This window comes from Bacillus altitudinis 41KF2b (genome assembly GCF_000691145.1).
Classification (GTDB): Bacteria; Bacillota; Bacilli; order Bacillales; family Bacillaceae; genus Bacillus; species Bacillus altitudinis.
On the sequence record NZ_ASJC01000015.1, the window covers coordinates 1 to 50,061 of the forward strand.

General features: G+C 40.5%; 49 protein-coding genes. 19 read left to right on the forward strand and 30 right to left on the reverse strand.

Annotated features, from left to right (window positions below; all coding sequences use genetic code 11):
• A partial coding sequence (locus tag BA79_RS16920; RefSeq protein WP_155923907.1) for a DUF4885 family protein occupies positions 1 to 583 on the reverse strand: 583 nt, incomplete at its 3' end.
• Positions 580 to 1,527 (reverse strand): DUF4885 family protein, encoded by a 948-nt coding sequence (locus tag BA79_RS16925; protein ID WP_035704082.1) that lies wholly within the window; start codon positions 1,525 to 1,527, stop codon positions 580 to 582. The genes BA79_RS16920 and BA79_RS16925, both read right to left, overlap by 4 nt.
• 109 nt (positions 1,528 to 1,636) lie before the next feature.
• On the opposite strand from BA79_RS16925, the gene BA79_RS16930 reads away from it, so the two are divergent.
• The 7 genes from BA79_RS16930 (at position 1,637) to BA79_RS16955 (ending at position 9,050) form a co-directional block, all read left to right on the forward strand.
• Positions 1,637 to 2,494, forward strand: a complete 858-nt coding sequence (locus BA79_RS16930) for a hypothetical protein (RefSeq protein WP_008347513.1) — start codon at positions 1,637 to 1,639, stop codon at positions 2,492 to 2,494.
• Positions 2,495 to 2,992: 498 nt separating this feature from the next.
• Positions 2,993 to 3,874 carry an alpha/beta hydrolase gene (locus BA79_RS16935; RefSeq protein ID WP_035390120.1) on the forward strand — a complete coding sequence of 294 codons (882 nt, stop codon included), beginning with the start codon at positions 2,993 to 2,995 and terminating at the stop codon, positions 3,872 to 3,874.
• A 209-nt stretch (positions 3,875 to 4,083) separates the two neighbouring features.
• Positions 4,084 to 5,709 carry an ABC transporter substrate-binding protein gene (locus BA79_RS16940; protein ID WP_035704085.1) on the forward strand — a complete coding sequence of 542 codons (1,626 nt, stop codon included), beginning with the start codon at positions 4,084 to 4,086 and terminating at the stop codon, positions 5,707 to 5,709.
• Positions 5,710 to 5,807: 98 nt separating this feature from the next.
• Positions 5,808 to 6,773, forward strand: a complete 966-nt coding sequence (locus BA79_RS16945) for an iron-hydroxamate ABC transporter substrate-binding protein (RefSeq protein ID WP_035704087.1) — start codon at positions 5,808 to 5,810, stop codon at positions 6,771 to 6,773.
• A gap of 89 nt (positions 6,774 to 6,862) precedes the next feature.
• A complete protein-coding gene (locus BA79_RS16950; RefSeq protein ID WP_035704090.1) occupies positions 6,863 to 7,651 on the forward strand; it encodes an alpha/beta hydrolase in 789 nt (262 codons plus the stop codon).
• Between the two features lie 18 nt (positions 7,652 to 7,669).
• Positions 7,670 to 7,813: a YycC family protein gene (locus BA79_RS19285; protein ID WP_080987766.1), complete on the forward strand. Its 144-nt coding sequence runs from the start codon at positions 7,670 to 7,672 to the stop codon at positions 7,811 to 7,813.
• Positions 7,814 to 7,835: 22 nt separating this feature from the next.
• The gene (locus BA79_RS16955; RefSeq protein ID WP_017368453.1) at positions 7,836 to 9,050 is read left to right on the forward strand and encodes a CynX/NimT family MFS transporter; all 1,215 of its coding nucleotides are present in this window, start codon (positions 7,836 to 7,838) and stop codon (positions 9,048 to 9,050) included.
• A 201-nt stretch (positions 9,051 to 9,251) separates the two neighbouring features.
• Here BA79_RS16955 and rplI read toward each other — a convergent pair whose 3' ends face one another.
• Genes rplI through BA79_RS16970 form a run of 3 tightly spaced genes read right to left on the reverse strand, consistent with a single transcriptional unit; the run spans position 9,252 to position 12,645 of the window.
• The gene (rplI, locus tag BA79_RS16960; protein WP_007497423.1) at positions 9,252 to 9,701 is read right to left on the reverse strand and encodes a 50S ribosomal protein L9; all 450 of its coding nucleotides are present in this window, start codon (positions 9,699 to 9,701) and stop codon (positions 9,252 to 9,254) included.
• Entirely contained in the window at positions 9,698 to 11,677 is a 1,980-nt protein-coding gene (locus tag BA79_RS16965; RefSeq protein WP_017359884.1) for a DHH family phosphoesterase, read from the reverse strand. Before BA79_RS16965 ends, rplI begins: the two co-directional genes overlap by 4 nt.
• 20 nt (positions 11,678 to 11,697) lie before the next feature.
• Complete coding sequence (locus tag BA79_RS16970; RefSeq protein ID WP_035704094.1) at positions 11,698 to 12,645, reverse strand: YybS family protein; 948 nt, start codon at positions 12,643 to 12,645, stop codon at positions 11,698 to 11,700.
• A gap of 303 nt (positions 12,646 to 12,948) precedes the next feature.
• Between BA79_RS16970 and BA79_RS16975 the strand changes: the two genes are divergently transcribed.
• Positions 12,949 to 13,878 (forward strand): manganese-dependent inorganic pyrophosphatase, encoded by a 930-nt coding sequence (locus BA79_RS16975; RefSeq protein WP_008347534.1) that lies wholly within the window; start codon positions 12,949 to 12,951, stop codon positions 13,876 to 13,878.
• Positions 13,879 to 13,922: 44 nt separating this feature from the next.
• Here the strand turns inward: BA79_RS16975 and rsiV are convergent, their stop codons facing one another.
• From rsiV to BA79_RS16990, 3 genes are all read right to left on the reverse strand, one after another.
• On the reverse strand, positions 13,923 to 14,780 hold the full coding sequence (gene rsiV / locus BA79_RS16980; protein ID WP_017368457.1) for an anti-sigma-V factor RsiV: 858 nt from the start codon (positions 14,778 to 14,780) through the stop codon (positions 13,923 to 13,925).
• Positions 14,781 to 15,275, reverse strand: a complete 495-nt coding sequence (gene sigV / locus BA79_RS16985) for an RNA polymerase sigma factor SigV (protein ID WP_035704097.1) — start codon at positions 15,273 to 15,275, stop codon at positions 14,781 to 14,783.
• Between the two features lie 149 nt (positions 15,276 to 15,424).
• Complete coding sequence (locus BA79_RS16990; protein WP_035704099.1) at positions 15,425 to 16,084, reverse strand: hypothetical protein; 660 nt, start codon at positions 16,082 to 16,084, stop codon at positions 15,425 to 15,427.
• A 196-nt stretch (positions 16,085 to 16,280) separates the two neighbouring features.
• On the opposite strand from BA79_RS16990, the gene katX reads away from it, so the two are divergent.
• Positions 16,281 to 17,780: a catalase KatX gene (gene katX / locus BA79_RS16995; RefSeq protein ID WP_235629406.1), complete on the forward strand. Its 1,500-nt coding sequence runs from the start codon at positions 16,281 to 16,283 to the stop codon at positions 17,778 to 17,780.
• A 48-nt stretch (positions 17,781 to 17,828) separates the two neighbouring features.
• On the opposite strand, the gene wrbA is transcribed toward katX, so the two are convergent.
• From wrbA to BA79_RS17045, 10 genes are all read right to left on the reverse strand, one after another.
• Positions 17,829 to 18,443: an NAD(P)H:quinone oxidoreductase gene (gene wrbA, locus BA79_RS17000; protein ID WP_205630560.1), complete on the reverse strand. Its 615-nt coding sequence runs from the start codon at positions 18,441 to 18,443 to the stop codon at positions 17,829 to 17,831.
• A gap of 68 nt (positions 18,444 to 18,511) precedes the next feature.
• Positions 18,512 to 19,123 carry an alpha/beta hydrolase gene (locus BA79_RS17005; protein WP_024718443.1) on the reverse strand — a complete coding sequence of 204 codons (612 nt, stop codon included), beginning with the start codon at positions 19,121 to 19,123 and terminating at the stop codon, positions 18,512 to 18,514.
• A complete protein-coding gene (locus tag BA79_RS17010) occupies positions 19,120 to 20,091 on the reverse strand; it encodes a ring-cleaving dioxygenase (protein ID WP_171814646.1) in 972 nt (323 codons plus the stop codon). The genes BA79_RS17005 and BA79_RS17010 overlap by 4 nt, the downstream gene beginning before the upstream one ends.
• A 189-nt stretch (positions 20,092 to 20,280) precedes the next feature.
• Entirely contained in the window at positions 20,281 to 21,798 is a 1,518-nt protein-coding gene (locus tag BA79_RS17015; RefSeq protein WP_035704105.1) for an ABC transporter permease/substrate-binding protein, read from the reverse strand.
• Positions 21,791 to 22,756: an ABC transporter ATP-binding protein gene (locus BA79_RS17020; RefSeq protein WP_035704107.1), complete on the reverse strand. Its 966-nt coding sequence runs from the start codon at positions 22,754 to 22,756 to the stop codon at positions 21,791 to 21,793. Before BA79_RS17020 ends, BA79_RS17015 begins: the two co-directional genes overlap by 8 nt.
• A gap of 199 nt (positions 22,757 to 22,955) precedes the next feature.
• Complete coding sequence (rpsR, locus tag BA79_RS17025) at positions 22,956 to 23,195, reverse strand: 30S ribosomal protein S18 (RefSeq protein ID WP_008347556.1); 240 nt, start codon at positions 23,193 to 23,195, stop codon at positions 22,956 to 22,958.
• Positions 23,196 to 23,236: 41 nt separating this feature from the next.
• On the reverse strand, positions 23,237 to 23,779 hold the full coding sequence (ssbA, locus tag BA79_RS17030) for a single-stranded DNA-binding protein SsbA (RefSeq protein ID WP_007497456.1): 543 nt from the start codon (positions 23,777 to 23,779) through the stop codon (positions 23,237 to 23,239).
• Between the two features lie 36 nt (positions 23,780 to 23,815).
• A complete protein-coding gene (rpsF, locus tag BA79_RS17035) occupies positions 23,816 to 24,103 on the reverse strand; it encodes a 30S ribosomal protein S6 (protein ID WP_008347557.1) in 288 nt (95 codons plus the stop codon).
• Between the two features lie 108 nt (positions 24,104 to 24,211).
• Entirely contained in the window at positions 24,212 to 25,312 is a 1,101-nt protein-coding gene (gene ychF / locus BA79_RS17040) for a redox-regulated ATPase YchF (RefSeq protein WP_007497458.1), read from the reverse strand.
• Between the two features lie 215 nt (positions 25,313 to 25,527).
• Positions 25,528 to 25,734 carry a DUF951 domain-containing protein gene (locus BA79_RS17045; RefSeq protein ID WP_008347561.1) on the reverse strand — a complete coding sequence of 69 codons (207 nt, stop codon included), beginning with the start codon at positions 25,732 to 25,734 and terminating at the stop codon, positions 25,528 to 25,530.
• Positions 25,735 to 26,028: 294 nt separating this feature from the next.
• Between BA79_RS17045 and BA79_RS17050 the strand changes: the two genes are divergently transcribed.
• The gene (locus BA79_RS17050) at positions 26,029 to 27,348 is read left to right on the forward strand and encodes a phage hydrolase (RefSeq protein ID WP_035704112.1); all 1,320 of its coding nucleotides are present in this window, start codon (positions 26,029 to 26,031) and stop codon (positions 27,346 to 27,348) included.
• Between the two features lie 15 nt (positions 27,349 to 27,363).
• Positions 27,364 to 27,774 (forward strand): hypothetical protein, encoded by a 411-nt coding sequence (locus BA79_RS17055; protein ID WP_007497462.1) that lies wholly within the window; start codon positions 27,364 to 27,366, stop codon positions 27,772 to 27,774.
• 25 nt (positions 27,775 to 27,799) lie between these two features.
• On the opposite strand, the gene BA79_RS17060 is transcribed toward BA79_RS17055, so the two are convergent.
• Positions 27,800 to 28,855, reverse strand: a complete 1,056-nt coding sequence (locus tag BA79_RS17060; RefSeq protein WP_079919768.1) for a YkvI family membrane protein — start codon at positions 28,853 to 28,855, stop codon at positions 27,800 to 27,802.
• A gap of 72 nt (positions 28,856 to 28,927) precedes the next feature.
• Here BA79_RS17060 and yyaC point away from each other — a divergent pair, with 72 nt between their 5' ends.
• Positions 28,928 to 29,554, forward strand: a complete 627-nt coding sequence (gene yyaC, locus BA79_RS17065; protein WP_025208343.1) for a spore protease YyaC — start codon at positions 28,928 to 28,930, stop codon at positions 29,552 to 29,554.
• 25 nt (positions 29,555 to 29,579) lie between these two features.
• Here yyaC and BA79_RS17070 read toward each other — a convergent pair whose 3' ends face one another.
• The 11 genes from BA79_RS17070 to rpmH form a co-directional block, all read right to left on the reverse strand.
• Positions 29,580 to 30,434: a ParB/RepB/Spo0J family partition protein gene (locus tag BA79_RS17070; protein WP_035704116.1), complete on the reverse strand. Its 855-nt coding sequence runs from the start codon at positions 30,432 to 30,434 to the stop codon at positions 29,580 to 29,582.
• Complete coding sequence (gene soj, locus BA79_RS17075; protein ID WP_008360890.1) at positions 30,427 to 31,188, reverse strand: sporulation initiation inhibitor protein Soj; 762 nt, start codon at positions 31,186 to 31,188, stop codon at positions 30,427 to 30,429. Before soj ends, BA79_RS17070 begins: the two co-directional genes overlap by 8 nt.
• A gap of 238 nt (positions 31,189 to 31,426) precedes the next feature.
• Positions 31,427 to 32,260 carry a YiiX/YebB-like N1pC/P60 family cysteine hydrolase gene (locus BA79_RS17080; protein ID WP_017359870.1) on the reverse strand — a complete coding sequence of 278 codons (834 nt, stop codon included), beginning with the start codon at positions 32,258 to 32,260 and terminating at the stop codon, positions 31,427 to 31,429.
• A 129-nt stretch (positions 32,261 to 32,389) separates the two neighbouring features.
• A complete protein-coding gene (gene noc, locus BA79_RS17085; protein WP_008347579.1) occupies positions 32,390 to 33,265 on the reverse strand; it encodes a nucleoid occlusion protein in 876 nt (291 codons plus the stop codon).
• 105 nt (positions 33,266 to 33,370) lie between these two features.
• On the reverse strand, positions 33,371 to 34,090 hold the full coding sequence (gene rsmG / locus BA79_RS17090; RefSeq protein ID WP_035704119.1) for a 16S rRNA (guanine(527)-N(7))-methyltransferase RsmG: 720 nt from the start codon (positions 34,088 to 34,090) through the stop codon (positions 33,371 to 33,373).
• Positions 34,091 to 34,103: 13 nt separating this feature from the next.
• Positions 34,104 to 35,990 carry a tRNA uridine-5-carboxymethylaminomethyl(34) synthesis enzyme MnmG gene (gene mnmG / locus BA79_RS17095; RefSeq protein WP_035390146.1) on the reverse strand — a complete coding sequence of 629 codons (1,887 nt, stop codon included), beginning with the start codon at positions 35,988 to 35,990 and terminating at the stop codon, positions 34,104 to 34,106.
• Between the two features lie 17 nt (positions 35,991 to 36,007).
• The gene (mnmE, locus tag BA79_RS17100) at positions 36,008 to 37,387 is read right to left on the reverse strand and encodes a tRNA uridine-5-carboxymethylaminomethyl(34) synthesis GTPase MnmE (RefSeq protein WP_017359868.1); all 1,380 of its coding nucleotides are present in this window, start codon (positions 37,385 to 37,387) and stop codon (positions 36,008 to 36,010) included.
• 402 nt (positions 37,388 to 37,789) lie between these two features.
• A complete protein-coding gene (jag, locus tag BA79_RS17105) occupies positions 37,790 to 38,413 on the reverse strand; it encodes an RNA-binding cell elongation regulator Jag/EloR (protein ID WP_035704123.1) in 624 nt (207 codons plus the stop codon).
• Entirely contained in the window at positions 38,410 to 39,192 is a 783-nt protein-coding gene (gene spoIIIJ, locus BA79_RS17110) for a YidC family membrane integrase SpoIIIJ (RefSeq protein WP_089374159.1), read from the reverse strand. The genes jag and spoIIIJ overlap by 4 nt, the downstream gene beginning before the upstream one ends.
• 158 nt (positions 39,193 to 39,350) lie before the next feature.
• Positions 39,351 to 39,710, reverse strand: a complete 360-nt coding sequence (rnpA, locus tag BA79_RS17115) for a ribonuclease P protein component (RefSeq protein ID WP_008347592.1) — start codon at positions 39,708 to 39,710, stop codon at positions 39,351 to 39,353.
• Between the two features lie 78 nt (positions 39,711 to 39,788).
• Positions 39,789 to 39,923, reverse strand: coding sequence for a 50S ribosomal protein L34 (gene rpmH / locus BA79_RS19290; protein ID WP_008360908.1), 135 nt, complete (start codon positions 39,921 to 39,923; stop codon positions 39,789 to 39,791).
• Between the two features lie 620 nt (positions 39,924 to 40,543).
• Here rpmH and dnaA point away from each other — a divergent pair.
• From dnaA to gyrA, 7 genes are all read left to right on the forward strand, one after another.
• A complete protein-coding gene (dnaA, locus tag BA79_RS17120) occupies positions 40,544 to 41,884 on the forward strand; it encodes a chromosomal replication initiator protein DnaA (protein ID WP_008347594.1) in 1,341 nt (446 codons plus the stop codon).
• Between the two features lie 196 nt (positions 41,885 to 42,080).
• Complete coding sequence (dnaN, locus tag BA79_RS17125; protein ID WP_008347596.1) at positions 42,081 to 43,217, forward strand: DNA polymerase III subunit beta; 1,137 nt, start codon at positions 42,081 to 42,083, stop codon at positions 43,215 to 43,217.
• 150 nt (positions 43,218 to 43,367) lie between these two features.
• Positions 43,368 to 43,583, forward strand: a complete 216-nt coding sequence (gene yaaA, locus BA79_RS17130) for a S4 domain-containing protein YaaA (RefSeq protein ID WP_008347598.1) — start codon at positions 43,368 to 43,370, stop codon at positions 43,581 to 43,583.
• 16 nt (positions 43,584 to 43,599) lie between these two features.
• Entirely contained in the window at positions 43,600 to 44,712 is a 1,113-nt protein-coding gene (gene recF, locus BA79_RS17135; RefSeq protein ID WP_007497487.1) for a DNA replication/repair protein RecF, read from the forward strand.
• Between the two features lie 17 nt (positions 44,713 to 44,729).
• Positions 44,730 to 44,975: an extracellular matrix regulator RemB gene (remB, locus tag BA79_RS17140; protein ID WP_008360920.1), complete on the forward strand. Its 246-nt coding sequence runs from the start codon at positions 44,730 to 44,732 to the stop codon at positions 44,973 to 44,975.
• A 57-nt stretch (positions 44,976 to 45,032) separates the two neighbouring features.
• Positions 45,033 to 46,949 carry a DNA topoisomerase (ATP-hydrolyzing) subunit B gene (gene gyrB / locus BA79_RS17145; protein ID WP_026050185.1) on the forward strand — a complete coding sequence of 639 codons (1,917 nt, stop codon included), beginning with the start codon at positions 45,033 to 45,035 and terminating at the stop codon, positions 46,947 to 46,949.
• A 233-nt stretch (positions 46,950 to 47,182) separates the two neighbouring features.
• Positions 47,183 to 49,687, forward strand: a complete 2,505-nt coding sequence (gene gyrA / locus BA79_RS17150; protein ID WP_017359864.1) for a DNA gyrase subunit A — start codon at positions 47,183 to 47,185, stop codon at positions 49,685 to 49,687.
• The last annotated feature ends 374 nt before the right edge of the window (positions 49,688 to 50,061 follow it).

The following is a 50,061-nucleotide window of genomic DNA, read 5'->3' on the forward strand; positions in this document are numbered from 1 at the left end:
AAAATAGTTCTCTTGTATTGTTGCTTGTATTCAGTATATCTTCTATTTGTTTGGCTAGGGTTTCGTCTGTTGATCCACTCACCACTAATTTGAAATGATTTGGATCAATGGTAAAAGTTAAATTGGCGTTTTTAGGAATGTTCAAACCATTGGTAGAAAACAAAGCTTGCAGTTGTTCGTTCACCTTTTGGCGATTTAATAGTTTCTTTTCTACACTTTCCTGGGTAGGATCGTACCGTTTTTCATTACGGAAAATAGCATCATTGAAGTCATATTGTCCACCTTTATTATTCCTTGCCCAACTCATTTCCATCGTATAAGCAGCTTCTCTCTCCACTTTAGTTAGATCACTTCTGAAATAAGAAGAGTATGGATTTCGATACTTATCATATATATGGCTCTGGGGATCTTTGAATCGTTTATTTTGTTCATTTATTTTTTCGTATTTTTCATCTAATATTTTCATTCGTCTATCAGATTCGGTCATCACTTCGTTTGTACTTTTAATAGCTGATTGGCTATTGAAGTCGGTAAAGTTCTGATTGTTTAGAGCAGTTGCTGCATTTGATGTATTGATCTTCACTTTGATACTCCGTAATTCACCTTTTGTCCAATGTCATATAAAGACCCGTTTTCATACCCAATAGATAACACCAAATCGGGAATAGAATCATACCCGTTCTTCGCTAAATCAAAGAGCTGTGCACCATAATGTGATGCAGCAATGCGGGCATTTTCTGCTGTGTATGGGTTTTTCAGAAGTTCTTCTTTGTAGATATCAAAAATGTTCGCTCCGGTATCCGTTACAAATTGACCGTTTACAATGCTTAAATCTTTTAAGTCGAAGCCTGTCACCGTTTTGATTTGATTGACAAGGTGGAACTTTGCAAGTGAATCCGGCGTGAATTGAGTCGAATCATCATTTCTACTTTTCATAATATGGAAAAATAGTTCTCTTGTATTGTTGCTTGTATTTAATATGTCTTCTATTTGTTTGATCAATGATTCATCAGTTGATCCGCTCACCACTAATTTGAAATTATTTGGATCAATGGTAAAAGTTAAATTGGCGTTTTTAGGAATATTCAAACCATTGGTAGAAAACAAAGCTTGCAGTTGTTCGTTCACCTTTTGACGATTTAATAGTTTCTTTTCGACACTTTCTTGGGTAGGGTCGTACCGATTTTCATTACGGAAGGCGGCATCATTAAAATTATAATACCCTCCTCTCCCATGGTTAGCCCAACCAATTTCCATAGAGTAAGCAGCATCTCTTTCTGGTTTGGTTAGGTCACTTCTGAAATAAGGAGAGTATGGATTTCGATACTTATCAAATATATGACCATGAGGATCTTTGAATCGTTTGTTTTGTTCATTTATTTTTTCGTATTTTTCATCTAATATTTTCATCCGTCTATCAGATTCGGTCATCACTTCATTTGTACTTTTAATAGCTGATTGACCTTTAGAATCTATTTGGTTCAGATTGTTCGAAGAACTGGCTGTATATGACGTATTAATATTCATTTTGATTCTCCTTTTTTAAGAAAATAGTGATTATTAAATATATCGGCAATTCAGTTAAAATTTGTTAGTTTAATGTCGATATAGTAATTATTACAAGGAGGGTTAATATATGACAAATACTATCTTTAAACGTTTATTATTACCAGCATTATTATTGGCGCTTGTTACTAGTTTTTTTGCACCTAAGTCAGCGGAAGCAGCAATTACCGGGAATAACAGTCCTAACACTGCAAGTTCAATGGGATATTGGAAAAATAGTCGTTCAGACACGACAATCTTACCTGAAGGTGAAAATGAAGCGTATTATCAGTTTACGATCAATAAAGGTGAAAGAGTTTATGTCAGAAGTTCGTATAATAAGCAATATACTGGGATGAAAATCGAGGTTTATAACTCAAAATATTCTGATGCGAAAACAGAAGTAATTAATCCTGATTCAGTAACACCCTTTATTTTTGCAAATACTGGTGACGTGACTTCAACTTCAGAAACTTATTTTGTGAAAGTAACCCGTGGTACATATACCGGAGACATGTATTTTTCTGTTTCCATTCAAGATCGTATCAAATCTGGAAATGGGACATTCAATTTTACGGGGACGGCTACAAACTTGGGGAATTCTTCTTTAAATTTTTTAGGGGTTGATTCTTCTGTCATTACAATGGATTTAACGAACAATTCTTCTATTCCTAAAAGTGCAATTGTCAAATCGATTACGACAACTAGCACTCAAACACCCAACCAAGGGAATGTCACACACAAACTAATGGCTAGTGATAGTAACATTTGGTATCAATCACTTTTCTCCTCTGCAACAAGTGGTTCTTATCGTATATCTCTGGATGATCAATTAAGAGTCGCTCAAAAATGGAGCTTTAAGTACAACGCAAAAGCTACCGCGAGATCTACTATGAGCAATGTCAAAGCCGATATCCGTTACGAATATGATGTCACAGATGGATTTTAAGTGAATGATGTTAACAGATATGTACACCAATTGATCAAAAAGTAAGGGCACATCCCTTACTTTTTTTATTGCCTCATTTTTGATGTTATATGTTATTTCGCCACTTTTAAAACAGCCCCTCCTCTTTCAACACGCTCTCTAGCAGAACCCCGACTGACCATTTCATTTTGTTATGAATGAAAATGTTAAAAAGAAGAGTAGTGTATTTTTGTATGAAAGGACGGTGCTTGGTATGGCAGAACTTCTCGATGACCGGCTGCCGACGCAAAATATAGAAGCAGAGCAGGCCGCACCAATGAATTGGGCAAAATTAACATTTATATAACTTTATGAACATTTGACTTTATAATTAATAACTATTATTATTTGGTGTGCTCACATGATAATTGAGAATCATTTTCATTTGAAGTTTTCAAGTAATACTCTCATCCAACCAATATTCACAAGTCTGCTTTTATCACCATATGAGGATCATTTTGAGGAAGGGAATTTTTATATATGTTGAAACACCCTGAAGGAATGGGTACTGAGAATTCACTTTTCGGAGAAAGCCGCCCCTTTTTTATACCTGGGACGGAGCAACTGGATATCACAGCACACCCATACAGACTTTTTATATTTAAACCGAATGCTACTCCTCCAGCGGCTGGTTTTCCAGTCATGTACGTACTTGATGGAAATTCGCTTTTTGGCACAATGGTCGAAGCCATTCGTTTACAGTCAAGAAGACCTGAAAAAACAGGAATCATACCTGCAATCATTGTTGGAATTGGCTATCAAACAGAAGAATCCTATCATCCGCTTAGGCATTATGATCTCACTCTTACCGCCCCTGATGCTTCCATTGGGAGGAAAAGAAAGGACTTCTCCAACCATACATATGGCGGCGCTTCTACTTTCTTTTCTTTTTTAGAAATGACGGTAAAGCCCTATATCGAACAACGCTTTCCGATCAACCAAAGTCGTCAAACACTGTTTGGGCATTCTCTTGGCGGTCTTTTTGTATTACACACACTATTTGAGCACCCTGATGCTTATCAGACATATATTGCAGGGAGCCCTTCTATCCACTGGAACAAAAAATTATTTCTAGAAAAAGAACACCAATTCACCAACTATATACGTCAGGTGCCTATGGATGTCAGGCTGCTTGTAGGTGTAGGTGAGTTAGAAAAACATCATCCATGTCAAATGAATGATCATGCCAATTCACTAGCAAATCGTATGTTGCCTTTATCGTCATACGGCTTGCATACTGCCTATCACGAGTTCCCTGAAGAAGGACATACGTCCGTTTTGCCGGTGCTGATGAATTATGCTTTTCGTTTTGCACTCTATCATGATGATCCTTTAACAACCACAGACATGAAAAAAAGCTAGTGAACACACGAAATATAGTGATCTATCTCAAAAGATTGCCCTTATCACAGGCGCAGGACGGACAACGAATGCAAGTATTTCTCTATACCCTACGCACCCTGATCTCCATCAGGGTGCTTTTTTGACAGAATAAACACACCATTTTCCAGCTCTTTCTGATACAATTCAATTGAGAATGTTTATCAATTAATAAGAGATCAGGTGGTTTTATGGGAAACAATCATCAATTATGTACAAAGGTAAATGCTGAACAATGCATTTATCGATTAACATATACTGAAAAAATAAATAATGCAGATCTTCCACATACGGAGCAGCAGTTGTCAGATACTTTCTGCCTCCTCTTCAACATAAGCGGCAGCGGTTTACTTACATTGAATGATCAAAGATGGCGATTGAAAAATCTGACACTCTATACGATGATGCCTGGGGAAACATTTATGTTGAAAACAGAGCCTTATCAAAAACACGAGCTCTATCTGTTTCGCTTTCAGATGTACACGCCGCAAGGTCAAAACATAGAAGAAGTATCAACTGAACAAGCCCGATCTTTACTGAATGTATGGCAATTTATCGATATTAGCTCGATTGAACAAATTCATTCTTTACTGTCCGACATGACAGCAGAATGGCAAAAACCTGAATCCATTAGCTTTTTTAGAAGCCAAACCCTTTTTCAACAGCTCATCCTGCAGCTTTTCACACTGCATAAAGAAGACATTTGTGACACAACACATGCCCTTTTCAAAACAAAACAATATATCGATCAACATTCCGAAGAACCTCTCAGCCTTACAAGTCTATCTCATATGGCTGGTATCAGCGCCAATCATTACAGCGAGCTATTTAAAAAGCATTTTGATGTGAGTGTCACTGATTATATCACCAAGAAAAGACTGGCTAGAGCCAAACAGTTCATGGCGAAAGGTCATGCAAAGCTCAAAGACATTGCACAGGACATCGGCTATCAAGACCCCTATTACTTTAGCCGCATCTTTAAGAAAAAAACGGGTATCACTCCTTCTGCTTATATGAAAAGCCGTCAACGGAAAATGGCTGCCTATGGCCATTCCATACTCGGGCAGCTCACACCTATTCATATCATCCCATATGCTGCCCCTCTTCACCCTAAATGGACAGCACATGATTTTGAGCATTATGCAGAAGAAATTCCGATCCATCTGAGTGCACATCGTATCAACGAGCACGCTGAAGCCAATTTACAGCAATTGAAGAAAGCACAACCTGAGCTGATCATTGCCAATGATCATGTGACAGAGGCAGAAAAACAAGCGTTGGGAACCATTTGTCCTGTTCACTTTGTTCCATTCACACAATTGGATTGGCGCACTCAATTCAGACAAACAGCTCTGTTCTTAAACGAAACGAGGGAAGCAGAAGAATGGCTGCTTCATTACGAAGAACTCGTTAATCAAGCGAAAAAGGAATGCGTTATTGATCATCCACCAAGAACCGTCCTGCCTCTTCGTATCTTTCAAGATCAGCTCTACTTATCTGTCAATCGCACCTTGTCAGAAGTAATTTTTCATGACATTGGCCTTCTGCCAGCTTTTCAGAATGATGGCCAGCTCATCGAAAAAAAAATCAGCATTCACTCTATACAGCAGTTAGACCCAGATGCCATCTTCCTTTTGTTGCATAAAGAACCAAAAACCCTTGCTTTTTATCAAAAATTAAAGCAACAGGAGGCTTGGCAAAATCTCAAGGCTGTGACGCAACAAGCCGTCTATCCACTCGCTTCTGACCCTTGGCGTGAATACACAGCAGCCAGTCATCAACGAGTCATTCAGGACCTTTTATCTTTTTTTCCGTAAAAAGTCCATCACTAGACAGATCATTGTCTATGGATAAAAGGACGAATGACTACTACAATCTTTAATTGAGAACAATTATCAGTTAAAGGAGAAAACAAATGAAAAAATGGTTTGCATTGCTTATCCTTTGTATCATGACGATCATCGCAGCAGCCTGTGGTGCTGCAGAAAATAAACCGGCTTCAAACACAACCAAAAGCAAGTCAGCTGAAGCAGCAGAAACAAATATCAAATACTTAGATCAAACGTACAAACTGAAAACACCAGTGAAACGAATCGTCATTGCTGGAAGCCTAGAATCGATGGAAGATGCAAAACTACTTGGTATCGACCCTATTGGTGCTTCTACTGTAGGCGGCACTTTCCCTGAATTATTTAAAGACATTACGGCAAAAACAGAAGGTATTGGGGAAAAAACTGAACCAAACCTAGAAAAAATCTTAAAACTAAAACCAGACGTGATACTCGGATCAACCAAGTTCCCGCCTGCAACAATTAAAAAACTAGATAAAGTCCAAACGACGATCCCAGTATCACATGTCTCTTCCGACTGGGAAAGCAACCTTTTATTACTCGGTGAACTGACTGGAAAAAGTGAAGAAGCGAAAAGCATCATTTCTGATTATCAGAAAGATCTCAAACAAGCGAAAGAAACCCTGAAAGACAAAAGCAACAACAAAACAGCTGTCATTTTACGCATTAGACAGGGCGACCTGTACGTGTACCCTGAAGACGTATACTTCAACTCTACTTTATATGGGGACTTAGGGTTTACAGCACCAAGTGATATCAAAAAAGCCAAAGCACAAGCAATGATTTCATTGGAACGCCTAGGCGAACTCAATCCTGATTATATCTTTGTTCAGTTCTCCCAAGAGGAAAACTCATCGAATCCAAATGCATTGAAGGACTTAGAGGGAAATAAAATTTGGAACAGCCTAAAAGCTGTGAAAAATGGACACATCAATGAAAATGTCGTTGATCCTATGCTTCAGGGAGGAACAGCACTAAGCAAAACAACCTTCCTTGATCAGGCTGTCAAATGGCTAGATCAAACCAACTAAAAAGATGCGCATCTTGACAAAGGGCTAAACATTTTAGTCCTTTGTTCTTCTTTTCAGCGGAGCTTGAAAACTTGAAGGAGAGAATACACATGAACGGAACGTTTCTATATGACGAATTGAACGGGCGGCAGCTTGATATTTACCTTCCACCGGACACCTCTATTGATGTTCCAGCTGTCTTTGTACAAGATGGCTCTTCTTTGTTTAGAACCCACCTGCTAGAGATCGAAAGCATGATTGAAGCCAAAACCATCTCGCCAATCATCATCGTCGGTATACACCCCTTCAATCGACTTGACGAATATACACCATGGAAAGCATCATCACTGCATTCTGGATTCCCTGACTTTAAAGGTGAGGCACAGACATATGTGTCATTTTTAGAAAATGACTTGCTTCCATATATCAAAAGAGAATACCCAGTTAAACAGACCGGTCATGAACATAGCCACGTAGGTGCTTCATTAGGTGGACTCTTTGCTATTTATACCTTATTCATGTACCCTGACCTTTTTAAAAACATCGCGTCCCTCTCCGGGTCATTTTGGTATCCAGATTTTCTATCGTTTGCTAAACAACAAAGCATTCAGTCTGTGGACCACCTTGTCTATTTGTCTGTAGGCAGTGAAGAAGGGAAAGGCAAAACATCTGCCCAACAGCACATGCCTTTATTCAACAAACAACTCCATGATCTTTTATTACAGAAAGGGATGCAGGAACGAAAGCTTCACTTTCACATTGAACAAGGAGAGGGCCACCATCTGAAACAATTTCAAAAAAATTTCTTATCGGCCATCAAGTGGTTTTATAAAAGAAAACCCAAATTTTTTATCAGCAAGTCACAAAGTCGATATGGTATATTGGAACGTATAGATTGAAAGAGGAGGGATTTGCGCATGAGACCTTTACAAATCTCAGCCGATACCGCACAAAAGCTTGCTGTATCACTCAATGTACCGTTAGAGCAAATCATGCATATGCCGCAGCACATCTTATTAGCTAAATTAGCGGAGCTTGAACAGAAGAAAGATCGTCCTTAAAGAAATAAAGGAGTTTACATTCATGGAACAACAACTAGAAAAATCAACATTTCATCCTCGCAGTACAGGGCAAACCATTTTGCTGATTGCTGGGATTTTACTCATTGCCTTTAACCTGAGGCCAGCCATTACGTCTGTTGGTCCTGTGATCGGTGCCATTCGTTCTGATTTACAGCTTTCAAATGGACTTGCTGGTTTCCTCACGACATTACCACTGCTCTCATTCGCATTGCTTTCTCCTATTGCACCTAAAATCGGAAAACGTCTTGGGAATGAACGAACACTTTGGCTTGGGCTTGCTGTCCTGCTCTTTGGGATTGTCATTCGTTCATTTGGTAGCATCACCTTTTTAATGATGGGAACGGCGCTAGTTGGCGTCGGGATTGCGATTTGTAATGTGCTTTTACCTGGACTTGTGAAACATAAATTCCCTGCACATGCTGGATTAATGACAAGCGTGTATACGACATCGATGTCCGTTTTTGCTGCACTTGCATCTGGTGTCAGCGTTCCGCTCAGTCATGCGATGCCTGGGGGCTGGAATACATCATTCCTTGTCTGGGCCGGACTTGCCCTTCTTGCGATGATGGTGTGGGCGCCGCAGCTTCTTCATCAGAACACAGCTGCTGTCAAAAGCATTTCGCTCAAAGAGCAGCCAATATGGCGTTCACGTGTCGCATGGCAGGTGACCTTTTTTATGGGCTTGCAATCATTCCTTTTCTACAGCAGTATCGCATGGTTTCCTGATATTTTGACATCACATGGCATGAACCTGGCGACAGCGGGATGGATGCTCTCTATTATGCAGTTCACTGGTCTGCCATCGACCTTCTTAACGCCCGTTTTTGCAGAAAAATTAAAAACGCAAAGACCGCTTGTCGTCGGCCTTGTCCTTGTGTATTTACTCGGCATGATTGGTCTCCTTCTCGGAGGGTCGACGCCTATTCTTGTCATCTCTGTGCTATTCATCGGCGTCGGACAAGGGGCCAGTATCAGTCTTGCCCTCACATTTATTGGATTAAGAACAACCAATATGGAACAAGCAGCTGCCCTTTCTGGAATGGCGCAGTCACTCGGTTATTTATTAGCCGCTGTTGGTCCATTCATGATCGGTATCCTTTTTGATGTGACACATACATGGACGCCAGCCATTATCATCTTTATCATCGTCCTATTTTTTATGTTTATATCCGGTATGCGTGCTGGACGAAGCGTCTATATTTCAGATCCATCATAAACAAAGGGGTAAAATGAACTTTATTTTAGCCCTTTGTCTTCTTTTTAGCGTGATAGAAAACCTTTGCAGTCTAGGAAGGACGAGTATCGGCGCGGAGCGAATTTGACATTCGTGAGCACCGAAACGCAGGACTGACACCGAATGCGATGGTTTGTCTACACGCTAAGAACCCGTCTCACGAGGAGACGGGTTCTTTTCTGTTTATGCTTGTTCTGTGACGTGCACTTTTAATGTTGCTTGTACTTCTGGGTGAAGCTTCACCGGTACATTTGTGTATCCTAGCGCACGGATGGCATCATTCAACTCGATTTTACGCTTATCGAGTTTGATTTGATGTTCTTTTTGCAATTTATCAGCGATCTGTTTGCTTGTAATCGAACCAAATAGACGACCGCCTTCACCTGATTTAGCAGTGAGTTCCACTGTCAGCGCCTCAAGTGTTTCTTTTAATTGTTTCGCTTGCTCAAGCTCTTGGATGGCATTCTTTTTCTCTTTGTTTTTCTGCCCTTCCAATGCACTTAGGTTCGTTGGAGTTGCTTCAACAGCTAACCCTTGTTTGATGAGAAAGTTGTGAGCGTATCCGTCAGCTACATTTTTGACTTCGCCTTTTTTTCCTTTGCCTTTTACGTCTTTTAGAAAGATGACTTTCATCTTTGAACCCCTCCTTCGAAATATTCGTCTATGGCAGCTTTTAACTTCTCTACCGCTTCTTCAATGGTTATACCATAAATCTGGGTCGCAGCGTTAGTCAAATGACCGCCGCCATCTAATGCTTCCATAATGATTTGAACGTTGATATCACCTAACGATCTTGCACTAATACAGACCGTATCGTCATCTCGCCTTGCGACAGCAAACGATGCTTCAACCTCACTCATCGACAAGAGAGAATCAGCCGTCTGTGCAATCGTAATTTGATCATAATACTCAGATCTGTCAGACGGCAAGGAAGCAATCGCTACCTGATTTTGATACAGCTCTGTATGCTGAATGAGCTTTGCCCGTTTGATGTAATGATCGACTGTCTCTTTCAAAAACTTTTGCACAAGGACAGGATCTGCCCCTTTTGCACGAAGGTAGGATGCTGCATCGAACGTTCTTGACCCCGTTCTGAGGGAGAAACTCTTCGTATCCACGATAATCCCAGCAAGAAGTGCTGTGGCCTCAATCATGTTAATCCGCAATTTCTTCGGCTGATACTCTAACAGCTCTGTCACCAGTTCTGCTGTAGATGAAGCATACGGCTCCATATAGACAAGTAAAGGATCACGGATAAATTCCTCACCACGTCTATGGTGGTCAATGACAACGACGTTTTCGATCTTATTTAGCAGTCGTTCTTCCATCACAAGCGACGGTTTATGTGTATCTACGACCACAAGCAATGTGTCATCCTTTGCAAGCTCCATCGCTTCCTCAGGCGTGATAAAACGGGACCAAAGTTCTTCATAATTCTTAATTTCACTAATTAAGCGTTGAACGCTATCCCCAATCTGGTTGGCATCAATGACGATGTAACCTTCTTTTCCATTCGCCTGAGCAACCTTTAAAATCCCGATCGAGGCACCAATAGAGTCCATGTCGGGGAACTTATGCCCCATGATCATGACATTACCGCTTTCAGATACAATTTCTTTTAAAGCATGTGAAATGACCCGTGCGCGTACTCGTGTCCGTTTTTCCATTGGATTGGTTTTTCCACCGTAGAATTTCACTTTCCCATTCGGCTGTTTAATCGCTACCTGATCCCCGCCTCGTCCGAGGGCAAGGTCAAGACTCGACTGCGCAAGTGCGCCAAGTTCTTTTAAAGAAGGAACAGACGCACCGATTCCAATACTAAGGGTAAGTGTGGCGCTATGTGCCCCTGTTTTCTCACGAACCTCGTCTAAAATGGAAAACTTCGACGCTTCAAGCTCTGCTAAGATGCTCTCGTTTAATACCGCCATAAATCGTTCAGATGAAATTCTTTTTAAGAAAATGCCGTATTCTTGTGCCCAATTGTTTAACAGCGATGTGACTTCACTATTTATCGCGCTGCGCACCTGATCATCGAGACCTTGTGTGACATCATCATAATTGTCTAAAAAGATATAAGATAACACCGTTCGTTCATTTTCATACTGTCTTTCAATCTGCACTTGTTCCGTGACATCAAAGAAATATAAAAGGCGCTCTGACCGTTTAATAATGACTTTGAATTTCCGGTCATTCAGCGTCACATTTTCTGTCTCAACCTCTTGTTTAATAAGAGGCACAATGGATTCAAATGTATCATACAAGGATCTGCCGACAAGTGTGCTTTCATGGAAGCACGAAGCGAGAAATGGATTGGTCCATTCGATATAATACTGGTCATTAAACAGCATAATACCAATTGGCATCTCCATTAATGCTTCTTCTCCAACCTTTTTGACTCGATAGGATAATGTTGAAATATATGAATCAATCTCTTTTTGCACCTGCGTATCTGCCCACTTTAAAAAGTAGAGCACACCCGCAAGGACTAAAAGACCAACCGCTCCTATGATCCAATTAAAATAAAGGTTGAGGAGGACTGTGATCACCGCAAGAACAATTAACGCGAAGATCGGATACTTGATGACAGGTTTTCGATAGAAGCTTGGCACTGATATCAACTCCTCAACATTCAGAGTGAATTATTTGTTTTTACTTTTTCTCTTAAATCAAAGCCTATGTCAGCAATCCCTATAATACGCACAATCACACCGATTGGCGGAAAGAGAATCGTCAATACGACGGCAAAAATGGGTACCACTTTTGAGATGTTTTTTTCGTGGCAATAATAGAAGATAAAAGAAAAGCCCTGAATAAGCACCAGTATAAATAAAATTTGAAAAGCACTCGTTTGCACGAGCGATAAAAAGCTGCCTTTCTCCGGCTGAATCAGCATCAAAAGCAGTGTGAGTAAATAATACCATACCATGCTTTTTGGCAGTCGCATATCCTTAAATTTCTTAAGAGCTGGCATGTCTGGAACAAACCGTTTGATCAACGGCCGCACAAACCAATGATTGACGAAAGACATCAGCGTGACAAAAATCAAAAGCGCTACAGGTAAAGAATTTAATGCCGTATCCTGCAATTCTCTAAACTGCTTGAGTTGTTTTGCTATGTCCTGATCAGAAGCGCCAGATTGTTTTAAGGTACTCTCTACCATCGGCATGATTTGGTCAATTGATTCCTTTGCAACACCCAGTATATCTACTTGAAACAGCTGGACACTGACAACAAAGTAAATGAGAAAACTGAATAAGTAGATCAGCGCACCCGTAATAATCGCCTGACCTGGCTGCCTCCTGCTGTAGAAAACACCCATACCTACTCCAACAGCAATCAGCATTGGCGCACTTAACAGCCCATTAATAGACCCAATTAAAAAGCTGATCACTATGCCAATAGCGCCAGCCGCAATTCCTTTTTTCAAGCCATGCCTGATTGTATAGAGAATGATCGGAATCGGAGCAGCCATGAAGAAAATAATGGCTAAAAGTGGCACATACAAATAAAACAGCGTCATTACCGCAAAAATACTGATCATGATAGCGCCTTCTACTAACGCTTTTGTTTGTTTCACACCTTCACCTCAATCCAATCATTTTTCTATATCTTGCTCAATGTGTACTTCTATGTATACGTACGATGTACGCTCCGTCATATCTTGACCCAACCTTTATTTTACCATAGCCGTAAATCTCAAGTAAAATGCAGGCTATCTCAAGAACGTTTCACGTGGAACAACTTAGATCGTCTTGTACATGCAACTTTTCAGACAGCATGTTACAATTTTTTAGATTATTCTTAGCTATAAACCCTGAATTCAAGGTCAAAAGCTGTTAGAATAGAAACATCATCAATAAAAGTAAGAAGGAGAATTCACATGGGAAAAACACTCGTATTCGGACACAAAAACCCTGACACAGACACGATTTGCTCTGCTATCGCTTACGCTGATCTGAAAAACAAAATTGGCGTTCAAGCAGAAGCTGTCAGACTTGGAGAAATCAATGGAGAAACACAATACGCATTAGATTTCTTTAAACAAGAAGCACCTCGTTTCATTGAAACGGCTGCAAACGAAACAAAACAAGTCATTCTTGTCGATCATAACGAATTCCAACAAAGTGTAAGCGATATTGATCAAGTACAAGTGACAGAGGTCATTGACCATCACCGTATTGCCAACTTTGAAACAAGTGAACCTCTTTACTATCGTGCTGAGCCAGTTGGCTGCACAGCAACGATCTTAAACAAAATGTACAAAGAGCACCAAGTCACAATTGAAAAAGAAATCGCTGGTTTGCTTTTGTCTGCGATCATTTCTGATTCCTTGCTATTCAAATCCCCAACATGCACACAGCAGGATGTTGATGCTGCGCATGAGCTGGCAAAAATCGCAGGAGTAGACCCTGAAGTATATGGTTTAGATATGCTGAAAGCAGGAGCTGACCTAAGCCAAAAAACAGTTCAAGAATTAATCACACTGGATGCAAAAGAATTTGCACTAGGTAACAGCAAAGTCGAAATTGCACAAGTTAATACAGTTGATATTGCTGAAGTAACAGCAAGACAAGCTGACATCGAAGCAAAAATCAATGAAGTTATCGCAGCGAAAGGTCTTGATCTATTTGTTTTAGTGATCACAGACATTCTAGAAAATGACTCTCTTGCGCTTGCACTTGGTGCTGAAGCAGCAAAAGTAGAAAAAGCATTTAATGTCACACTTGAAAACAACACTGCTTTACTAAAAGGTGTTGTATCAAGAAAGAAACAAGTCGTGCCTGCACTAACAGACGCACTTTCTTCATAAACTCAAAAAGACTGCTGACATCTTCAGCAGTCTTTTTTCTTCTTTTAGTGAATGTACATATCGCTGACAAGAATATCCTTTAGCACGCTTGTTGGAATCGTGAATTCAACTACACCCATGTAACCAGGCGCCACATCATATTCGTTGAAGGAAATCACCAGTTTGCCTTTTGAATTGATATAGAAGCTTTGATCTGGCTGAATCTTCTTAAACGGATCAACCGTATCTTGCTTCGTCATCCAGTAAATCTTATTTGAATCCTCTTTCATCTGTTTCTTCATTTGTTCTTTAATATTTTCACTAATCACATCAATATAACGGTCATCTTTAAATAGACTTGGTAATGTAATGAGTACATGGTTTTTCTTATCCACCGTATCATATGTCATTTCCTCTGCCGCAGAAGCCTGAGTCGTCACCTTGTATCGACCTAGTGAAAGAATTTGATCATTATTTGTTCTTACTTCATATCCGCTCTCTACACTCAAATGACCATTTTTATAACCCTTTGTTTCCTTTTCAAAATCTTGATACAGCTTTTTGTTTTCAGCTAAATATTTTTGATTCAGGCTGTCTTGTAATTTTCCGTCCCCAAGCCCTGAAACGTGTGGTGTTTTGAGATCAATATTTGTTCCCTGATCGCTCTTTTTAAATTCTGTGAACGTCACGACTTTCACAAGCTCTCCAATGACGGGTACTTCTGAAATCGCTCTTGCTGCCTGCGGACTGACATTCACAGTTGTGACAAATAAAGCAGCCGCAGCAACAAGTCCGATCGTCCATTTCTGAAAATGAGGTTGCTTGTTTTTTCGTTTTAATGTCCGTTCAACCATAGCATCGTATTCCGGGGGAATAGGGATTTCTAGATATTCCTCTTTTAATTGCTCCAAATGCTTATCCATTTATATTTCCTCCTGCGATAATTCTACTTTTAAAAGCCGCAACGCCTTATATAATCTTGTTTTAATGGTGTTTTCATTTTCTCCAAGAATATGAGCAATGTCCTCTAGCTTTAAATCCTCAAAGAATCTTAATATAATGATGGCCCGATACATCTCCGGCAAATCTTCTATCGCCCGTCTGACATCTTGATCCTCATAGACATCCGATTCACCCTGCGATAAAAATTCAAGCGTGTCATCGTCTGTCACTTGCACACGCTTCTTCTTTCGTAAAAAGTCGAGGGCAGCGTTTACGACGATTTTATAAAACCAGCTATGCATCTTGGTCGCATCCTCTAATCGGTGAACAGATTTGAGTGCTTTATGAATCGCCTCTTGAACGACATCCATCGCATCTTCTGGGTTTTTGACATAGCTATAGGACAATCGATAAAAACTGTGTTTATGCTCCATTACGTAATCCGCAAATTGATCATCAATCTTTCGTTTCTTCATTTTACAAAGAGCTCCTTTATCTTAAATGCGCATCTGTTATTTCTTACATTGGATAGACGCGCACCTGTTAAAAATAGTTTGCGCTCCATTATTTTTTTAACATGTCATCCCATTTACGTTTCTATACAAAAAGAGCGAACCTGACAGGTTCACTCTTTTAAAGCCGTTATTTTTTGATAAACAAATGGTTTGAGTGGTGATAGCGGATGAATGATGGACACTCCTGTTTCCTGCTCCACCTGCTTTGCAGCGTGAACCATCGAGAGCTGCATCACACAAATATCTCCATGCTGCTGCTTCAAAGATTGCCTTAACTGTTCCATGATTCGCTCATGGTAGGCTTGTATATCACCGTTCAAGCAAAGATGAAAGACATCCTCTAGCACAACCACTTCTGCCTTCAACTGCTTTCCCCGCTCTTTTACATATGAAGACAGTCGCTTCATCGTTCCTTCTACTGTATCTGGGTTTGAAAACACTAGCTGAAGCGGACCCTCTCGCTCACAAATCTGCTCAAATAACGGCTCATCTATCGGAACAATTGGTTGTTTGAACAGGTGCTGCTGCTCCCCCAAAGCCGCAATGTATTGTGTACACGTTAATAAAACAAGATCAGCCTCTGCTTCTTGCATGAGTCTGTTGATCGCATAGGTTTGCTGCTGCTCAAGATCAAATGCGGGATCTTGTTTGGCTCGTTCCATAAATGATGAATCGACGATGTGATGCAGATCAAATCCTGTGTCATAGAAAGCGTCGTCAATGTAAGAAATATTAGATGGATGTGCGTGAAGGCAGTGTAATCGAATCATTAGGTCCGCTCCTCATAAAAGTTTTCACTCATTATATCAATCCTTGTATGAAATAGGGCGCAACATGACCATATTGTTAGGGAGATATTGAAGGAGGGATTCTACCTTGAAAGAAGATCAACAGCCTACATCATCTTCAGAGTCAGAAGAAACCTTGACGAATCGCCAAGGTCACCCGGTAACAGATAATCAAAACATGAGAACCGTTGGGAATAGAGGACCGACTACGCTTGAAAACTACGATTTCCTAGAGAAAATCAGTCATTTTGATCGTGAACGCATCCCTGAACGTGTCGTTCACGCACGAGGTACCGGCGCACACGGATACTTTGAAGCCTACGGTACATTCGGTGACGAACACATTTCCACTTATACAAGAGCCAAATTATTTCAAGAGAAAGGAAAAAAGACCCCTGTCTTCGTTCGATTCTCTTCTGTTATTCACGGCGGACATTCACCAGAAACTTTACGCGATCCGCGGGGATTTGCGATCAAATTTTATACAGAAGACGGCAACTGGGATCTCGTTGGGAACAACCTCAAAATTTTCTTTATTCGAGATGCTTTGAAATTCCCTGATTTGGTTCATGCCTTTAAGCCTGACCCTGTCACCAATCGTCAGGATGGTGAGCGCATTTTTGATTTCGTTTCACAATCACCTGAAGCAACACATATGGTGACATTTCTCTTCTCGCCATGGGGCATTCCTGCCACATACCGGCACATGCAAGGCTCTGGCGTCCATGCCTATAAATGGGTGAATCATGAAGGAAAAGCAGTACTGGTCAAATATCACTTTGAACCGAAGCAAGGGATTCGCAACCTGACACAAGAACAAGCCCAAGCCATTCAAGGGGAAAACTTTAATCATGCCACACAGGATTTATATGAAGCCATTGAACAAGGGGATCATCCTGAATGGGAAGTATACGCGCAAATCATGGAAGATGACACCCACCCCCATCTAGACTTTGATCCACTCGATCCGACAAAGCTCTGGTACAAGGATGACTATCCATGGAAACCAATCGGACGAATGGTGCTAAACAAAAATCCAGAAAATTATTTTGCAGAAGTGGAACAGGTTGCCTTTGGGACGGGGGTTCTTGTAGACGGATTAGATTTCTCAGATGATAAATTGCTGCAAGGACGTACCTTCTCATACTCTGATACGCAGCGATATCGTGTCGGGCCAAATTATTTACAGCTGCCGATCAATGCCCCGAAAAAGCATGTTGCCACCAATCAGCGAGATGGGCAAATGGAATATCATGTGGATCAAGGAAAAGGACAAAACCCCCATGTGAATTATGAACCGTCCATTCTCGGGGGATTAAAAGAAGCGCAGCAAGATGGAAAGGATCATACGCCTTTTGTAGAGGGTGAAGTCAAACGAGAAGCCATTGACCGCCCGAACAATTTCGGACAAGCGGGAGAAACCTATCGCCGCTTCAATGATTGGGAACGTGAGGAACTGATTAAAAACTTAGTCAACACCTTAGCTACCTGCCAAAAAGACATCCAAGACCAAATGATCGAAAACTTTACAAAAGCTGATCCTGACTACGGAAAACGTGTGGCCGATGGCTTAAAAGCCTTCAAACAAGAGGAGCCAAGCGGACCAATTGGATCAACAGGCGCGGCACAGGCTGTCAATGATGCGATCAACAACAGCACCCCTTCAGATCCTTATTAATGAAAAAAGAATGCAGCGGAGTGGCTGCATTCTTTTTGTATACATCTATTAAGCGTTTTGACCTTTTTTGATCCATTCTGCTACATTCACTGTACGTTTCGCCTGATGTTTTGCGGCTGCTTCTGCATCCTCTTGGATCTTTCCATTTTGGTCAACAGTCACACTCACACCGTAAGGGTTACCCCCTGCGCCGTATAGGGAATCATCCGTGTATCCAGGAGCGGCAATAATGGCTCCCCAGTGGAACATCGTTGTATACAGGCTCAGAACTGTCTGCTCCTGTCCGCCATTTGGGTTTTGTGCAGATGTCATCGCACTCACTGCTTTGTTTGCTAGTTTCCCTTGGAACCATAAACCGCCTGTTGTGTCTAAGAATTGTTTCATTTGAGCCGGTAAGTTACCGAAACGTGTCGGCATGCTGAAAATAATGGCATCCGCCCACTCTAAGTCACTTAACTGAACCTCAGGGACATCTTTTGTTTCATCTAAATGTGCTTTCCATGCTGGATTTGATGCAACAACTGCTTCTGGTGCCAATTCAGGAACTCTTAAAATTTTGACTTCAGCACCAGCTTCTTTCGCTCCAGCCTCAGCCCATTTTGCCATCTGATAGTTTGTACCTGTTGAACTATAATAAATAATCGCTAGTTTTACGTTTTCCATTTGTTCCATCTCCTTTTGTTTGGTTTGCCCAAATAGCTTCTGTAAAAATCCCACCTGTATTCCCCACCTTATTTAAATTGACGACGATACCACAATGCCGCAGCATCGACTTCTTCTCTCGTTAGCTGATGTCCACGATTTTCCCAATGAAGCGTTACGGAAGCTCCCGCCTCCTGAAGCAGTTGCTCTAGTTCCTGAGATTCCTCAGGGCGACACATTGGGTCATTTTCACCAGCTGCTATAAAGACTTGTTTCCCCGCTAATGAAGGTAATGAAACCCCTCGTCTTGGGACCATAGGATGATGCAGGATCGCTCCTTTCAGCGCATCTCCGTAATGGAATAACAGACTTCCAGCAATATTCGCCCCGTTTGAATAGCCGATGGCTACCACATTGTGACGATCAAATCCATACTTATCTGCTGCTTCCCCGATAAATGTATATAATTCCTCTGTACGCTCAATTAAATCTTGCTCATCAAAAACACCCTCTGCCAAACGCCTGAAAAAACGCGGCATGCCGTTTTCTGATACATTTCCTCTCACACTAAGAACAGATGCTTCAGGATCTACCACTTCTGCAAGCGGCAATAAGTCTTGCTCTGTCCCGCCAGTTCCATGCAGCATGAGAAGGACAGGTTTTTGTTCATTCTTTCCTTTTTGAAAAAGATGCTTCATCATGAATCTCCTTTCCCTTTGATTTCTCTTACCTCAATCGGCAGCACGATTTGTTCAATTTGACTACGCTGCGCCTCATATTGCGGTGGCAGTTTCAACGCTTCACCCATCGTTTCCACAGATTCATCGTGTGCAAACCCTGGAGGATCGGTCGCAATCTCAAATAATATGCCGCCAAGCTCTCTAAAATAAATCGCATTGAAATAATTTCGATCTTGCACAGGCGTCACTTGATATCCGCTTTGCGCCACATGTCTTTGCCAATCTAATTGATCCTGATCATCTGTTGCTCTCCACGCAATATGATGTACAACACCCACGCCCATACGTCCTCGTGCAACAGGTGTCTTGTTCACATCAATGACATTGCCGATTTCTCCAAACGAACGGAATCTCACATAATCTCCTTCAGTGCCGACTTTTTCAAGTCCCATCGTTTGCTCTAGCAGCTGCATCGTTTGCTCAGGCTGTGAAGTTAATAAAACAGCTCCACCAAATCCTTTAATCGCTACTTCTGGTGTTACCCCATTAAATGTCCAGTCATTCTGTTTTCCTTCTTCACGCTCTACAAGTTCTATCAATAAACCGTGCGGATCTTCAAAAGAGAGAAAGGCCTCACCAAAGCGTTCAATCATTTCATAAGAAACGTCAAACTGCTCAAGCCGTTCCTTCCAAAAAGAGAAGGCACCGGTCGGTACGACATATGTTGTCACACCTACTTGACCTGCTCCAATTTGTCCCTTTTGTGCACCTGGCCAAGGGAAAAACGTAATAATGGTACCTGGAGAACCTCCTTCATTTCCAAAATATAAATGGTATGTGCCTGGATCATCAAAATTGACGGTCTTTTTCACGAGACGCAGACCTAAAACACCTGCATAAAAATCAACGTTCTCCTGAGGATGACCAACAATTGCTGTGATATGGTGAATTCCTGCTGTTTTCTTCACTTCTAATGACCTCCTCTTCATGACGTAACATGTCCCTACTCATTATGTCTTGACTGACGCTTTTATATTATCTCGAATTCGAGATATATGACTAAAAAATATATTTATCTCGAATTAAGGATATTCCTTTTTGAAATAGATGTCAATGATTTTTGTTTTTTTCTTTTCAAAAGCAGGCCGCTTTGTTATAGCAGACCTGCTTTCCCTTGATTATTGAAGCAATTTTTTCTTTTTTAAATAGGCTTCGGTTACTTGGAATGCATCTTTCCCCTTCACATTGACTTCGTAATTCATTTCTCTCATCTCATCATCTGTGATTTGACCAGCAAGCTTGTTGAGAGAGGCCTCAATATCAGGATACTCTTTTAATGTCTCCTGTCTTAGCAAGGGCGCTCCTTGATAGGGCGGGAAAACATGCTTATCATCATCAAGCACCTTCAATTTGTATTGTCTCAATTCACTGTCTGTTGAATACGCATCGACCAACTGAATATTCCCTTTTTGAATGGCGCGATATCGAAGTTTCGGTTCCATCGTGACCACATCGTCAAAAGAAAACTGATAAGCTTTTTGAATGCCTAAATATCCATCCTGACGATCAGAAAACTCTAAAGTAAAGCCAGCACGTATACGATTCTTGATTTGACCCAGATCTGAAATCTTTGATAAATCATATTGATCCGCTAGTGATTGAGGCACGGCTAAAGCATATGTATTGTTATAAGCCATCGGCTGAAGAAGCTGAAGCTGAAAGGATGACGCCAAACCTTGGCGCGCTTGCTCATACACTTTTTCCTTATCCGTGCTTTTCGCTGTTTCTTTCAGAAATTCAGAAATCGCTGTCCCTGTAAATTCAGGATAGATGTCAATATCACCAGACCGCAGTGCTTGAAAAACAAAGGACGTCTTACCAAGACCAGGCTTAAGATTGACTTGGATATCTGTATCCTGCTCAATTAAAAGCTTATACATGGAGATCAAAATTTCAGGCTCTGACCCCAGCTTCCCTCCAATGGTGATCTCTTTCTTTTCTTGTTGAAACAGCAATGGGGCAGCGACAACTGCTCCTGCTATTACAGCAAAGACCGTCACAGAGATCACGGTTTTTTTAAAGGAGATTTTCTCAAGTGTCCGCAAAACCACATCAAATAAGAGCGCAAGTAATGCAGCTGGAATAGCTCCAATGATGATCAAAGACATATCATTTCGATCAATTCCAAGCAAAATCAGACTCCCTAATCCACCTGCCCCAATAAGAGCTGCAAGAGTGGCTGTCCCTACAATCAGGACCATCCCCGTTCGGATACCTGCCATGATCACCGGCATAGCAAGAGGGAGTTCTACTTTTAATAAGCGTTTGCGGTGATTCATTCCCATAGCGAGCGCCGCTTCTCGCAGCGACGGATCGACCTCACGAATGCCTGTATATGTGTTCCTTAAAATAGGAAGAAGAGCATAGACGACAAGAGCGATAATTGCGGGCACTTGACCAATCCCAACGAGAGGAATCAGCAGTCCAAGCAGCGCCAAAGACGGAATTGTCTGCAAGACAGCCGTCACCCCAATGATCCACTCTGCTATCTTAGGGACTCTCGTTAAATAAATCCCTAATGGAATGGCAATCAAAATCGCTAGAAATAACGCAATGAAGGAAATTTGAATATGCTCAAGTAAGGCGTGTCCGAGCTGATCTTTTCGAGCCCATAGCACACTGGTCCATTCATTCATGTGTCTCGCCCCTCTCAGCAGAAGTACCGGCTAAATACTGAATCACCGCTTGACGAGTGATGAGCCCGATCCGTTCCCCATCCTTTTCAACAACAAGCTCTTCATGCTCTGCCAGTCGAGATAGAACCTCTTCCAGCGTCGCATGGATGGAGACCGCCTCATCGCCTAACAGATCATCTTGAGGCATGGGCTGATAAATAGTTGTCAGCTCAAATGCTTGATGGTCTACATGACGGGCAGCTCCTGAAACAAACTCCCGCACAAATGGATTAACTGGATGCTGAATCAATTCCTCTGGGCGTCCAACCTGCACCACTTTTCCTTCATTCATCACACATATTCGATCTCCAAGCTTCATGGCTTCCTGCATATCATGTGTCACAAAAACGATGGTCTTTTGAATACGGCGCTGTAACTCAAGCAGATCATCTTGTAATTTCTCTCTCGTCAGTGGATCTAACGCACTAAAAGGTTCATCCATTAGGACAATCTCAGGATCAGCAGCAAGTGCCCGTGCTACGCCGACTCGCTGCTGCTGTCCTCCTGAAAGCTCTGCTGGCTTTCGATGTCGATAGGTAGAAGGCTCAAGCCCCACCATGAACATCAACTCATCAACACGCTGATTCGTCTCAGTCCGCTTCCATTGTTTCAGCTCTGGCACTACAGCAATATTCTCTTCTATGGTCATATGAGGGAACAACGCTATTTGCTGAAGCACATAACCAATATCCCAGCGCAGCTCATAAATATCATAATCGCTGATGGTTCGACCCTTTATGTAAATCTCACCTTCTGTAGAAGAGATGAGACGATTAATCATTTTCAAAGTCGTCGTTTTCCCGCTTCCACTAGGTCCAATCAATACAAAAAATTCACCTTTCTGAATCTCCAAATCAACAGATTGAACGGCATAGCGGTCATCAGAAAATTGCATCGATACATTCTTAAATTCAATCATCTTCCCACGCCCTGACTGCAAGTATATTTTAAAATACCAATATGACAGATTAACCTAGTATTTGTATAGAACAAACTGTCACGTTGACTCTCTTTTTACATACTTCCCCTAGTTAGACTGCCAGAAACGGCTTTCTCATAAAAGTGAGACAAATAAAAAAAGCGAAGAGCTCAAGGCCCTTCGCTTTTAAGTCAACGACTTACTCACCAGTAACGTATGGAAGTAATGCCATTTGACGTGATTTTTTAATCGCTAATGTCAATTTACGTTGATACTTAGCGCTAGTTCCTGTTACACGACGAGGTAAAATTTTACCACGCTCAGAAACAAACTTTCTAAGAAGATCAACATCTTTGTAATCGATGTGCGTGATTCCGTTAGAAGTAAAGAAACATACTTTACGACGTTTCGCACGACCGCCTCTGCGTCCACCTGCCATTTGTTTTCACACCTTTCCTTTGGTCATTTTTTTCAGATCAATTAGAATGGCAAATCATCATCGGAGATGTCAATCGGTTTACCATCATTCGCAAATGGGTCATCATTGAAGCTATTTCCCTGATTACGATTTTGGTTGTTTTGATTGCCATATGGATTTTGACTTGGTTCATTTCCAAATGGATTCTGATCATTTTGGCTACCGCCATAATACTGGCCTCCGCTATTGCCACCGCCGCTGTATCCACCTGAACCAGCACCGCCGCTTTTAGGCTCAAGAAATTGAACACTTTCAGCTTGAACTTCTGTCACGAAGACACGCTGTCCTTGCTGGTTTTCATAGTTTCTTGTCTGCAAGCGACCGTCTACACCGGCAAGACTTCCTTTTTTCAAGAAATTAGCCACGTTCTCGGCTTGTCTTCTCCAAGTAACACAGTTAATGAAATCGGCTTCACGCTCTCCAGATTGATTCGTAAACGTACGATTCACAGCTAGAGTAAACGTGGCTACAGCCGCACCATTAGGCGTGTAGCGAAGCTCAGGGTCTTTTGTTAGTCTTCCGACCAATACAACACGGTTTAGCATATTGAAAGACCACCTTTAAATATATATTTCAATGATTTATTCTTCTTCTTTAACAACAATGTGGCGAATGATATCGTCACTGATCTTAGCTAAGCGGTCAAATTCTTGAACTGCTGCAGCGTCAGATTGAACGTTTACGATTTGGTAGAAACCTTCACGGAAATCGTTGATTTCGTATGCAAGACGACGTTTACCCCAATCCTTTGTTCCAGTGATCTCCGCACCGTTAGAAGTTAACACGTTATTAAAACGGTCGATAACTGCTTTTTTAGCCTCATCGTCAACTGTTGGGCGGATGATGTACATAACTTCGTACTTTCTCATCTGATTGCACCTCCTTTTGGTCTAAGCGGCCCTATACGGGCAAGGAGCAATAAATTATATTACTCACAATTGTATATTATAACAAATTACTTTGCCTATGACAAGAACCTATACGTTAAAACGGAAATGAATGACGTCTCCATCTTTCACTATATATTCTTTACCTTCTAAACGAACTTTTCCTGCTTCTTTTGCAGCAGACATACTTCCGCCAGCTAGTAAATCTTCATAAGCAACCGTTTCAGCACGAATAAATCCACGCTCGAAGTCCGTATGAATGATTCCAGCACATTCCGGCGCCTTCATTCCTTTTTTAAATGTCCAAGCACGTACTTCTTGCTCACCTGCTGTGAAATACGTAGCTAAACCTAGAAGTGAATAAGACGCTTTAATCAACTGATCTAGACCTGATTCTTTAATGCCAAGCTCTTCAAGGAACATTTGCTTCTCTTCTCCTTCAAGCTCTGCAATTTCAGACTCAATCTTCGCACAAACGACGATGACTTCAGCGTTTTCGCCAGATGCAAACTCACGAATTTGCTGTACATATTCGTTTCCGTCCTGATCTGCTACTTCGTCCTCACTCACATTTGCTACATACAGAATAGGTTTTGACGTGAGTAAATGAAGTTGCTTCACAAGCTTCTGCTGCTCATCTGTAAATTCAACCGATCTTGCAGATTTTCCAGCTTCAAATGCGTCCTTCAGCTTTTCCAAAATATCAAATTCAGCTACCGCTTCCTTATCTTTTTGTTTCGCAAGCTTACTCACACGAGTTAAACGCTTTTCAACCGTTTCTAGATCAGCCAAAATCAATTCTAAATTAATCGTTTCAATATCTGACACTGGGTCAACCTTACCTGACACATGTGTAATGTTATCATCAGCAAATGCTCTCACCACGTGACAGATTGCATCTACTTGACGAATGTGAGAAAGGAATTTATTCCCTAAACCTTCTCCTTTAGATGCACCTTTCACAATACCAGCAATATCAGTGAATTCGAAAGCAGTCGGAACTGTCTTTTTTGGCTGCACTAATTCTGTCAGTTTTTGCAAACGCTCGTCTGGAACTTCTACAATTCCGACGTTTGGATCAATGGTACAGAACGGATAGTTAGCAGACTCCGCTCCAGCCTGTGTAATTGCATTAAATAGCGTTGACTTCCCGACGTTAGGTAAGCCAACAATACCAGCTGTTAAAGCCATTCTTTCATCTCCTCTATATGAAACGTGCTCGTTATACTGCGTAATATGAACCTAGAGCAATTATAAGTAGGTTTACATGAAAAGACAAGCTAACCATCATGCATTTTCAATAGAAGAAACATTACCAAAAAGACTAAATCGGAGCTTTAAAATGAGAAATTGCAGCTGTTTCTCTGAACAAAAGACAAATTTCATCAAAAAAGCATGAGGCCTACTTAAGCAGTTGGCTCCTCATGCTTGACGAGAATTTTCTTCATTTTTCGTTCAAAATCTCTTCTTGGGATCATCACGCTGTGCCCGCACCCTTCGCATTTAATACGAATATCCATGCCCAAACGAATAACTTTCCACCGATTGGCACCACATGGATGGGGTTTTTTCATTTCAACGACGTCATGTAACCCAAATGCTTTGTCTGCCATCAGCATTCACCTCTCTTGCTCACTTCATTAAATCTATTGTACAAAAAAATGCCGATGGAGAGCAATGCACAAAATAAAGAGCCGCTGTCATGTATCAATCCCGTTCTTTTTTATAGAAAAAACCCTTCTTTTAGATCATTTTATTTGTGACCAATAGTTACTTAAACTCCGCTTTTTTTCAATATTGTCACAAACACTGTAGGTCAAAAGGTTTTTATTGGTAGAACGCTGTGGTTTTTCCATATTTTTTGATTTATGATATCTGCATAAATGTTATGTGAGGGAGCAGGTACGATGGTCAATCGAAAGGATAGATTAACCGACAAAGATTATAAAATCATATCCGATCACGCTGGAAACGCAGAGAATTACCAGCAGAACCATACGATAGAAGTAGGTCAGCATACGCTCACTGTCAACGATTTTCTAAAAATAGATCATCAATTATATGGTTTAACGATGCAGCAGGAACAGTCAGATGAGTTCATTGTCGCGTTTCACTGTCCTCTGCCAAAACAAATGACGGTGACATCGACACAAGATGTTCAAACGGCTACCCAATCATTGTTAAAAACGGATTATGCCTACCCCATTGAAAGAAAATCCTTAGCCGGGAAACAAGATCATGTCTTTTTTAAAGGGAAGGAATACATCGAGGACGTCTGTCAGAAGCACCCGAATGCAACCATCTATCTCACTGGACAAGCGCTTGCCGGTGCTGTTTGTGCTTACATTGCGACAGAACAGCCAGCTGTCAAAAAAGCCATCACATTCGATAGCCCAAATATATGGAGCAGCCTGGCACCTTCCATTCAGCAAAAAGCAGTAGAAGGAAAATATACCCATGTTCTCACGGAATATATTCAACCCAATCATTATGTAGGTTTACTCAATCGCCATGATCATGGAGTTGGACAAGTCAAGTACACCGTACCACCCCGGGAGCAGGGATCGGTCCAAGAATCCATAAAATATAAACCAAGAGAAATTGACACCTTTTTAAGATCAGCTTTTGCATCAATGAATATAGAGTGGAACGAATCATTTGATACAAATGCATTTTTAGCTCTCGTTTCAGGAGAATTCAAAGTAAATGGGTATTCATTCCATTCGAATGGAACCGCTCGTATTTTAGATGAACAGCTTGATCACAATACAAGTTTTACAGCGATGCTTTTACAAGAAATCCATTCAGGCCGTGCATATGCACAAAGCGGGCTTGAAATTATCATAAAATCCCATTTACTAAAAAATTCATCATATGATCTACAAAGTATTATTGAACATGAAGTACACACTGTATTTGAGAAAATAGATGGAATTGATGATAGTGTAAAAGATGCCGTCCATCATGTAAAACAAGAACTGAAAGGACTTGTCGGCTTCGGTCACTATGATTTATTAACCCATAGCGATGTAGAAGCACTGTTAGAGGAAGTAAGGATGGAGCAGCCGCAATCAACCTTTTATTCTCATGAAAAACAACTGAATGCCTTGTACACCTTGAGAGACTACGAACAAGAACTTTCCACCCTTTCAAGACATATGTACACAATGGGTGATGACTATGCCAAGGCAGATAGACGCCTTGCGATGCAAATGGGTATTCGTTAAGAAAGGAGTCGCCATATGATCAATCAAAATAAACCTCCTAGTGACGCCCAGCGTTTCTTGCAAAATGTGAGTGCCCGCCGCTCCATGTCTGTATTCGAAAGTCAATCTGCACCACAAACACAATCTCAATCACCTGAAGAAATTGCCGCTATTCAGGCCATGCGCAGAGAAGGACAACGAAAAGATTTAAAGCGATTGCTGAAAATGCGGCTTCACGACGAATTGGCAAATACCCGCATGCACTTGGAGTACCAATTATCCAAAACAGAAGACATGATGAACCAGACAACCATTGTCAAACAGCATGTATCCCAGCATTTAAAGGGACAAGCCATCTCAGAAATAGAGGAACGCATGCAGCGTCTCCAGCACATGCCTGTATATGACGATATCAAGGAAGCGATTGATTCCATTCGGATAAAATAAGCACTTCTCTTTGAAAGAGAGGTGTTTATTTTATTTTATCAGTATAATTTTTAGAACGGAAAAATATCTTTTTACTTAAAATCGGATACAGCATTAAACAGACAAGCAAATAAAGATTGAGCAAGCTGTAAATCGGATACAAGAAAGCAATTAAATCAGCAAATCCAAGAGAGGTTAAAGGTGCCATCAAAAGAAGCATGATGAATACAATGAACCAGCGGGGCATTCGTACAAAAGAGAGCATGCGGCTGGATAAACCAAATAATCCCGCAGCAGTTGTTGTATAAATCGCTAAACAAAGAACAATGGTCATAAACACAAACAATGATGTTGGTGCCCCCTCTAATACTGTAAACAAAGGAATCCCTTCTGCTGAAAGACTCCCAGAAATATCAACTAGTATTTCGTTATACACATAAGAAATGACACCAAAAATCAAACCGCTTAATATACTTGCAACCTTGGCCTCTCCAAGCCCCTTCATTTCTTTCCCCACTGAAGATAGCACCGCCACAACAGATAATATATTCAAAGAAGCAAAGACGATACTGGCAGGCCAATTGTATTGCTGGCCAAAATCAATTCTCCACATATGATCATGATTCATATAATAAAAAACAAACGCATAGATGAGCCCCGCCACCAAAATTGGTATAATGAAGGCATTCACAGATAAGAGCCCTTTCACATCCCAGAAAAAAATCATAAATGAGAATAAACAAAATGCACCGATTCCAACCCAAAATGGCACATGATACATCTCAAGTGTCACCCCGCCACCGGCAATCATGACTGTTGTTGTCGTGAATAGATAAAGAACAATTAAAATATCATACACCTTGGCCAGCCAAGGACCTACAAGACGCTCTAACACCGGCACAAAATGATCAGCACGCACCTCATAACTGATTTTTAACACCACATAGGTCGACAGCATAAACATGAGCGTAAACAGTAGAATGGCTAGTCCGCTATCAAGGCCAAAAAACTGCCAAATTTCTTGACCAGAGGCATATCCCGCTCCTATCAAGCTTCCTAAAATTAAAAGCGTCCACCTTGAACCAGCCTTCCACACAATCATCACCTCATAGGTATAGAATTAAGCTTGTTTCCGTATACTGTTACTAACTACTATGACAAGGAAGTGAGACCTATGAATAGCAAGAACGGTCTTTTTTTAAGAAATAGGGTGAAAGAATACGTGTCCCATACGGATACAAATGCCATTCAGCAGCTTAAAAGTATTTTATTCTCGCATCTTCAGAAAGCAGGAAAAAGACCCGTTGCCATCGTCTGCATAGGAACAGACCGCTCAACCGGTGACTCTCTAGGTCCACTTGTAGGAACAAAGCTTTCAAGTCTTGATTTAAAAAAGCTGCATGTATACGGCACTCTCTCTGACCCAGTGCATGCGGTCAATTTAAAGGAAAAGCTCGCTGAAATTGAACAAGCTCATAAACACCCATTTATCGTAGCCGTTGATGCCTGTTTAGGGAGAGTGAAAAGTGTAGGATCGTTTCAAATTGGAGAAGGACCGTTAAAGCCCGGTGCAGGTGTGCAAAAAGAGCTGCCAGAAGTAGGCAATATTCATATTAATGGAATCGTCAACGTGAGCGGTTTTATGGAATACTTCGTTCTCCAAAACACACGTCTTCATCTTGTAATGTCTATGGCCAATACACTGTCTGAAAGTCTATCCCACATTGATCAAATGGATTGGACGAGAGAAAAAAGCCGTTCTCTCTTCACCCCTATTCAAAATATCACGGGAAGAATATAAAAAAGACCACCTCATATCAAGATGGTCATTCCGATGATTCTCTCGTAGAAAGCAATTCAAGGATTCTTTCTAAATCTTCATTTGAGAGAAATTCAATCTCAATTTTCCCTTTTTTCTTCTGTTTCTTGATCGTCACTGAAGTACCAAAGTAATTTTGTAAGAAAGATTCTCTTTCTTTCAACACGCGATCCTTTGGTGCTTCTTTTTTCTTTGTTTCACGTGGAACATTTTCATTTAATTGCTGAACAAGTTTCTCAACCTGACGGACATTTAATCCTTCGTCCACGACCTTCTTTACCAATGGCGCCAGCTTCTTTTTGTTTTTCAAACTAAGCAGCGTGCGTCCATGTCCCATGGATAATGTTCCATCCGCAATCAGCTTCTGTACTTCATCCGGTAATGTTAATAAACGAAGGTGGTTCGCAATATGCGGTCTGCTTTTGCCTAATCGCTTAGCTAATTCCTCCTGAGTCACACTTAAGTGATCTAGTAAGGAGGCATAGGCTTCCGCTTCCTCTAATGGAGATAAATCCTCGCGCTGTAAGTTTTCTAAAAGAGCGATCTCCCTCATCAGTGTTTCTGAAAATTCCCTGACGATCGCAGGAATCGTTGTCAAACCAGCTTGTTGTGCTGCACGGAAACGGCGTTCTCCTGCAACAATGTCATATCCTTTAATCGATTTACGAACAATAATCGGCTGTAAAACACCATGCTGCTGAATTGATTCTTTGAGATCAGACAATGCATCATCATCAAACGTTTTCCTTGGCTGATAAGGGTTCGGGCGCAAATCCTTCAACTTAATTTCTTCGACAGTTTCTTCATTGGAATCCACATTGTTAAATAGTGCATTAATACCCTTTCCAAGACCTTTAGCCATTCGCATCCACTTCCTTTGCTAAGTCTAAATAGACATCTGCACCTCTTGAACGTGGATCATACAAGATAATAGGTTTCCCATGACTAGGCGCTTCACTTAGTCTCACATTTCTCGGAATCACGGTCTGATAGACTTTATCTCTAAAGTATTTTTTTACTTCTTCGATGACTTGGATTCCAAGATTTGTTCTTGCATCAAGCATTGTCAGTAAGACACCTTCAATGGCAAGGTCGGTATTTAGATGTTTCTGCACAAGACGAACCGTATTCAACAATTGACTCAATCCTTCAAGCGCATAATATTCACACTGAACCGGTATTAAAACAGAATCGGATGCAGTTAACGCATTAATCGTCAGTAACCCAAGTGATGGCGGGCAGTCAATAATCATATAATCATAATTTTGCTTCACAGATTCAAGTGCTCTTTTCAGCCTCACTTCACGTGAGATCGTAGGCACAAGCTCAATTTCCGCCCCTGCAAGCTGTATCGTCGCAGGAATGACATCAAGATTTTCGACCTCTGTCGTCTTAATCACATCAAGTACATCTGCATCGTCTACTAAAATATCGTACACGCACTTCTCTACATCGGCCTTCTCAATCCCAATACCACTCGTGGCATTTCCCTGCGGATCAATATCAACTAACAACACTCGTTTTCCTATGTATGCTAAACACGCACCCAAATTAACAGAAGTTGTCGTCTTCCCAACGCCGCCCTTCTGGTTGGTAATCGCTATGATTTTCCCCACGATGTCACCCACTTTCAACTTAACAAGTTTCTCATTCATTCATACTTCCTATTCTATCAAAAAAAGTATGAAACGTTTGCTTTTTTTGTTTCTCCATTATAAATTCGTGAATGAATCTGTGTTTCCGTACATGGATAGATGCATAAAAACGCGCTTAGAAGATATATTAATATATCTTTTTGAAGAAAATAACGAGACAAAAAACCCCCACTTTTCATGAAAAGTGAGGGAGATACAATCAAAAGTTTAACCCGCCAATTTTACGGCCTTCGCTCACAATGACTTTAGGTGTCACTGTTTTATAGTTCTTCTTTTTCAAAAACCCATAGGGTGCTTTAATGGTAAATGTGGCATGTCCAACAGCGTCCCCGGTTTTCGCGTAAGCCTGCCATACAATCTTTGAACAATAAGTAGGGTCCAAGGATTGAATAGACATAGTGATCGAATATCGAGCCTTCGGATGGTCTTTCACGTAATCGTGCGCCCAATCCCCAGCTAAATCTGCCTTTTCCTGATGATTAATCCGAATCACCTTTGTATTGGCACTATAGCGAAACCAGCTTTGAATGGAATCAATATTTGGATGCTGCCGGAACCCAGGAATGGATGCATAGCTTTTCTCATTAATGACGATGCCTGCATGACCAATTAAACCATTCAAAGCACCAGTGCTCGTCACCAATATATCCCCTTTTTGAGGCATAATATCGGTTCCAGGATACGGTTTACCAAAAAGATGGCGAATGGTATTCGGCCTTTCATCTGTTACCATTTCATCCTGTTTGTTTTGCCGTAAGCCATAGTTCTCCAAATCATCATCAGCTGTGATGACATCGATCGCATCGTCCTGAGACGCTTGCTCTTGATTTAATTGTTGAACCGTTACATCTGTCGAAACCACACCTTGTTTCTTCAGAGCACTGAGTTCTTCTTTTGTAATCGTTTCTTCCGCTGAATGAGTATCATGATTCGTTGACGTGCTCACAGCAAACACAGTCGTTTCATTTGAAAAAAGAGAAAAAGAGATTAGTAAATAACAGATAATAGCAAAAATAGTCTTTTTCATTTTCATTGGTTATATGTCACCTCCCTTCTACTATGAAAATCATATTTTACCAATTAATTAATAATAAGTAAATATCATGAATTTAAGGGAAGGAAAGACAAAAAAAGCTGACGAGTAATGCTCATCAGCTTTTTTCTATTTAGGAATGCGAATGGTTAATTGGATATATTCCTCAAATTCTTCTTCCTCGGTATTTATTTTAAGTCCGCTATCTTCTACCATATGGAGAGACTGACGAATGGTATTCATCGCAATTCGCGTATCTCGGCTAAACGCCTTACGTTTCGGCTTCGGTTTGCGATCTGTTTTTTGTTCAAGCATCTTCACTACACGCTCTTCAGTCTGTTTCACATTTAGCTGCTTTTCAATGATTTCCTGCAACAGCGTGATTTGTAATTCTGGAAGCTTTAGAGGTACAAGTGAACGGGCATGCCTCTCAGAGATTTTTTTCTCCAAAATGGCTTGCTGTACCTCTTCAGGCAACTTTAAAAGTCTTAGTTTGTTTGCAACAGTCGATTGTCCCTTACCTAAACGCTGAGCAAGCGCTTCTTGCGTTAAATCATGAAGCTCTAAAAGACGTGCATAAGCATGAGCCTCTTCAATTGCAGACAGCTCTTCTCTTTGCAAATTTTCAATCAATGCCACAGATGCCGTTTCCGTATCAGTAAAATCTTTTATAATAGCGGGGATTTTCTCCCATTGAAGAGTTTGTACCGCTCTCCAACGTCTTTCGCCGGCGATCAGTTCATATTTTCCTTCTTCTTCTGTTGGTCTAACAACAATCGGTTGAATAATGCCATGGGTATGAATGGTTGTGGCCAGCTCTTGTATCTTTTCTTCTGAAAAAATGGTGCGTGGCTGAAAACGGTTAGGCATAATTGTGTCGACCGGGAGCTCCTGTATCTCTTCCTTTAATGTATCATGCTCAGCAATCTCTGCCTCTATTTCGGTATCACGCTCAGGTTGTTCTTTGTCACCAAGCCCGAAGAAGCGTGAGAGTGAATGCTTCATGAACCTACACCACCTTTAAAAACTACCTTTTTATAATTCTATTTTCTCATGTTTTTTCCTTCTGTAAAATCATAAATATTGAAGAAAAACCGACCTTTTACATGATCAACCTTCTATTGGTGATTTATTAGGTGTTCCTGGTTTTCTAGGATATTTTTTTGGTGTTTGTTTTTTCTTTTCAATGACAATGATGTTCCGTTCGCTTTCTTCTAAAGGAAGAACAAAGGAATGCTTTTCAACAACCTCTCCTCCGAGGACAGTGAAAGCTTTTTTTCCTGCTTGCATCTCTTCATCTGCAGCAGATGCTTTTAATGCAACAAACAATCCTTCCTTTTTCACAAGAGGCAGGCATAGTTCGCTCAAGACAGATAAGCGCGCAACTGCTCTAGCGGTGACAAGGTCATAGCTTTCACGTTGATCTTTACGTTGTCCAAAGGTCTCCGCACGATCATGATAAAAAGTAGTATCTTGTAAGTTTAACCCTTTTGCTAACTCATTGAGAAACGTAATGCGTTTCTGGAGAGAATCAACAATGGTCACATGTAGATGAGGGAAACAAATTTTAAGAGGAATGCTTGGAAAACCAGCACCAGCTCCAATATCACAAATTGTTGTCACATTGTGAAAATCAATAAAAAATGCTGCTGATATCGAGTCATAAAAATGCTTTAAATATACTTCTTCCTTTTCTGTAATGGACGTTAAATTCATCTTCTCGTTCCATTCTACAAGCATATGGAAGTAAGTTTCAAATTGTTCAAGCTGCACTGGAGAAAGAGTGATCCCTTTCTCCTCTAGTGCTGCTGTAAATTGTTCAATGTTCATGCCGACATCCTTTCTACTCTGCTATCTTCGCAATACGTCCCTGCTCCAAATACACTAAAAGGATAGAAATATCAGCAGGGTTAACGCCTGAAATACGAGAAGCCTGTGCAACAGAAAGCGGTCGGACTTCTTTTAGCTTTTGCTTCGCTTCAGTTGCAATCCCTTTGATGGCATCATAATCGATTCGATCCGGAATCTTTTTGTTTTCCATCTTTTTCAGCTTTTCAACTTGTTGGAGCGACTTTTCGATATAACCTTCATATTTAATTTGAATCTCTACCTGTTCACACACATCAGCAGGAAGCGATGTGTCAGCAGGAGCTAGTTTCACAACAGATTCATAGTTCATCTCTGGGCGCTTCATCAGATCACTAGCGCGAATACCGTCCTTCAATTCACTTCCACCAAGTGAACGAATATATTCCTGTGTCTCTACTGTAGGTTTAATAATGACAGAATATAAACGTTTTTTCTCTGCTTCAATGGCCTCTTTTTTCTGTGTGAATGCTTGGAATCTCTCTTCAGAAATTAAACCAATGTTATATCCAAGTTCCGTTAATCTTAAATCAGCATTGTCATGACGCAGAAGTAAGCGGTACTCTGCACGAGAAGTTAAAAGACGGTAAGGTTCATTTGTACCCTTCGTGACAAGATCATCAATGAGAACACCGATATATGCATCAGATCGGCTTAAAATGACTTCTTCTTTACCCAATGCTTTTCTTCCTGCATTGATACCTGCCATAATTCCTTGACCTGCAGCTTCCTCATAACCAGAGGTACCATTAATTTGGCCAGCTGTATATAATCCAGAAATTTTCTTCGTCTCAAGTGTCGGCCACAATTGTGTAGGCACAATCGCATCATACTCAATGGCATAACCCGCTCGCATCATTTGTACATTTTCAAGTCCTGGAATGGTTGACAGCATTCGTTGCTGTACATCCTCTGGCAGACTTGTAGATAAACCTTGAACATACACTTCTTGCGTATTACGGCCTTCTGGCTCTAAGAAAATTTGATGTCTCGGTTTATCATTAAAACGAACCACCTTATCCTCAATAGACGGGCAGTATCTAGGACCTGTTCCTTTAATCATACCTGAATACATAGGAGAACGGTGAAGATTCTCATCAATAATTTGATGAGTCTCTAAACTCGTGTATGTTAACCAGCATGGTAATTGATCTGTAATATATTCCACAGTTTCATAAGAAAACGCACGTGGTACATCGTCACCTGGTTGAATTTCCGTCTTACTATAATCAATCGAGTGGCTGTTTACTCGAGGTGGTGTCCCAGTTTTAAAGCGAACCAAATCGAATCCTAATTCTGCTAGATGATCCGATAATTTAATGGAAGGCTGCTGATTATTAGGACCGCTTGAATAAGAAAGATCCCCTAAAATAATGCGGCCTTTTAAGAAAGTACCAGTCGTTAGAACAACAGACTTCGCGCGATAATTTGCACCTGTTTGAGTCACAACACCTTTACATTCATCATCTTCTACAATTAAATGGTCTACCATCCCTTGCAGCATTGTTAGGTTTGGTTCATTTTCCATTGTTTTTTTCATTTCGTGCTGATATTGAAACTTATCTGCTTGCGCTCTTAACGCACGGACAGCAGGTCCTTTCCCAGTATTCAGCATACGCATTTGAATATGTGTCTTATCTATATTTCGTGCCATTTCTCCGCCTAGCGCATCAATTTCTCTGACGACAATCCCTTTAGCGGGACCTCCTACGGACGGATTACATGGCATAAAAGCAACCATATCGAGATTGATGGTCAATACAAGTGTTTTGGCGCCCTGTCTTGCAGAAGCAAGAGCAGCCTCAACACCAGCATGACCGGCACCGACGACGATTACATCATATTGGCCAGCTTCATAACCCATTTCTTTTGTTCCTCCCTTTACTTTCCTAAACAGAATTGAGAGAATAACTGATCAATTAAGCTTTCATGAACAGCATCCCCAATAATTTCACCTAGCTGCTCCCAACAGCGTGTTAAATCTATTTGAACAATGTCGATCGGTACATCCATTTCAATTCCTTCTAGAGCATCCTCAATCGATTGTTTTGCTTCTTGAAGGAGCGCAATATGCCTAGTATTGCTCACATACGTTAAATCTCCACTTTCAATTGAGCCAGTGAAGAATAATGATTGAATAGCCATTTCAAGCTCATCAATCCCTTTTTCTTGCAATAAAGATGTTGTCACGACTGGACGATCTTTCGCTAACTCTTTTACTTTTTCTACATCAAGTTTAGGCTCAAGATCAGTCTTATTGACAATCACAATAATATCCATACCTGAGACAGCCTCAAATAGCTTAATATCTTCCTCAGATAACTCTTCACTATAATTGAGCACAAGTAAAATCAGGTCAGCTTCTTTTAAGACCTGTCTTGATCGTTCGACCCCAATACGCTCAACAATGTCTTCAGTCTCACGTATACCCGCAGTATCTACTAAACGGAGCGGTACTCCTCTTACATTCACATATTCCTCGATGACATCTCTGGTTGTTCCAGGAATATCGGTCACAATCGCCTTTGTTTCCTGAACAAGACTATTTAATAAGGAAGACTTCCCAACATTTGGCCTTCCAATAATAACAGTAGATAAGCCCTCACGTAGGATTTTCCCCTGCTGTGAAGTCGTTAGAAGCGATTCAATTTCCTTTTTCACAGATGTCGCCTTCTCAACTAAGACTCGATGTGTCATTTCTTCCACATCGTCATACTCTGGATAATCAATATTCACTTCTACATGGGCAAGTGTCTCCAATATCTCACCACGAAGACGTTTAATCAAACCGGAGAGACGTCCCTCCATTTGAGTCATTGCGACATTCATCGCACGATCAGTTTTTGCACGAATCAAGTCCATTACGGCTTCTGCTTGTGACAAGTCGATTCTTCCATTTAGGAAAGCACGTTTTGTAAACTCACCTGGCTCCGCTAATCTCGCTCCTTCTTTTAAAGCAAGCTGCAAGACTTTATTGACCGTGACAATTCCGCCATGGCAGTTGATCTCAATAACGTCTTCTCTCGTAAATGTTTTTGGCGCTCTTAATACAGACACCATGACCTCTTCTATCACTTGCTCGGTACTTGAATCTACAATATGACCATAATGAATTGTATGAGAATCCACTGATACAAGTTTTTTCTCCTTAGGCCCCTTATACATGCGATCAGCAATCTGAACTGCATCAGGCCCGCTTAAACGTATAATGGCAATTGCCCCTTCACCCATTGGTGTAGAAATTGCTGCAATTGTATCCACCGCTCATTCACCTCTTTCTCTATTCAATAGACAGTCTTATATCTATTAAATGGACGTTGTCCATCTCTATATCAAAAACGCTTAATCCAAAATTTAAAGATACCACAAATGCATGCGAAGCGAAAGTAGCCCACATTTAATTATCCACAGTTTTGCACCCTGTCTATTTTAACACTTAACTTATCCACATGTGAATAACGACGTTCTAAACTTGTCTTCACATCTTACACCTAAATCCAATAAATTAAAACGCCCTTCTCCCTTTGCAACTAAGGGAAAATGACGTTTTCGATCTAAATAACACACTAACTTTTTAGAAATAAAGGAGGAATCTACTATTAAAAGGTAATTTTTCAATAAAAAAAGACTAAAATCCAGCTTTGCTGAATCTTAGCCTTTCTGCTATTTTTTATACATCACCACAACATGACGCTTGCTGCCTGTATCTTCGGATGCCGTGGCAAGTTCTTTAGAAAATGCTGCAATCGTATCATGAACGACTTTTCGTTCATTCGAAGGCATCGGTTCTAAATGAACCTTTCTCTTCGTTTTTAAAACACGGTTTGCCGTTTTGATTGCATATTGTTCAAGTGCTTCTTGTCGTTTCTTCCTATAATCTCCAATATCAATTGTAATATGATGATACTGATCAGAATAAGAATTAAACACTAACTGCACCAAGGTTTCTAAAGAGTACAGTGTTTGTCCTCTTTTTCCAATCATTAATGAAGTTTTGTCTCCATTAATGTGAAAAGAGATCTTTTTCGTTTCTTTTTTCGAAACAATGTTTGCTTTAGGATCAATTGATTTAACAATTTTATCTAAATACTGTGTTGCTAATTTGAGCGCATCTCGCTTTTCTACTAACTTGACAACAGCTTGTCTTTTACCAAATAATCCTAAAAACCCTTTCTTTCCTTCATCTACTATTGTGATATCTACTTCTTCTTGTAGTAGTTGAATTTGTTTCAGTCCGGAATCTACTGCTTCTTCGACTGTGCGACCGACAGCAGTTATTTCCTTCATTTTTTGTTCCCGCCAGCTTTTTCTTTTGTATCAACTTTTACTTGAGGTGTTTTAATGACCAACGTTTGAATGATCATGAAAATGTTACCTACAACCCAGTACAGTGAAAGTGCCGCTGGGAAACTGATTGCAAATACAATGATCATAATTGGCATCACCCAAAGCATAATCGCCATTTGAGGGTTGTCCGAAGGATTGCCAGCCATCATTAGCTTCTGCTGAATAAAAGTAGCTACACCTGCAATAATCGGTAACAGGAATAATGGATCTGGACTGCCTAAGTCAAACCATAAGAAAGTATGCTTCTTGATTTCAGCTGTTCTCATGATCGCATGATAAAAACCAATTAAGATTGGCATTTGAATTAAGATTGGGAAACACCCTGCTAATGGATTTACACCATTCTTTTGGAAAAGAGCCATTGTTTCCTGTTGAAGCTGCTGCTGTGTTTTCTGGTCTTTTGAGCTATATTTTTCACGAAGCTTCTTTAGTTCTGGCTGAAGTGCTTGCATTGCTTTTGTACTTCTTAACTGTTTAATCATTAATGGTAAAATGAGCAAACGAATCAAAAGAGTTACAATAATAATCGCTACACCATAGTTTTCACCAGTTAAGTTTGCCATGTAAGTGATTAATTGAGATAGCGGGTATACAATGTAAGAATTCCAGAATCCCTTACTATCTGATGTGATTGGTTCATTGATTTGTGTACATCCTGCCAATAGAACCAACACGCCAATCAAGCTAAATATTAGTAATAATCGCCTTTTCAACAAGATTCCTCCCATTACTTCAAACTTTATTTAAGTTGGAATTGATTACGAAAGTGACTCACCTAATCAGTATGGTAACATTTTTTCATTACAAAGTGGTGGTTTCATTTTTATTCACTAGATGAAGGAAGCGCTTTTAAAAATTGATTCAACGAAAGTTTCTATTACGAAGACTTTTTCGGTTGTTGTTGATAAACAGCGGATTTTCTAAATAAATGCTGGAGAGACTTCTTTGTTTCTTCAAAGGTCAATTCGCTTGCTGGTTTTCGTGCGATAACAATGTAGTCTTTTTCTTGCTTTAGCTTATGACCTTCCTCTAAGAACACCTGACGGATCAATCGTTTAATCCGGTTTCTTATCACTGCATTACCTATCTTCTTACTGACAGACAATCCTAAACGCAGTTCTTCTTGATTTGGTTGGTCCAGCTGATAAATGACGAATTGGCGATTAGCCATTGATTGACCTTTTTTGAACACTGTTTGAAACTCTTCATTTTTTTTTAGCCTGTTTCGCTTCTTCATGTTTTCTTCCACTCCGATAAAAACTGACAGTTCATTTACGATTTTATGTAAAAAAGACCACTGACATTATTCAGTGGCCTAAGCTGATAATTTTTTTCTACCTTTGCTGCGGCGTCGCTTTAAAACTAGACGTCCGTTTTTAGAACTCATACGGCTGCGGAAGCCATGAACTTTACTACGCTTACGGTTATTTGGTTGAAACGTTCTTTTCATTTATGACACCTCCCTGAGGAATAGCTGTTTAAGACAGTCTAACTCATTATATTTGTGTAACCCATCGATTGTCAATATCAATGATAAAACTCTTATTATCAACCTTATAAGCATAACACAAGTTATCAAGTGAAGAAACCTTCTTTTTTAGTTTCCAGCATTTTATTCTTTTTTTCCTTCAAAAAAACCTTCAAAACAAGGTTGTGGATATTTTTCCGGCATATTTTGACTATCCACATCCATTATCGACATTTTTTTCACACAAATAACCTATGTGGATAATTATTTTTCAACAGGATGTAAAGTGTGTGGATAAGTTTGTGACACCCATTGCACCATCTTGTTTATTTTGATATTATATTTGTGTTTTAACTCTTAATTACTTATCTGGCCTATTTATCTTATCCACAATTTGTGGATAACCTGTGGAAAGTTATTACACAGCTTGTTGAATTGTTTATCCACAACCTGTGTAATTTGTCGAAAAGACGTTTTTCTACTATATTAATTGTTTTCAACAAAGTATGTGCACGAATGGTGATGACCATTTGCTCTTTTTCGTGTTCTATAACAGTTTGATACTGGTCATTTTAAAAAGAAAAGGAGGGGGGAGAAGCCTTATGGAAAATATTTTGGATCTGTGGAATAAAGCACTTCAAAAAATAGAGACAAAATTGAGCAAACCTAGTTTTGAAACATGGATGAAGTCCACTAAAGCCCATTCTCTTCAAGGAGATACGCTGACTATTACTGCACCTAATGAATTTGCAAGAGACTGGCTCGAGTCAAGATACCTTCACTTAATTGCAGATACCATCTATGAACTGACAGGCGAAGAGCTCAGCATCAAATTTATCATTCCTCAAAATCAGGACGAAGAGGAAGCCATGCCAAAATCTCCAATCAAAAAAATGTCGAAAGAAGAACCCGTTGAAATTCCACAAAATATGCTGAATCCAAAATATACATTTGATACTTTTGTTATTGGTTCAGGCAACCGTTTTGCTCATGCCGCTTCACTTGCAGTCGCAGAAGCACCAGCAAAAGCATATAACCCGCTTTTTATTTATGGGGGCGTTGGTTTAGGAAAGACTCACTTAATGCATGCGATCGGTCATTACGTCATCGACCATAATCCATCAGCCAAAGTGGTCTATCTATCATCTGAAAAATTTACAAATGAATTTATCAACTCAATCCGGGACAACAAAGCAGTCGATTTCCGTAATCGCTATCGGAATGTAGATGTGCTTTTGATAGATGATATTCAATTTTTAGCAGGAAAAGAACAAACACAAGAAGAGTTTTTCCATACATTCAACACACTTCACGAAGAAAGTAAGCAAATCGTCATTTCTAGTGACCGGCCGCCAAAGGAAATTCCGACACTTGAAGACAGATTACGCTCTCGATTCGAATGGGGCTTAATTACAGACATTACCCCGCCAGATCTAGAAACGCGTATTGCGATCTTACGTAAAAAAGCAAAAGCAGAAGGTTTAGACATTCCGAATGAAGTCATGCTTTATATTGCCAATCAAATCGACAGCAACATTCGGGAACTGGAAGGTGCTTTGATTCGTGTTGTTGCTTACTCTTCTTTAATCAATAAAGACATCAATGCTGATCTAGCAGCTGAAGCCCTAAAGGACATCATTCCTTCATCGAAACCTAAGGTGATTACAATTAAAGATATTCAAAGAATTGTAGGGCAGCAATTTAATATTCGATTAGAAGATTTCAAAGCGAAGAAACGTACGAAATCAGTTGCTTATCCAAGACAAATTGCGATGTATCTCTCTAGAGAAATGACAGATTCCTCTCTACCTAAAATCGGAGAAGAATTTGGTGGACGAGATCATACGACCGTCATTCATGCTCATGAGAAAATTTCAAAATTAATCGTTGAAGATGAACAGCTTCAGCAGCATGTCAAAGAGATCAAAGAACAACTAAAATAATCAAGCTGATAAGATAAGTACGGGAAAATGTGAATAACTAGAGCATAGTCATACACAGTCTGTCCACATGTGGATAGGCTGTCTTTCCTTTCTTTCTACTGACTTATCCACATATTCACAAGCCCTACTAGTACTTCTACGATTTTTATTAAATAAATATATATACATGTCATTAAGAAAAATTAGGAGGACCACTATGAAATTCACGATTCAAAAAGATCGTCTTGTTGAAAGTGTCCAAGATGTATTAAAGGCCGTATCCTCTAGAACAACGATTCCTATTTTGACAGGGATTAAAATTGTTGCATCTGACGAAGGGGTTTCTCTCACAGGGAGCGATTCTGATATCTCAATCGAATCTTTTATTCCTCAAAGAGATGGAGATTTAGAAGTCATTACAATTGATCGACCAGGAAGTATTGTGCTGCAAGCCCGCTTCTTTAGCGAAATCGTTAAGAAACTGCCTATGTCTACTGTCGAAATTGAGGTAGAACAAAATCATCTGACCATCATCCGCTCTGGTTCAGCAGAATTTAATTTAAACGGCTTAGATGCTGAAGAATATCCGCATCTGCCACAAATTGAAGAGCATCATGCTTTTCAAATTCCAACAGATTTGCTTAAAAACCTTATCCGTCAAACGGTTTTCGCAGTGTCCACCTCAGAAACACGACCTATCTTGACAGGTGTAAACTGGAAGGTTGAAAAAGGTGAATTAATATGCACAGCAACGGATAGTCATCGTCTTGCTTTAAGAAAAGCGAAGTTGGATATTAACGAGGAAAGCTCGTACAATGTGGTCATTCCTGGAAAGAGTTTAACAGAGCTAAGTAAAATTCTTGATGATGGACAAGATCTTGTGAGCATCGTCATTACGGAGACACAGGTTCTCTTTAAAGCACAGAACGTGCTGTTCTTCTCAAGATTGCTGGATGGTAATTACCCAGATACAGCTCGCCTCATTCCGCAAGAAAGTAAAACGGATGTAGTGGTGAATACGAAAGAATTCCTTCAAGCGATTGATCGCGCGTCACTTTTAGCAAGAGAAGGGCGTAACAACGTTGTGAAGCTTTCTGCTGATCCTGCGCAAAGCCTTGAAATTTCTTCTAATTCGCCTGAAATCGGTAAAGTAGTTGAAACGGTGCAAGCAGATGACATTAAAGGGGAGGATCTCAAAATCTCTTTCAGTCCGAAATATATGCTTGATGCTTTAAAAGTATTAGAGGGAACAGAGATTCATGTCAGTTTCACTGGCGCAATGAGACCATTCCTATTACGAACGCCAAATGATGATTCCATTTTGCAATTGATTCTTCCAGTTAGAACGTATTAATTTGGTCTAAAATGGCTGCTGTGTGAGCGCACAGCAGCTTTTTTCCTCGTTTCCTCAGCTTTCTTTCATCCCAGTTCGCTTTCCCCCTTTCCTTCTTGTCTTGTTTTTTAGTACAATTAGATATTAGTGATATTGAAAGAGGTCGATACAATGCCTAATCTGATAACGATTGAAACAGAAATGATTACATTAGGGCAGTTTTTGAAATTAGCCGAAGTCATTCAATCTGGTGGAATGGCGAAGTGGTTTTTAAGTGAACATGAGGTGTTCATCAATCAAGAGCCAGATAATAGACGGGGACGCAAATTATACCCAGGTGATGTTGTCGAGATAGAAGGTCACGGCACATTTCAAGTTGTGAATTAGAAACGGGTGACAATACATGTACATTCAAAGTCTGGCGTTAACTTCATACCGAAACTATGAACACACCGAGCTTCAATTCGACAATAAGGTGAATGTGATGATTGGTGAGAACGCCCAAGGTAAAACGAACCTGATGGAAGCGATCTATGTATTGTCGATGGCAAAGTCTCATCGTACGTCAAATGATAAAGAACTTATCCGATGGGACGAAGACTATGCTAAAATAGAAGGTAGAGTCATCAAAAAAAATGGTCCACTCCCCATGCAGCTCGTGATCTCAAAAAAAGGAAAAAAGGGCAAGGTCAATCACATTGAACAACAGAAACTCAGTCATTATGTTGGTGCCTTGAACACCATCATGTTTGCACCAGAGGATCTCAGCCTTGTGAAAGGTAGCCCGCAAATCCGCAGAAGATTCCTCGACATGGAGATTGGACAAGTGTCTGCCGTCTACTTGCATGATTTATCGCTCTATCAAAAAATCCTCACTCAGCGAAATCATTACTTGAAACAATTGCAAACAAGAAAGCAAACGGATCAAGCGATGCTGGAGATTTTAACAGAGCAGTTGATTGATGCGGCAGCGAAGGTTGTCAAAAGACGACTGACTTTTACGAAACAGCTCGAAAAATGGGCGCAGCCGCTGCATTTTGGGATTTCAAGAGAGCTGGAAACGCTCACGCTCCAATACCAGACGGCCATAGAGGTATCAGAAGCGTCAGACTTGTCGAAAATAAAAAATAGCTATGAAGAATCGTTTCAGAAACTAAGAGACAGAGAAATAGACCGAGGGGTGACGCTATGGGGGCCTCACAGAGATGATCTTCTTTTCTTTGTGAATGGTCGGGATGTTCAGACATATGGCTCTCAAGGGCAGCAAAGAACAACAGCTCTTTCACTAAAGCTGGCAGAAATTGATCTGATTCATGAAGAAATCGGTGAATACCCAATTCTTCTACTCGATGATGTTTTATCTGAACTTGATGATTACAGACAGTCTCATTTGCTCCATACCATTCAGGGACGTGTACAGACCTTTGTCACCACTACGAGTGTTGAAGGCATCGACCACGCCACCCTGAAAGAAGCGGAAATTTTCAGAGTAGCCAGTGGAAAAGTAATTGACTGATAAATGAGGTGTGAGTCTTGTATATTCATTTAGGTGATGATTGTGTTGTTTCTACACGAGAGATTGTCGCAATTGTTGATTACAAAATGAGGTCATCTTCTGTTGTAGAGGAATTTCTTCAAAAACAAGAAGAACAAATCATTTCGTTGTCACAAGGGACACCCAAATCCATCGTCGTCACAACTGAATCCGTGTATTACTCTCCTCTTTCCTCAAGCACGCTCAAAAAACGTGCTTCATTTGTGATTGAAATTGAAGTCTAAAAGCTCAATTCATATAAATATATCGTTTAAGAAAAGTGTAGGTGAATGTACGTGGCAATGGAACAGCAACATAATAGTTATGATGAAAATCAGATACAGGTGCTCGAAGGACTAGAAGCGGTTAGAAAACGTCCAGGAATGTACATTGGGTCAACCAGTGCAAAAGGACTTCACCATCTTGTATGGGAAATTGTCGACAACAGTATTGATGAGGCTTTAGCTGGTTATTGTACAGACATTACAGTGCAAATTGAAAAAGATAATAGCATCACAGTGAAAGATAACGGCCGCGGAATTCCTGTTGGGATTCACGAAAAAATGGGACGTCCTGCTGTAGAAGTCATTATGACGGTTCTTCACGCTGGTGGTAAATTTGACGGCAGCGGTTATAAAGTATCTGGCGGTCTGCATGGTGTAGGGGCATCTGTTGTTAATGCGTTATCTACGACCTTGGACGTGACCGTATACCGTGATGGAAAAATTCATTATCAACAATTCAAACGCGGCGTTCCAGTTGGAGATTTAGAGGTCATTGGTGAAACAGATGTAACAGGGACAACGACTCATTTTGTGCCAGATCCAGAAATTTTCACTGAAACCATTGAATTTGATTACGACACACTTGCTAACCGTGTACGTGAGTTAGCTTTCTTAACAAAAGGCGTCAACATCATCATTGAAGACTTACGTGAAGGCAAAGAGCGAAGAAACGAATACTGCTATGAAGGCGGTATTAAGAGCTATGTAGAACATTTGAATCGCTCGAAGGAAGTCGTTCATGAAGAACCAGTTTACATCGAGGGTGAAAAAGACGGAATCACCGTTGAAGTTGCACTGCAATACAACGATTCCTATACAAGCAATATTTATTCTTTCGCCAATAACATCAACACATATGAAGGCGGATCACACGAAGCTGGCTTTAAAACCGGTCTGACGCGTGTCATCAATGATTATGCTCGTAAAAATGGCGTATTCAAAGATGGTGACTCGAATTTGAGCGGAGAAGATGTACGAGAAGGCTTGACAGCCATTATCTCTATCAAACATCCAGACCCTCAATTCGAAGGACAAACGAAGACAAAGCTCGGTAACTCAGAAGCAAGAACCATTACCGACTCCCTCTTCTCCGAAGCACTTGAGAAATTCCTCTTAGAGAACCCTGATGCTGCAAAGAAAATTGTGGAGAAAGGTGTGATGGCAGCTCGTGCAAGAATGGCTGCCAAAAAGGCACGTGAGCTGACAAGACGTAAAAGTGCACTGGAAGTCTCTAGCTTGCCTGGGAAACTGGCAGACTGTTCTTCTAAAGATCCTTCCATCTCTGAGCTTTATATCGTAGAGGGAGATTCTGCGGGCGGATCTGCTAAGCAAGGTCGTGATCGACATTTCCAAGCGATCTTACCGTTAAGAGGGAAGATCCTAAACGTTGAAAAAGCCCGACTAGATAAAATTTTATCTAACAACGAGGTTCGTTCAATGATTACAGCGCTAGGGACTGGAATCGGAGAAGACTTCACTTTAGAGAAAGCACGTTATCACAAAATTGTGATCATGACTGATGCTGATGTTGATGGAGCGCATATACGGACGCTACTCCTAACATTCTTCTATCGCTACATGCGTGAAATCATTGAAAACGGTTATGTGTATATTGCACAGCCGCCTTTATATAAAGTACAGCAAGGAAAACGTGTTGAATACGTGTATAACGATAAACAGCTAGATGAACTGTTAAAAACGCTGCCTCAAACACCGAAACCTGGACTTCAGCGTTATAAAGGTCTTGGAGAGATGAATGCTACTCAGCTTTGGGAAACAACAATGGATCCTGATGCGAGAACACTTCTTCAAGTTACACTTGAGGATGCAATCGATGCTGATGAGACTTTTGAAATGCTAATGGGAGATAAAGTAGAGCCGAGACGTAACTTTATCGAAGAAAATGCACAATACGTAAAAAATCTTGATATTTAGATAGGTATCCCCCTTGAGAGCAACCTTATTTCTTGTTTGGAATAAGGTTGTTTTTCAAGAAACAGGGGCGTGAAACGAATGTCCTGGTTTTCTACGTTTCGTTGATTTTCTAGTAAATAAATGTGTATAAAGGCAAGATTATTGATATAATGGAGAATAGTCTTGTGAAGATAAATACATATTTTACTCCCACATAATTTATTTCATGTGATACGTAAAGGGAGGTTCTTATAGTGAGTGAACAACATACACCAAATGTACGCGAAGTGAATATTAGCCATGAAATGCGTACGTCCTTTTTAGATTATGCAATGAGTGTTATTGTTTCGCGTGCATTACCAGATGTGCGAGACGGATTGAAGCCCGTGCATCGAAGAATTTTGTATGCGATGAATGACCTAGGTATGACAAGTGATAAACCATTTAAGAAATCTGCTCGTATCGTTGGGGAAGTTATCGGTAAGTACCACCCTCACGGTGATAGCGCTGTATATGAAGCGATGGTTCGGATGGCGCAAGATTTCAACTATCGTAATATGCTGGTTGAAGGGCACGGGAACTTTGGTTCTGTCGATGGAGACGGTGCAGCAGCCATGCGTTATACCGAGGCACGTCTTTCTAAAATTTCGATGGAGATCCTGCGTGATATCACAAAGGACACCATTGATTATCAAGATAACTACGATGGCAGTGAAAGAGAGCCAGTCGTTATGCCTGCTAGGTTCCCGAACTTATTAGTGAACGGGGCAACTGGAATCGCTGTAGGGATGGCAACGAATATCCCGCCTCACCAACTAGGTGAAGTGATTGATGGGGTATTGGCAATTAGTCAAAATCCTGAAATGACGACACAGGAACTAATGGACATCATTCCAGGTCCAGACTTCCCAACTGCGGGACAAATCATTGGCCGAAGCGGTATTCGTAAAGCGTATGAAACAGGACGCGGCTCTATTACATTACGTGCAAAGTCAAATATCGAAGAAACATCTAGTGGTAAGCAGCGCATTATCATCAACGAGATTCCTTACCAGGTTAATAAAGCTCGTTTGATCGAAAAAATCGCTGATCTTGTCCGTGATAAAAAGATTGATGGCATTACAGATCTTCGTGATGAATCTGACCGTAATGGAATGAGAATTGTCATTGAACTACGAAGAGACGCAAACGTCCATGTTCTATTAAACAATCTTTATAAACAAACGACACTTCAAACGTCCTTCGGTATTAACTTGCTTGCACTTGTTGATGGACAGCCGAAAGTGTTGTCTCTCAAACAATGTCTTGAATATTACCTTGAGCATCAGAAAGTGATCATTCGTCGAAGAACGGCGTATGAATTGCGTAAAGCGGAAGCAAGAGCTCATATTTTAGAAGGCTTAAGAATTGCACTTGATCACTTAGATGAGGTCATTGCCTTAATTAGAGGCTCTCAAACTGCTGAAATTGCAAGAAATGGTTTGATGGAAAACTATAGCTTGTCTGAAAAACAAGCACAGGCCATTCTCGATATGCGACTCCAGCGTTTGACTGGTTTAGAAAGAGAGAAAATAGAAGATGAATACAAAGGACTTGTTGAATTGATTGCTGAATTGAAAGCCATTCTAGCAGACAATGAGAAAGTTCTAGAAATCATTAGAGAAGAATTAACAGAAATCAAAGAACGCTTCAATGATACGCGCCGCACAGAAATTGTGACAGCGGGTATAGAAACAATCGAAGACGAAGATTTGATTCCTGTTGAAAATATTGTGATCACACTGACTCATAATGGTTATATTAAGCGCCTGCCTGCATCAACATACCGCAGTCAAAAAAGAGGTGGTAAAGGTGTACAAGGAATGGGAACCAACGAAGATGATTTCGTTGAACAGCTGATCTCAACATCTACGCACGATACGATTCTCTTCTTCTCTAATAAAGGGAAGGTCTATCGAGCGAAGGGCTATGAGATCCCTGAATTCGGACGAACAGCGAAAGGGATTCCGATTATTAACCTTCTTGAAGTAGAAAAGGGAGAGTGGATAAACGCCATTATTCCAGTCAGCGAATTTGATGAAGATTCGTATCTCTTCTTTACAACAAGACACGGTGTATCGAAACGAACGTCATTGTCTCAATTTGCAAACATCCGTAACAACGGTTTGATTGCACTCAGCCTGCGTGATGAAGATGAATTGATGGCTGTTCGTTTAACCAATGGTGAAAAACAAATCATCATCGGAACGAAAAAAGGAATGCTCATTCGTTTCGACGAGACAGATGTTCGTGAAATGGGACGTACAGCAGCTGGAGTTAAAGGGATCACACTTTCTGAGGATGACATCGTCGTTGGAATGGAAATCCTTGAGCCAGATGCAAATGTATTGATCGTAACTGAAAAAGGTTATGGAAAATTAACGCCTGAAAAAGAATATCGTGTCCAAAGCCGTGGTGGTAAAGGTCTGAAAACGTGCAAGATCACTGACAACAACGGTCCGCTTGTTGCAGTGAAGGCGACTAACGCTGAAGCTGAAGAAGACTTGATGATTATTACAGGTAGTGGTGTCATCATCCGTATGGCTGTTTCAGATATCTCCACAACAGGCCGAGTCACTCAAGGTGTCCGTCTGATCCGTCTAGGTGATGATGAACATGTCGCTACAGTGGCATTAGTAGAACAATCACCAGAAGACGATGAAGAGAATAGTGAAGAAAACGTAGAAAATGTAGAGTCAGATCAAGAGCAATCTGAGTAAAGATAAAGCCGGTTTTTCACCGGCTTTATTTTTTTTTGAAAAAACATGATTTTTTTTGAAGTTTATAATGCTTTTTTCATAGATATGTGTTAATCTTTCAAAGGAGCAAAAAGAGGCTCTATTTTTTATCTCTTTCATAACAAAAACTTCTTAAAAAATAAAATGTTTTTCAAGAAAAATGTTGACTATTGATAGAGATATATGATATATTTAAGTGGTCGCTTTGAGAGAGTGACAAACGAGTTCTTTGAAAACTAAACAAGACAAAACGTACCTGTTAATTCGAGTTTTTATAAAAAAATCCTATGATACATCATAGGTAGTCAGTCAAACTGGCGAAAAGCAAAACTTCGGTTTTGTACTTTTTCGGAGAG

What these genes read in the sequence shown, in the direction of transcription:
- BA79_RS16925 (WP_035704082.1), bottom strand. Translation starts at nt 1,527, where the DNA reads ATGAATATTAATACGTCATATACAGCCAGTTCTTCGAACAATCTGAAC.
- BA79_RS16930 (WP_008347513.1), top strand. Translation starts at nt 1,637, where the DNA reads ATGACAAATACTATCTTTAAACGTTTATTATTACCAGCATTATTATTG.
- BA79_RS16935 (WP_035390120.1), top strand. Translation starts at nt 2,993, where the DNA reads ATGTTGAAACACCCTGAAGGAATGGGTACTGAGAATTCACTTTTCGGA.
- BA79_RS16940 (WP_035704085.1), top strand. Translation starts at nt 4,084, where the DNA reads ATGGGAAACAATCATCAATTATGTACAAAGGTAAATGCTGAACAATGC.
- BA79_RS16945 (WP_035704087.1), top strand. Translation starts at nt 5,808, where the DNA reads ATGAAAAAATGGTTTGCATTGCTTATCCTTTGTATCATGACGATCATC.
- BA79_RS16950 (WP_035704090.1), top strand. Translation starts at nt 6,863, where the DNA reads ATGAACGGAACGTTTCTATATGACGAATTGAACGGGCGGCAGCTTGAT.
- BA79_RS19285 (WP_080987766.1), top strand. Translation starts at nt 7,670, where the DNA reads ATGAGACCTTTACAAATCTCAGCCGATACCGCACAAAAGCTTGCTGTA.
- BA79_RS16955 (WP_017368453.1), top strand. Translation starts at nt 7,836, where the DNA reads ATGGAACAACAACTAGAAAAATCAACATTTCATCCTCGCAGTACAGGG.
- rplI (WP_007497423.1), bottom strand. Translation starts at nt 9,701, where the DNA reads ATGAAAGTCATCTTTCTAAAAGACGTAAAAGGCAAAGGAAAAAAAGGC.
- BA79_RS16975 (WP_008347534.1), top strand. Translation starts at nt 12,949, where the DNA reads ATGGGAAAAACACTCGTATTCGGACACAAAAACCCTGACACAGACACG.
- rsiV (WP_017368457.1), bottom strand. Translation starts at nt 14,780, where the DNA reads ATGGATAAGCATTTGGAGCAATTAAAAGAGGAATATCTAGAAATCCCT.
- sigV (WP_035704097.1), bottom strand. Translation starts at nt 15,275, where the DNA reads ATGAAGAAACGAAAGATTGATGATCAATTTGCGGATTACGTAATGGAG.
- BA79_RS16990 (WP_035704099.1), bottom strand. Translation starts at nt 16,084, where the DNA reads ATGATTCGATTACACTGCCTTCACGCACATCCATCTAATATTTCTTAC.
- katX (WP_235629406.1), top strand. Translation starts at nt 16,281, where the DNA reads ATGAGAACCGTTGGGAATAGAGGACCGACTACGCTTGAAAACTACGAT.
- wrbA (WP_205630560.1), bottom strand. Translation starts at nt 18,443, where the DNA reads ATGGAAAACGTAAAACTAGCGATTATTTATTATAGTTCAACAGGTACA.
- BA79_RS17005 (WP_024718443.1), bottom strand. Translation starts at nt 19,123, where the DNA reads ATGATGAAGCATCTTTTTCAAAAAGGAAAGAATGAACAAAAACCTGTC.
- BA79_RS17010 (WP_171814646.1), bottom strand. Translation starts at nt 20,091, where the DNA reads ATGAAGAGGAGGTCATTAGAAGTGAAGAAAACAGCAGGAATTCACCAT.
- BA79_RS17015 (WP_035704105.1), bottom strand. Translation starts at nt 21,798, where the DNA reads ATGAATGAATGGACCAGTGTGCTATGGGCTCGAAAAGATCAGCTCGGA.
- BA79_RS17020 (WP_035704107.1), bottom strand. Translation starts at nt 22,756, where the DNA reads ATGATTGAATTTAAGAATGTATCGATGCAATTTTCTGATGACCGCTAT.
- rpsR (WP_008347556.1), bottom strand. Translation starts at nt 23,195, where the DNA reads ATGGCAGGTGGACGCAGAGGCGGTCGTGCGAAACGTCGTAAAGTATGT.
- ssbA (WP_007497456.1), bottom strand. Translation starts at nt 23,779, where the DNA reads ATGCTAAACCGTGTTGTATTGGTCGGAAGACTAACAAAAGACCCTGAG.
- rpsF (WP_008347557.1), bottom strand. Translation starts at nt 24,103, where the DNA reads ATGAGAAAGTACGAAGTTATGTACATCATCCGCCCAACAGTTGACGAT.
- ychF (WP_007497458.1), bottom strand. Translation starts at nt 25,312, where the DNA reads ATGGCTTTAACAGCTGGTATTGTTGGCTTACCTAACGTCGGGAAGTCA.
- BA79_RS17045 (WP_008347561.1), bottom strand. Translation starts at nt 25,734, where the DNA reads ATGGCAGACAAAGCATTTGGGTTACATGACGTCGTTGAAATGAAAAAA.
- BA79_RS17050 (WP_035704112.1), top strand. Translation starts at nt 26,029, where the DNA reads ATGGTCAATCGAAAGGATAGATTAACCGACAAAGATTATAAAATCATA.
- BA79_RS17055 (WP_007497462.1), top strand. Translation starts at nt 27,364, where the DNA reads ATGATCAATCAAAATAAACCTCCTAGTGACGCCCAGCGTTTCTTGCAA.
- BA79_RS17060 (WP_079919768.1), bottom strand. Translation starts at nt 28,855, where the DNA reads ATGATTGTGTGGAAGGCTGGTTCAAGGTGGACGCTTTTAATTTTAGGA.
- yyaC (WP_025208343.1), top strand. Translation starts at nt 28,928, where the DNA reads ATGAATAGCAAGAACGGTCTTTTTTTAAGAAATAGGGTGAAAGAATAC.
- BA79_RS17070 (WP_035704116.1), bottom strand. Translation starts at nt 30,434, where the DNA reads ATGGCTAAAGGTCTTGGAAAGGGTATTAATGCACTATTTAACAATGTG.
- BA79_RS17080 (WP_017359870.1), bottom strand. Translation starts at nt 32,260, where the DNA reads ATGAAAATGAAAAAGACTATTTTTGCTATTATCTGTTATTTACTAATC.
- noc (WP_008347579.1), bottom strand. Translation starts at nt 33,265, where the DNA reads ATGAAGCATTCACTCTCACGCTTCTTCGGGCTTGGTGACAAAGAACAA.
- rsmG (WP_035704119.1), bottom strand. Translation starts at nt 34,090, where the DNA reads ATGAACATTGAACAATTTACAGCAGCACTAGAGGAGAAAGGGATCACT.
- mnmG (WP_035390146.1), bottom strand. Translation starts at nt 35,990, where the DNA reads ATGGGTTATGAAGCTGGCCAATATGATGTAATCGTCGTCGGTGCCGGT.
- jag (WP_035704123.1), bottom strand. Translation starts at nt 38,413, where the DNA reads ATGAAGGAAATAACTGCTGTCGGTCGCACAGTCGAAGAAGCAGTAGAT.
- rnpA (WP_008347592.1), bottom strand. Translation starts at nt 39,710, where the DNA reads ATGAAGAAGCGAAACAGGCTAAAAAAAAATGAAGAGTTTCAAACAGTG.
- rpmH (WP_008360908.1), bottom strand. Translation starts at nt 39,923, where the DNA reads ATGAAAAGAACGTTTCAACCAAATAACCGTAAGCGTAGTAAAGTTCAT.
- dnaA (WP_008347594.1), top strand. Translation starts at nt 40,544, where the DNA reads ATGGAAAATATTTTGGATCTGTGGAATAAAGCACTTCAAAAAATAGAG.
- dnaN (WP_008347596.1), top strand. Translation starts at nt 42,081, where the DNA reads ATGAAATTCACGATTCAAAAAGATCGTCTTGTTGAAAGTGTCCAAGAT.
- yaaA (WP_008347598.1), top strand. Translation starts at nt 43,368, where the DNA reads ATGCCTAATCTGATAACGATTGAAACAGAAATGATTACATTAGGGCAG.
- recF (WP_007497487.1), top strand. Translation starts at nt 43,600, where the DNA reads ATGTACATTCAAAGTCTGGCGTTAACTTCATACCGAAACTATGAACAC.
- gyrB (WP_026050185.1), top strand. Translation starts at nt 45,033, where the DNA reads ATGGAACAGCAACATAATAGTTATGATGAAAATCAGATACAGGTGCTC.